Source organism: Tabrizicola oligotrophica, from assembly GCF_011008935.1.
GTDB classification, from domain to species: domain Bacteria; phylum Pseudomonadota; class Alphaproteobacteria; order Rhodobacterales; family Rhodobacteraceae; genus Tabrizicola_A; species Tabrizicola_A oligotrophica.
On the sequence record NZ_JAAIVJ010000003.1, the window covers coordinates 109,924 to 166,285 of the forward strand.

General features: G+C 66.2%; 49 protein-coding genes and 1 tRNA gene (2 of these 50 running past the window's edge). 15 read left to right on the forward strand and 35 right to left on the reverse strand.

Features of this window, described 5'->3' with window-relative positions; genetic code table 11:
- Window positions 1–806: the 5' portion of an asparaginase gene (locus tag G4Z14_RS07035; protein WP_164624108.1), read on the reverse strand. The gene continues 187 nt to the left of window position 1, outside the view; only the first 806 of its 993 coding nucleotides appear in the window; its start codon is at window positions 804–806; its stop codon lies off the left edge, out of view.
- Window positions 807–976: 170 nt separating this feature from the next.
- On the opposite strand from G4Z14_RS07035, the gene G4Z14_RS07040 reads away from it, so the two are divergent.
- Both G4Z14_RS07040 and rlmN read left to right on the forward strand, forming a co-directional pair.
- Complete coding sequence (locus G4Z14_RS07040) at window positions 977–1,495, forward strand: invasion associated locus B family protein (protein WP_227751580.1); 519 nt, start codon at window positions 977–979, stop codon at window positions 1,493–1,495.
- A 102-nt stretch (window positions 1,496–1,597) separates the two neighbouring features.
- On the forward strand, window positions 1,598–2,782 hold the full coding sequence (gene rlmN, locus G4Z14_RS07045; protein WP_164624692.1) for a 23S rRNA (adenine(2503)-C(2))-methyltransferase RlmN: 1,185 nt from the start codon (window positions 1,598–1,600) through the stop codon (window positions 2,780–2,782).
- A gap of 6 nt (window positions 2,783–2,788) precedes the next feature.
- Here rlmN and G4Z14_RS07050 read toward each other — a convergent pair whose 3' ends face one another.
- Together G4Z14_RS07050 and G4Z14_RS07055 are read right to left on the reverse strand one after the other, a co-directional pair.
- Entirely contained in the window at window positions 2,789–3,553 is a 765-nt protein-coding gene (locus G4Z14_RS07050) for an NYN domain-containing protein (protein WP_164624111.1), read from the reverse strand.
- A gap of 325 nt (window positions 3,554–3,878) precedes the next feature.
- A complete protein-coding gene (locus G4Z14_RS07055) occupies window positions 3,879–5,015 on the reverse strand; it encodes an S-(hydroxymethyl)glutathione dehydrogenase/class III alcohol dehydrogenase (RefSeq protein ID WP_164624113.1) in 1,137 nt (378 codons plus the stop codon).
- On the opposite strand from G4Z14_RS07055, the gene G4Z14_RS07060 reads away from it, so the two are divergent.
- Window positions 5,008–5,490, forward strand: coding sequence for an I78 family peptidase inhibitor (locus G4Z14_RS07060; protein WP_321573013.1), 483 nt, complete (start codon window positions 5,008–5,010; stop codon window positions 5,488–5,490). The two genes, G4Z14_RS07055 and G4Z14_RS07060, sit on opposite strands and share 8 nt — an antisense overlap.
- A gap of 15 nt (window positions 5,491–5,505) precedes the next feature.
- On the forward strand, window positions 5,506–5,796 hold the full coding sequence (locus G4Z14_RS07065; protein ID WP_164624115.1) for an I78 family peptidase inhibitor: 291 nt from the start codon (window positions 5,506–5,508) through the stop codon (window positions 5,794–5,796).
- Between the two features lie 56 nt (window positions 5,797–5,852).
- Here the strand turns inward: G4Z14_RS07065 and G4Z14_RS07070 are convergent, their stop codons facing one another.
- The 5 genes from G4Z14_RS07070 to dapE form a co-directional block, all read right to left on the reverse strand.
- The gene (locus G4Z14_RS07070) at window positions 5,853–6,293 is read right to left on the reverse strand and encodes a c-type cytochrome (protein WP_164624116.1); all 441 of its coding nucleotides are present in this window, start codon (window positions 6,291–6,293) and stop codon (window positions 5,853–5,855) included.
- Window positions 6,294–6,399: 106 nt separating this feature from the next.
- Window positions 6,400–7,626 (reverse strand): lytic murein transglycosylase, encoded by a 1,227-nt coding sequence (locus G4Z14_RS07075; RefSeq protein WP_227751581.1) that lies wholly within the window; start codon window positions 7,624–7,626, stop codon window positions 6,400–6,402.
- Between the two features lie 35 nt (window positions 7,627–7,661).
- On the reverse strand, window positions 7,662–9,914 hold the full coding sequence (rnr, locus tag G4Z14_RS07080) for a ribonuclease R (protein WP_164624118.1): 2,253 nt from the start codon (window positions 9,912–9,914) through the stop codon (window positions 7,662–7,664).
- A 154-nt stretch (window positions 9,915–10,068) separates the two neighbouring features.
- A complete protein-coding gene (locus G4Z14_RS07085) occupies window positions 10,069–10,488 on the reverse strand; it encodes a GNAT family N-acetyltransferase (protein ID WP_227751582.1) in 420 nt (139 codons plus the stop codon).
- On the reverse strand, window positions 10,485–11,639 hold the full coding sequence (gene dapE, locus G4Z14_RS07090; RefSeq protein WP_164624120.1) for a succinyl-diaminopimelate desuccinylase: 1,155 nt from the start codon (window positions 11,637–11,639) through the stop codon (window positions 10,485–10,487). The genes G4Z14_RS07085 and dapE overlap by 4 nt, the downstream gene beginning before the upstream one ends.
- Window positions 11,640–11,939: 300 nt before the next feature.
- On the opposite strand from dapE, the gene G4Z14_RS07095 reads away from it, so the two are divergent.
- Complete coding sequence (locus tag G4Z14_RS07095; RefSeq protein WP_164624122.1) at window positions 11,940–12,941, forward strand: Hint domain-containing protein; 1,002 nt, start codon at window positions 11,940–11,942, stop codon at window positions 12,939–12,941.
- A 3-nt stretch (window positions 12,942–12,944) separates the two neighbouring features.
- Here the strand turns inward: G4Z14_RS07095 and G4Z14_RS07100 are convergent, their stop codons facing one another.
- Window positions 12,945–13,301 carry a hypothetical protein gene (locus tag G4Z14_RS07100; protein WP_164624125.1) on the reverse strand — a complete coding sequence of 119 codons (357 nt, stop codon included), beginning with the start codon at window positions 13,299–13,301 and terminating at the stop codon, window positions 12,945–12,947.
- Between the two features lie 46 nt (window positions 13,302–13,347).
- Complete coding sequence (dapD, locus tag G4Z14_RS07105) at window positions 13,348–14,172, reverse strand: 2,3,4,5-tetrahydropyridine-2,6-dicarboxylate N-succinyltransferase (RefSeq protein ID WP_164624127.1); 825 nt, start codon at window positions 14,170–14,172, stop codon at window positions 13,348–13,350.
- A 96-nt stretch (window positions 14,173–14,268) separates the two neighbouring features.
- Here dapD and G4Z14_RS07110 point away from each other — a divergent pair, with 96 nt between their 5' ends.
- On the forward strand, window positions 14,269–15,093 hold the full coding sequence (locus G4Z14_RS07110) for an LOG family protein (protein ID WP_164624129.1): 825 nt from the start codon (window positions 14,269–14,271) through the stop codon (window positions 15,091–15,093).
- 10 nt (window positions 15,094–15,103) lie between these two features.
- Here G4Z14_RS07110 and G4Z14_RS07115 read toward each other — a convergent pair whose 3' ends face one another.
- Both G4Z14_RS07115 and G4Z14_RS07120 read right to left on the reverse strand, forming a co-directional pair.
- Window positions 15,104–15,574, reverse strand: coding sequence for an SRPBCC family protein (locus G4Z14_RS07115; RefSeq protein ID WP_164624131.1), 471 nt, complete (start codon window positions 15,572–15,574; stop codon window positions 15,104–15,106).
- 47 nt (window positions 15,575–15,621) lie between these two features.
- The gene (locus tag G4Z14_RS07120; protein WP_164624133.1) at window positions 15,622–16,827 is read right to left on the reverse strand and encodes a winged helix-turn-helix domain-containing protein; all 1,206 of its coding nucleotides are present in this window, start codon (window positions 16,825–16,827) and stop codon (window positions 15,622–15,624) included.
- 174 nt (window positions 16,828–17,001) lie between these two features.
- Between G4Z14_RS07120 and G4Z14_RS07125 the strand changes: the two genes are divergently transcribed.
- Entirely contained in the window at window positions 17,002–18,228 is a 1,227-nt protein-coding gene (locus G4Z14_RS07125; protein WP_164624135.1) for a cation:proton antiporter domain-containing protein, read from the forward strand.
- Between the two features lie 53 nt (window positions 18,229–18,281).
- Here the strand turns inward: G4Z14_RS07125 and G4Z14_RS07130 are convergent.
- Window positions 18,282–18,357: transfer RNA gene (locus tag G4Z14_RS07130), tRNA-Lys, on the reverse strand.
- Window positions 18,358–18,445: 88 nt separating this feature from the next.
- Between G4Z14_RS07130 and dapF the strand changes: the two genes are divergently transcribed.
- From dapF to G4Z14_RS07155, 5 genes are all read left to right on the forward strand, one after another.
- On the forward strand, window positions 18,446–19,297 hold the full coding sequence (gene dapF, locus G4Z14_RS07135; protein WP_164624137.1) for a diaminopimelate epimerase: 852 nt from the start codon (window positions 18,446–18,448) through the stop codon (window positions 19,295–19,297).
- Window positions 19,294–20,565, forward strand: a complete 1,272-nt coding sequence (mtaB, locus tag G4Z14_RS07140; RefSeq protein ID WP_164624139.1) for a tRNA (N(6)-L-threonylcarbamoyladenosine(37)-C(2))-methylthiotransferase MtaB — start codon at window positions 19,294–19,296, stop codon at window positions 20,563–20,565. Before dapF ends, mtaB begins: the two co-directional genes overlap by 4 nt.
- A 264-nt stretch (window positions 20,566–20,829) precedes the next feature.
- Complete coding sequence (gene accD, locus G4Z14_RS07145; protein WP_164624141.1) at window positions 20,830–21,741, forward strand: acetyl-CoA carboxylase, carboxyltransferase subunit beta; 912 nt, start codon at window positions 20,830–20,832, stop codon at window positions 21,739–21,741.
- Window positions 21,742–21,779: 38 nt separating this feature from the next.
- On the forward strand, window positions 21,780–23,018 hold the full coding sequence (locus tag G4Z14_RS07150; protein WP_407703815.1) for a bifunctional folylpolyglutamate synthase/dihydrofolate synthase: 1,239 nt from the start codon (window positions 21,780–21,782) through the stop codon (window positions 23,016–23,018).
- A 374-nt stretch (window positions 23,019–23,392) separates the two neighbouring features.
- Window positions 23,393–23,560 (forward strand): hypothetical protein, encoded by a 168-nt coding sequence (locus tag G4Z14_RS07155; RefSeq protein ID WP_164624143.1) that lies wholly within the window; start codon window positions 23,393–23,395, stop codon window positions 23,558–23,560.
- A 35-nt stretch (window positions 23,561–23,595) separates the two neighbouring features.
- On the opposite strand, the gene G4Z14_RS07160 is transcribed toward G4Z14_RS07155, so the two are convergent.
- From G4Z14_RS07160 to G4Z14_RS07210, 11 genes are all read right to left on the reverse strand, one after another.
- Window positions 23,596–25,095 (reverse strand): S8 family serine peptidase, encoded by a 1,500-nt coding sequence (locus tag G4Z14_RS07160; protein WP_164624145.1) that lies wholly within the window; start codon window positions 25,093–25,095, stop codon window positions 23,596–23,598.
- Window positions 25,092–25,685, reverse strand: coding sequence for a zf-HC2 domain-containing protein (locus G4Z14_RS07165; protein ID WP_164624147.1), 594 nt, complete (start codon window positions 25,683–25,685; stop codon window positions 25,092–25,094). Before G4Z14_RS07165 ends, G4Z14_RS07160 begins: the two co-directional genes overlap by 4 nt.
- Entirely contained in the window at window positions 25,682–26,254 is a 573-nt protein-coding gene (locus G4Z14_RS07170) for an RNA polymerase sigma factor (RefSeq protein WP_164624149.1), read from the reverse strand. Before G4Z14_RS07170 ends, G4Z14_RS07165 begins: the two co-directional genes overlap by 4 nt.
- Complete coding sequence (locus tag G4Z14_RS07175) at window positions 26,251–28,089, reverse strand: hypothetical protein (protein WP_164624156.1); 1,839 nt, start codon at window positions 28,087–28,089, stop codon at window positions 26,251–26,253. The genes G4Z14_RS07170 and G4Z14_RS07175 overlap by 4 nt, the downstream gene beginning before the upstream one ends.
- A gap of 471 nt (window positions 28,090–28,560) precedes the next feature.
- Complete coding sequence (lpdA, locus tag G4Z14_RS07180) at window positions 28,561–29,934, reverse strand: dihydrolipoyl dehydrogenase (protein ID WP_164624158.1); 1,374 nt, start codon at window positions 29,932–29,934, stop codon at window positions 28,561–28,563.
- Window positions 29,931–31,178, reverse strand: coding sequence for a dihydrolipoamide acetyltransferase family protein (locus G4Z14_RS07185; protein WP_164624160.1), 1,248 nt, complete (start codon window positions 31,176–31,178; stop codon window positions 29,931–29,933). Before G4Z14_RS07185 ends, lpdA begins: the two co-directional genes overlap by 4 nt.
- A gap of 1 nt (window position 31,179) precedes the next feature.
- Complete coding sequence (locus tag G4Z14_RS07190) at window positions 31,180–32,193, reverse strand: alpha-ketoacid dehydrogenase subunit beta (RefSeq protein ID WP_164624162.1); 1,014 nt, start codon at window positions 32,191–32,193, stop codon at window positions 31,180–31,182.
- A gap of 1 nt (window position 32,194) precedes the next feature.
- A complete protein-coding gene (locus G4Z14_RS07195) occupies window positions 32,195–33,424 on the reverse strand; it encodes a thiamine pyrophosphate-dependent dehydrogenase E1 component subunit alpha (RefSeq protein WP_164624164.1) in 1,230 nt (409 codons plus the stop codon).
- The gene (locus tag G4Z14_RS07200) at window positions 33,421–34,188 is read right to left on the reverse strand and encodes an SDR family NAD(P)-dependent oxidoreductase (protein WP_164624166.1); all 768 of its coding nucleotides are present in this window, start codon (window positions 34,186–34,188) and stop codon (window positions 33,421–33,423) included. The genes G4Z14_RS07195 and G4Z14_RS07200 overlap by 4 nt, the downstream gene beginning before the upstream one ends.
- Entirely contained in the window at window positions 34,185–35,336 is a 1,152-nt protein-coding gene (locus G4Z14_RS07205) for an acyl-CoA dehydrogenase family protein (protein WP_164624168.1), read from the reverse strand. Before G4Z14_RS07205 ends, G4Z14_RS07200 begins: the two co-directional genes overlap by 4 nt.
- Before the next feature lies 1 nt (window position 35,337).
- On the reverse strand, window positions 35,338–36,516 hold the full coding sequence (locus tag G4Z14_RS07210; protein WP_164624170.1) for a thiolase family protein: 1,179 nt from the start codon (window positions 36,514–36,516) through the stop codon (window positions 35,338–35,340).
- Between the two features lie 152 nt (window positions 36,517–36,668).
- On the opposite strand from G4Z14_RS07210, the gene G4Z14_RS07215 reads away from it, so the two are divergent.
- Window positions 36,669–37,130 carry an Lrp/AsnC family transcriptional regulator gene (locus tag G4Z14_RS07215; RefSeq protein ID WP_164624172.1) on the forward strand — a complete coding sequence of 154 codons (462 nt, stop codon included), beginning with the start codon at window positions 36,669–36,671 and terminating at the stop codon, window positions 37,128–37,130.
- Window positions 37,131–37,179: 49 nt separating this feature from the next.
- Here the strand turns inward: G4Z14_RS07215 and G4Z14_RS07220 are convergent, their stop codons facing one another.
- From G4Z14_RS07220 to G4Z14_RS07245, 6 genes are read right to left on the reverse strand one after another with little or no spacing between them, the layout of a single operon-like run.
- Window positions 37,180–37,962, reverse strand: coding sequence for a crotonase/enoyl-CoA hydratase family protein (locus tag G4Z14_RS07220; protein WP_164624174.1), 783 nt, complete (start codon window positions 37,960–37,962; stop codon window positions 37,180–37,182).
- On the reverse strand, window positions 37,959–38,816 hold the full coding sequence (locus G4Z14_RS07225; protein ID WP_164624176.1) for a hydroxymethylglutaryl-CoA lyase: 858 nt from the start codon (window positions 38,814–38,816) through the stop codon (window positions 37,959–37,961). The genes G4Z14_RS07220 and G4Z14_RS07225 overlap by 4 nt, the downstream gene beginning before the upstream one ends.
- Window positions 38,809–40,812, reverse strand: coding sequence for an acetyl/propionyl/methylcrotonyl-CoA carboxylase subunit alpha (locus G4Z14_RS07230; RefSeq protein ID WP_164624177.1), 2,004 nt, complete (start codon window positions 40,810–40,812; stop codon window positions 38,809–38,811). Before G4Z14_RS07230 ends, G4Z14_RS07225 begins: the two co-directional genes overlap by 8 nt.
- 10 nt (window positions 40,813–40,822) lie before the next feature.
- Window positions 40,823–42,430 (reverse strand): carboxyl transferase domain-containing protein, encoded by a 1,608-nt coding sequence (locus G4Z14_RS07235; protein WP_164624179.1) that lies wholly within the window; start codon window positions 42,428–42,430, stop codon window positions 40,823–40,825.
- The gene (locus G4Z14_RS07240) at window positions 42,427–43,593 is read right to left on the reverse strand and encodes an acyl-CoA dehydrogenase family protein (protein WP_164624181.1); all 1,167 of its coding nucleotides are present in this window, start codon (window positions 43,591–43,593) and stop codon (window positions 42,427–42,429) included. The genes G4Z14_RS07235 and G4Z14_RS07240 overlap by 4 nt, the downstream gene beginning before the upstream one ends.
- 12 nt (window positions 43,594–43,605) lie before the next feature.
- The gene (locus tag G4Z14_RS07245; protein WP_164624183.1) at window positions 43,606–47,049 is read right to left on the reverse strand and encodes an indolepyruvate ferredoxin oxidoreductase family protein; all 3,444 of its coding nucleotides are present in this window, start codon (window positions 47,047–47,049) and stop codon (window positions 43,606–43,608) included.
- Between the two features lie 190 nt (window positions 47,050–47,239).
- Here G4Z14_RS07245 and G4Z14_RS07250 point away from each other — a divergent pair, with 190 nt between their 5' ends.
- Window positions 47,240–47,698 carry an Lrp/AsnC family transcriptional regulator gene (locus G4Z14_RS07250; RefSeq protein ID WP_164624185.1) on the forward strand — a complete coding sequence of 153 codons (459 nt, stop codon included), beginning with the start codon at window positions 47,240–47,242 and terminating at the stop codon, window positions 47,696–47,698.
- A 55-nt stretch (window positions 47,699–47,753) separates the two neighbouring features.
- Here the strand turns inward: G4Z14_RS07250 and G4Z14_RS07255 are convergent, their stop codons facing one another.
- The 4 genes from G4Z14_RS07255 to G4Z14_RS07270 all read right to left on the reverse strand — a co-directional run bounded on the left by G4Z14_RS07255 (window position 47,754) and on the right by G4Z14_RS07270 (window position 53,729).
- On the reverse strand, window positions 47,754–48,692 hold the full coding sequence (locus G4Z14_RS07255) for a GlxA family transcriptional regulator (RefSeq protein ID WP_164624187.1): 939 nt from the start codon (window positions 48,690–48,692) through the stop codon (window positions 47,754–47,756).
- Window positions 48,693–48,711: 19 nt separating this feature from the next.
- Entirely contained in the window at window positions 48,712–50,250 is a 1,539-nt protein-coding gene (locus tag G4Z14_RS07260) for a trimethylamine methyltransferase family protein (RefSeq protein ID WP_164624189.1), read from the reverse strand.
- 203 nt (window positions 50,251–50,453) lie between these two features.
- The gene (locus tag G4Z14_RS07265) at window positions 50,454–52,865 is read right to left on the reverse strand and encodes a GcvT family protein (protein ID WP_164624191.1); all 2,412 of its coding nucleotides are present in this window, start codon (window positions 52,863–52,865) and stop codon (window positions 50,454–50,456) included.
- Window positions 52,866–53,042: 177 nt separating this feature from the next.
- The gene (locus tag G4Z14_RS07270; protein WP_164624193.1) at window positions 53,043–53,729 is read right to left on the reverse strand and encodes a TetR/AcrR family transcriptional regulator; all 687 of its coding nucleotides are present in this window, start codon (window positions 53,727–53,729) and stop codon (window positions 53,043–53,045) included.
- 389 nt (window positions 53,730–54,118) lie between these two features.
- On the opposite strand from G4Z14_RS07270, the gene G4Z14_RS07275 reads away from it, so the two are divergent.
- Complete coding sequence (locus G4Z14_RS07275) at window positions 54,119–55,768, forward strand: ABC transporter substrate-binding protein (RefSeq protein WP_164624195.1); 1,650 nt, start codon at window positions 54,119–54,121, stop codon at window positions 55,766–55,768.
- A gap of 313 nt (window positions 55,769–56,081) precedes the next feature.
- Here G4Z14_RS07275 and G4Z14_RS07280 read toward each other — a convergent pair whose 3' ends face one another.
- On the reverse strand, window positions 56,082–56,362 hold the 3' portion of the coding sequence (locus G4Z14_RS07280) for an FAD:protein FMN transferase (RefSeq protein WP_227751584.1). It continues 616 nt past the right edge of the window; only the last 281 of its 897 coding nucleotides appear in the window; its start codon lies off the right edge, out of view — the gene reads right to left on this strand; its stop codon occupies window positions 56,082–56,084.

Here is a 56,362-nt window from a genome sequence, read left to right on the forward strand (position 1 = left end):
AGCTTCTTCTCGGGCATGATCGCCACAAACACCGCCTCGGCCCCGGTCTTGATCGACACCCGTCCGCCCATGGCGCGCATCAGTTCGGTGCAGGCCCGGCCCTCACCCGCCACCAGTTCGGGATGGGCGGCCATGGCGCGGGTCAGGCGCTGCATGGCGCGGCCCCGCGCTCCGGTCCCGTCGGAGGAGGCGAATTTCGCCATCCCGCGCGCCAGACCCGCGATCGACATGGCGAAATTCGGGGCCGAGCAGCCGTCGATGCCATAACCCGCGGCGGTCTCGCCGGTGACGTCTTCGGTCGCGGCGCGGATCGCCTTTTGCAGCGGGTGGTCCAGCTCCACGTATTCCGGCCCGGCCTTCTGGTGCTTGACGAAGGTCAGAAAGCCCGAATGCTTGCCCGAGCAGTTGTTGTGCAGCTGGCACGGCCCTTCGTGGTCGCAGATCAGCCGGTCGCGCTCGACCCGGTCATAGGGCTCGTGGCTACCGCAGCGCAGATCGGGCTCGCCCAGACCAAGATCCTTCAGCCAGTCGCGCGCCATGTTCACATGCAGCGCCGCGCCCTGATGGCTGGCGCAAGCCAGCGCCAGATGCGCCTCGCTCAGGCCAAAGGCATCGGCCGCCCCGCTCTCGACCAGCGGCAGCGCCTGGATCATCTTGCACGACGAACGTGGAAAGATGATGCGGTCCGGGTCGCCCCAGGCCTGCACGATCTGCCCGGCCTCGTCACACAGGACAGCATGGCCGCGATGCGTGCTTTCCAGAAGCCCGCCACGCCACAGTTCCACCATCTCGACAGCTTTGCCCATCATCCCCTCCCGTCACGGATGCGCGATTTTATGCCCAAGGGGCTTTCGCGGATTGGTCATTTTCGGCTATGCATGGGATATCGAGTGTAACGGCCCCACGCCACAGGAAAAACCGCGCGATCAAGCCGGCTTGGCAGGGCAGAGGCAACCGCAGCTTGGAGGCTGTAGACATGGCAAGCTGGATGACCCGCACCCTTCTGGTGGCGAGCCTTGCTTTTGGGTCCACCATGGCCCAGGCGCAGGAATCGAGCAATCGGGTGGCGACGATGACCGATTGGAGCGTCTTTGCCGAAGAGGACCCCAAGGAATGCTGGGGCGTCTCCAGCCCCAAGGAAACCGTGAACACCCGTGACGGCCAGCCGGTTCAGGTGCGCCGCGGCGACATCCTCTTGTTTGTCACCTTCCGCCCCGGCGTTGCCGGCGAGATTTCCTTCTCGGGCGGCTATCCCTTTGCGGGCGGCTCCACCGTCGGGCTGGACGTCGATGGCACCGCCTATGAGCTGATCACCGATGGCGAATGGGCCTGGCCGGGCACCAAGGATGATGACGCGGCCATTCTGGCGGCGCTGAAAAAGGGCACGACGGCGGTTCTGACCGCAAAGTCGGGCAAGGGCACCCAGACCAAGGACACGTTCAGCCTGCGCGGTTTCACCGCCGCCATGGAAGAAGCCGCCAAGCGCTGCGGCTGATTTTCCTGCGCAAAGTGCCGGGCGCCCCGCCGCAAGGTCGGGGCGCTTTTGTTTTTGCGGCAGATGCCCTATATGCCCAATCTGCCCATTCTGGAATCTGCCATGACCGACGCCACCGCGCCTATCACCCAAGACGTGCTGACCCTGCCGCGCAAATCGCCCGAAGGCGGGAAGCAAAACCTTGTCGGCATGACTCGCGACCAGATGCGCGCCGCGCTGATCGCGGCCGGCACGCCGGAAAAGCAGGCCAAGATGCGGGTCGGGCAGGTCTGGCAATGGGTCTATCACTGGGGCGTGCGCGAGTTCGACCGCATGACCAACCTCGCCAAGGATTACCGCGCGCTTCTGGCCGACAACTTCGTGCTGGAAGTGCCGGAGGTGGTGACGCGGCTGATTTCCGAAGATGGCACGCGCAAGTATCTGGTGCGCATCGCCGGCGGGCATGAGGTGGAGGTGGTCTATATCCCCGAAACCGACCGCGGGACGCTGTGCATTTCCAGCCAGGTCGGCTGCACGCTGACCTGTTCCTTCTGTCATACCGGCACGCAGAAACTGGTGCGCAACCTGACTGCGGCCGAGATCGTCGGGCAGGTGATGCTGGCGCGCGATGATCTGGACGAATGGCCGGTGCCGGGCGCGCCGAAGGAAGAGGTGCGGCTGGTGTCGAACATCGTCCTGATGGGCATGGGCGAGCCACTTTACAATTTCGAGAATGTCCGCGACGCGATGAAGGTAGTGATGGACAACGAGGGCATCGCCCTTGGCCGCCGCCGCATCACGCTGTCCACCAGCGGTGTGGTGCCGGAAATTGCCCGCACCGCGACCGAGATCGGCTGCCAGCTGGCCGTCAGCTTCCACGCCACCACCGACGAGGTGCGCGATGTGCTGGTGCCAATCAACAAGCGCTGGAACATTCAGACGCTGCTGGCGGCGTTGAAAGAGTATCCGAACCTGTCCAATTCGGAACGGATCACCTTCGAATATGTGATGCTGGATGGCGTGAATGATACCAAAGAAGATGCGCACCGGCTGGTGAAGCTTCTGGAAGGCATTCCGGCCAAGGTGAACCTGATCCCGTTCAACGAATGGCCCGGCGCCCCCTACAAACGCTCGTCCGGCAACCGTATCCACGCCTTTGCCGACATCATCTACAAGGCCGGCTATGCCACCCCGATCCGCACCCCGCGCGGCGAGGACATCATGGCCGCCTGCGGACAGTTGAAATCCGCCACCGAACGCGCCCGCAAAAGCCGGGCGCAGATCGAGGCGGAGACGAAGGCCGGTTAAGCCCGGTCAGGCAATGTCGCGGACCATCCAGATATTGCCTTCCTTCTTCACTTCAAACCGCTTGGGCAGGCCCTTGATAAGGTCAGACAATTTCGTCGCGCCATAGGTGCGTGAGTCGAAATCCGGGTCGGCCCGCACCATGTACTGCCCAAGCTGGCCAAGATGATACCACTCGGCATCCGGATCGATGTTCTTCATCGCCTTGAAGATCAGCGGAATCGCTTCGGTCATCGGCTTCTTGACCGGCGGGGGCGGGCTGGGGTCTTCGATCTTGGCCGCCGCAACTGCCGGTCGCGGGGCCGGCGTGCTGGCGGGCTCGGTTTCCGCTTCGCTCAGGATGTTTTCGATCAGGATGAACCGGTTGCAGACCTTGCGCAGGCTCTCCGGCGTCTTGGCCTCGCCGATGCCCACCACCTCCAGCCCTTCCTCGCGGATACGGCTGGCCAGCCTCGTGAAATCGCTGTCGGAACTGACCAGCACGAAACCGTCGAACTTGCCGGCATGCAGGATGTCCATCGCGTCGATTACCAGCCCGATGTCGCTGGCATTCTTGCCCGTGGTGTTGGCCGATTGCTGATGCATCACCAACCCCAGATCGCGAGCCGTCGACTTCCAGCCGCTCAGCCGCGAGCTGGACCAGTCACCATAGACCCGGCGCAGGGCCGGTTCGCCGATGGTGCTGATTTCCTTCAGGATCGCCTCGGCATGGCGGGCCAGCACGTTGTCGGCGTCGATCAGAACTGCCAGAAGTTTGGCGCCATCGCGGGCCATTCAGGAAACCTCGATTATTGGGGCGGAAATGAACCAGCCGGCATCACCATACCAGAAAATCGACATAGGCAAGCCCCGTGCCCGGAGTGACATAACGGTGGCGCGGAAGGTGTTGATCGCCTGTCCGTAGGAAAGCATGACCGCCTCGGCCCCCCAGTTTCTTGCCGGCAAAGGCAACACTTGCCGGGGTGGATTGTCAATCGCGGCCAGCGCGCTTTCCCGGGGCCTTTGGCGGCAGGTTCATCGGCCGTGACCACATCTTGAACGAAGAAAAATGGCAAGGGCCGGGGGTTTCCCCCCGGCCCTGCTGCGCCCTGAGGCCGGATCAGTAGACCACGACCGCGCGAATCGACTTGCCGGCGTGCATCAGATCGAAGCCTTCGTTGATGCGTTCCAGAGGCAGGATGTGGGTGATCATCGAGTCGATCTCGATCTTGCCGTCCATATACCAGTCGACGATCGTCGGCACATCCGTCCGGCCGCGTGCGCCGCCGAATGCGGTGCCTTTCCAGACCCGGCCGGTAACCAGCTGGAAGGGCCGGGTTTCGATGGTGGCCCCGGCGGGTGCCACGCCGATGATGATCGACTGACCCCAGCCGCGGTGGGTGCATTCCAGCGCGTCGCGCATCACCCTGACGTTGCCGGTGCAGTCGAACGAATAGTCCGCGCCGCCGATCTTGTCGAAAGGCGTCTTGGTCAGATCGACAATAGCTTGCACGACCGAGGTGCCCTCGGCCAGTTTCTTGGGGTTGATGAAATGGGTCATGCCGAACTTGCGGCCCCATTCCTCTTTGTCATCATTGAGGTCAACGCCGATGATCATCCGCGCACCGGCCATCTTCAGGCCCTGAATGACGTTCAAGCCAATGCCGCCCAGACCGAAGACCACGGCGGTTGCGTCATGCTCCACCTTGGCGGTGTTCAGGACCGCGCCGATGCCGGTGGTGACGCCGCAGCCGATGTAGCAGATCTTGTCGAAGGGCGCGTCCTCGCGCACCTTGGCCAGCGCAATCTCCGGCATGACGGTGTGCTGGGCGAAGGTCGAGCAACCCATGTAGTGATAGATCGGCGTGCCATCCAGCATGGAAAACCGCGTGGTGCCGTCGGGCATCAGGCCCTGACCCTGAGTGGCGCGAATGGCGGTGCAGAGGTTGGTCTTGCGCGACAGGCAGGACGGGCATTCGCGGCATTCCGGGGTGTAAAGCGGGATCACATGATCGCCCGGCTTCAGCGATTTCACGCCGGGGCCGCATTTCACCACCACGCCCGCACCCTCATGGCCAAGGATCGAGGGGAAGATGCCTTCGGGGTCGGCACCCGACAGGGTGAACTCGTCGGTATGGCAGATGCCGGTGGCCTTGATCTCGATCAGAACCTCGCCCTCTTTCGGATCGTCGAGGTTCACCTCCATGATTTCAAGCGGTTTGCCTGCGGCAACGGCAACGGCGGCACGGGTGCGCATTTTGGAATTCCTCCCCTTATCAGCGCCCGCAGGCTGTGCCAGAACGGGTGAAATTGCAACGCTGGAAACGACATTCGATGAAGGCAATCCTCCCGAAATTTATCCCGATTTCCGGCCGTTCGGCCCGCACCCGATGCGGCACCCCGGCCGCATGGTTCGGCAGTTTGCGGCTGTCATGTCATTGAGGCGCGGGCCCGCTCTGCTGCTGTGCCTGCTGGCGGGCTGTGCAGGCTTTGGCGGCGATCTGCGCATGGGGCCGGTCGACGAGATGCTGCCACCCCAGCCGGATCGCTGCGGCCTTGCCGCCTTGCCCGAGCTGACAGGCCAGCCCATGGCGCGGCTGGCCGACTTCCGCCTGACCGGCGCATTGCGCGTGCTTTGGCCGGGGCAGGAGATTACCAATGAAGTCGACCCATCCCGCCTGAATGCCGAGGTGGACGTGGCCGGCCGCATCCTGCGGCTGATGTGCGGTTGAAAAAGGAGATTTCCGATGCGCGCCTTTGCCCTGCTCTTGCCGCTTGTCTTTGCCGCCTGTGCCGCTGGCGAAGCCCCGCCCGATCCCGGCATGATCGATCCGCAGGTGCCGCCCGCCGACGCTTGCGGGGCCTCCGACCTGCAATATCTGCTGGGCCAACCCGAATCCGAGTTGCAGACCCTGCAATTCGCCGGCCCCGTACGCATCATCCATCCCGGCACGGCGGTAACGATGGATTACAGCGAGAGCCGGCTGAACATCGAGATTGACGACGCGGGCAAGATTTCGCGCCTCAGCTGCGGCTGAGACAAAGGCCCCCGGAGCGATCCGGGGGCCAATCTTGTCTGATGGGTTTCAGCCGCTCAGTCAGCAAGCCGGAAGTCGGTGTGGCAGGCCTTGCAGGCGCCGCCGACGCCGCCCATGCCCCCGCCGATGCTTTCGGCCGACGCCACATCCAGCGCCCCGGCCGCATCGCCCAGCGCCTTGGCCTTGCCAAGGAAGGCCTCCCAGCCGGTCCAGATCTCGGGCTTGGCCTTGCTGCCGGCATCTTCGACCTTGGCGGTGAACTTGGCCTCGATCGTGGCCGCGCCTGCGACCAGCACTTGCTTGGCCGCTTCGGCGGCGGCGGCGTCATAGGCCACCTCGCCCGACGCCATGCCGCCCAGGGTCTTGGCCGCGCCGCCAAAGGATTTCATCAACGCCTGGCGTGCGATGGCTTCCGGGGTGGTCGCCTCGGTCTCGGCGAAAGCGGCGCCCGTCATCAAAAGTGCGCTGACAAGCAGCGTCGTGGTAGAGATCTTCATCTGGCCCTCCGTTGGCTGGATCGGGAAAATGTCCTGTGCAAGCTAGACACAATCGGAAACCGGCAGATACGGACTTTGGTCCGAAATCCTTAGGCTCACGGAATCTTTATTGCAGCGCCTGCAAGACGGTAAGGCTGGGAAACCCGTCGGGCACCAGCCCGCGCGCCTTCTGGAAACCCTTGATCGCCGCCACGGTTTTCGGCCCCATTCTGGCGTCGATCCCGCCGGTGTCGAACCCCTGCGCCGTCAGGTTTCTCTGCAAGGACACCCGTTCGTCAAAGCTCAAGGCGCGCTCCTCGCGCGGCCATTGCGCCCGGATCGGACCGCCGCCTTGCAGCCGGTCGGCCAGATGGCCGACGGCAATCACATAGGCATCGGCGGTGTTGTAGCTCTCAATCACATGGAAATTCTGAAAGATCAGAAAGGCCGCGCCCCGGTGCCCGCCCGGCAGGAGGACCGAGGCCAGCCCATGGTCGGGCAGATCGCCACCGTCGGCCAGGCGCAGCCCCATAGCCTGCCAGCCCGCGACCGGCTTTTTCACCCGCTCGGTCGTCAGGTCATAGTCGAACCCCGGCGGCAGGGTGATTTCCACGCCCCATGGCGCCCCCCTGATCCAGCCCTTGCCGGCCAGATACGCCGCGGTCGAGGCCAGCGCATCCGTCGGATCATCGCTCCAGATGTCGCGCTTGCCGTCGCCGGTGAAATCGACGGCAAAGGCGTGCCAGCTTGACGGCATGAACTGCGTGTGCCCCATCGCCCCCGCCCAGGACCCGCGCAGGGTTTCCGCCGTGGCATCGCCCAGTTGCACGATCTTCAGCGCCGCAATGAGTTCGCCTTCAAAGAACGCCCCGCGCCGCCCGTCATAGGCCAGCGTCGCCAGCGCGTGCAGGGTGGGCACATCGCCCCTGACCGCACCATAGGCGCTTTCCAGCCCCCAGACCGCGGCGACGACTTCGGCATCGACGCCATAGGTCGCCTCGATGCGGGCAAGGGTGTCCGCGCGGGCTTTCAGCGCCTTGACGCCAGACGCCATGCGGTCATCGGAAACCGCCTTGTCGAGGTAATCCCAGATTGTCTTGGTGAACTCGTTCTGGTGGCGGTCGTTGTAAACGACCTGCGGCAGGTATTCCGCCCCCTGCAGCGCATCAAGCGTGGCCGAGGAAATCCCCGCCGCCAGCGCGCGCTCCCGAAAGACGGCCAACCACTGGTTCAGCCCGTCTTGCGTGCCGCTGCCTTCAGTCAACTTCGCCTCCCCGATGGTTTCGCTCATCGCCGCTTCGGTGTCCTGCGGGCCTGCGCCTGCCGGGCCGCCCAGTGCCAGACACAGGACCAACAGACCAGCCCGCCCTGCCGCCTGCGCACCCACCGTCAGCCCCGGCGCTTGCGGACGATCTTGCGCGCCAGTTTCGACGCCTTGGCGCTGGCCGCCCCCGGTTTGCGCGGGCTGAACCGCCCACCCTTGCGCGACCGGCCGGCCGGAACCGCCGAGCCTTCGATCTCCAGCAATTCCAGCACCAGCCCACCCGTCACCGGGATCGCCTCGGACAGCTTCACCACCACCCGCTGCCCGATGCCGATGGTCAGCCCGGTATCGGCGCCCATCAGGGTCTGGCTGGCCTCGTCATAGTGGAAGAATTCGCGCCCCACGGCCCGGATCGGAATCAGCCCGTCCGCCCCGGTCTCGTCCAGCCGCACGAAAAGCCCGAAGCGCTGCACCCCCGAAATGCGTCCGGCAAAGCTGCTGCCCACCCGGTCGGCGAGATAGGCCGCCAGATAGCGGTCGGTGGTGTCGCGCTCGGCCGCCATGCTGCGGCGCTCGGCTTCGGAAATCAGCTTGGCCGTTTCGTCAAGATTCTCGACATCCCAAGGAGACAAGCCATCCTGGCCCCAGCGATGCCCGGCAATCAGCGCCCGATGCACGATCAGATCGGAATAGCGCCGGATTGGCGAGGTGAAATGCGCATAGTTGCGCAAGGCCAGCCCGAAATGGCCGAAGTTTTCCGGGTTGTAATAGGCCTGCGTCATGCTGCGCAGCGTGGTCAGGTTGATAAGCTCGTCAAACTCGGTGCCCTGGGCCTGCGACAGCAGCCGGTTCAGGTGGGCGGTCTTCAACATCTGCCCCTTGGCCAGCGTCATGCCCGACGCCTCGGCCACCTCGCGCAGCGCGTCGAGTTTCAGGGGCGAGGGTTCCTCATGCACCCGGAACAGGAGCGGCTGCTTCAGCCGCACCAGCTCTTCGGCGGCGGCGACATTGGCGAGGATCATCATCTCCTCGATCAGCTTGTGCGCGTCATAGCGTTCGTAGAAGGCGACCGATGTCACCTTGCCCGCGTCATCCAGCACGATCTTGCGCTCGGGCAGATCAAGGTCCAGCGGCTGGCGCGCAGCGCGGGCCTGCACCAGCGCGGCATAGGCGGCATAGAGCGGCTTCAGGACCGGTTCCAGCAAGGGCGCGGTCTTGTCATCGGCCTGCCCGTCGATGGCGGACTGCACCTGACCGTAATGCAGCGAGGCCTTCGACCGCATCAAGCCGCGCACGAAGCGATGCGACAGCTTGTTGCCATGGGCATCAATCCGCATTCGCACCGCCAGACAGGCGCGGTCGACATGTTCATGCAGGCTGCACAGATCGCCCGACAGGATGTCGGGCAGCATCGGCACCACACGGTCGGGGAAATAGGTGGAATTGCCGCGCCGCCGCGCCTCGCGGTCAAGCGCCGCGCCGGGGGTGACGTAATGCGCCACGTCGGCGATGGCCACCCAGATCACATGGCCGCCCGGATTGCCGGGCTGGTCATCGGCCATGGCGTAGACCGCATCGTCGCGGTCGCGGGCGTCGATCGGGTCGATGGTGACCAGCGGCAGGTCGCGCAGGTCCTCGCGGCCCTTCAGGCCGACGGGTGCGGCGCGGTCGGCCTCGGCGATGACCGCGTCGGGGAACTGGTCGGGAATGCCGTGCTGGTGAATGGCAATCAGGCTGACCGCCCGCGCGCCGGACGGATCGCCCAGCCGCGCCACGATGCGCGCCTGTGGCAGACCAAGGCGCCGGTTTCCAACCGCCTCGCCCTCCACCAGTTCACCGTCCCGCGCGCCGGCAGCTGCGTCGCGCGCCACCCGCCATTCCTTGTCCTGCCCCTTGTCGATCGGCACGATCCGCCCGCCCTCATGCCCCTCGCGGTAAATCCCCAGCACTTTGAGCGGGTTCGAGCCAAGCCTGCGGATCAGCCGGGCCTCATAAGCGTGGCCTTCGGCGCTGACGGCCGTCAACCGGCCCAGAATCCGGTCGCCCGCCCCCAGAGCCGGGTCGCCCTTCTGCGCCACGACCAGAATGCGGATGGTGCTGTCCACGCCCTCTTCCAGCGGCACAGCAAACAGATCGCCCGAGCGGTCCGGGGCCAGTACCTGCAGGACGGCAACCGGTGGCAAGGACCCCGGTTCGCGGAAGCGGCGGGCCTTCTTCTCCAGCGCGCCCTCATCTTCCATCTCGCGCAACAGGCGCTTGAGGTCGATCTTGGCATCGCCCTTGATGCCAAAGGCCTTGGCAATGTCACGCTTGGCCGAGAGGCCGGGGTTCTCGGCGATCCACTGGCGGATCTGGTCTTTGTTCGGAACTGGCTTCATCCCTCCTGCCTAGCACGACCGGCGACCCAAGGCCACCTCAAGCCCTTTCATGCTGGCTCAAATATCCCCGCCGGAGGCTCCGTCGGCGAATTTGGGGAGCCTCCGGCGGGGATATTTGGACCAGTATGAAAGTCGGGGGTCTTCCGCGCGCGGGTCAGAGCATCAGAACCATGTCGCGGTGCGGGATGCCGGCGTCGTCGAACTCCTCGCCGATGGCGGCAAAGCCAAGGCGTTCGTAAAAGCCAAGTGCATGGGTCTGCGCGCCGAGTTTCACCTTTTCCACGCCGGGCACCATGCGGAGGCGGTCCACCGCCGCGCGGATCAAGGCGGCGCCAAGCCCGGTGCCGCGCGCTGCCGACAGCACGCAAACCCGGCCCACCTTGCCCGTTCCGCACTGCACCAGCAGCCGGGCCGTGCCGACAGGCTGGCCATTCTGCATTGCCAGAAGGTGGATGGCCTCGTCATCCTTGTCATCCACCTCGTCGGCCTCGCTCACCCCCTGTTCTTCGATGAAGACAATGCGGCGCAGAGTGCGGCAGGTGGCGATGTCGCGGGTCTCGATGATCTCGATCATGCGAAATAGTCGTTCAGGATGCGGGAATAGATCGCCTTCAACTGATGGATCTGCGCCACCTCCACCCGCTCATCGACCTGATGCATGGTGCGGCCGACAAGGCCGAATTCCACCACCGGGCAGTGGTTCTTGACGAAGCGCGCGTCCGAGGTGCCGCCCGAGGTCGAAGGCTCGGGCAGACGGCCGGTTTCGGCCTGCACCGCGCCCGCCACCAGTGCCGAGAAATCGCCCGGCGGGGTCAGGAAGCTTTCGCCCGAAATGGAAATCCGGCAGGTGATCTCCACCCCGGTTTCGGCCTGCACCGCCGCGGCATGGCCGCGCAGCCAGTCCGACAGGCTTGCCCCCGTGTGCAGATCGTTGAAGCGGATGTTCACCGTGGCCGAACCCTTGGCCGGGATCACGTTGGTGGCCGGATTGCCGCAGTCGATCGTGGTGATGGCAAGGGTCGAGGGGTCGAAATGCGCCGTGCCTTGGTCCAGCGGCTTTTCTTCCAGCCGGGCCATCAGCCTGACCAGCGCCGACATCGGGTTCTTCGCCCGGTGCGGATAGGCGGAATGACCCTGCACGCCGGCGGCGGTGAACCAGCAGGTCATCGAGCCGCGGCGGCCGATCTTCATCATCTCGCCCATCTCGTTCGGGCAGGTCGGCTCTCCCACAAGGCAATGCGTCATCCGCTCGCCCTGCATCGCCATCCAGTCGAGCAGCGCGACCGTGCCATCGGTTGCCACGTCTTCCTCATCGCCGGTGATCGCAAGGATGACTGCGCCATCCGGCGGTGTTTGCCGGACGAAATCCACTGCGGCGGCGGCAAAGGCAGCGACACCGGATTTCATGTCGGTGGCGCCACGCCCATACATCCAGCCCTCCACCACTTCGGCGCCGAAGGGATCACGCGTCCAGGCCGCGAGATCGCCCACCGGCACCACATCGGTATGCCCGTTGAAGCCGAAGCTCTTGTTCGCGCCCTTGGCGCCCCAGCGGGCAAAGAGGTTGGCAATGCCGCCGCGGTCAACGCGGGTGCAGGCAAAGCCGGCGCCTTCGAGCAGCGCTTGCAGCAGCACCAGCGCGCCACCTTCGGCAGGCGTGACCGAGTTGCAGCGGATCAGGGCGGCGGTCAGCGCGGCGGGATCAACGGGCGAATGGTGGGTCATGGTGCGGCCTTGTCGGATCTGAGCCTCCGGCTTACCCCGGCATCGGCCGTGGTGCAACAGCGGGGCGGCGCGCAACTCTGTGGCCTGTGCGCAACCTCTGGTCGGGCCTTTGACGGCGGCCCCGATAGGCGGTGACAGCCCCCGGATCAGGCATTAGGGTGCGGTCAGAACAACAAGACCCGCGCCACGCAGTGCGGTGCGGCAGACGGGCAAAGATGGCAGGCAAATCGACAATGTTCCGACCCAACCGGGCGTCGCTTTGGCGGCTGGTGGTGGTTTGCCTGGGGCTTGGGGCGGGCCATGACTGAGGCATGGCTGGTCCTGTCTGACCGTGCGCCGGTTGCCGAAGACGAGGCGCAGACGATTCAGGCAGGCGTCTTTGTGGTGGAACTGGCCCTGCCCATTGCCGAGGCCGCCGTGCTTTTGGACTTCCACACAGCGGGCGCCACGCCGCACACCTTCACGCTGTTTCACGATCCGCTTGCCGGCATTGTGCTGATCCACCGCCAGGGCCAGGTCGTCGCCCGCCACGCGCTGCCCGGCCCCCTGCCCTATCAGAGTGCCACCGGCAGGTTGAGCCTGCATTTCGACGTTGCCGCGAACCATTGGCAGATGAAGCTGGAGTTGCTGGGCGTTGCCGACGCGCCGGTCCTGGTGTCGCAGGGAACAAGGCCGCTGGCCCTGCGCAGTGCCGATCTGCACGGGCTGTCGCGGGGGCCGGCGCGGGCAGCGCGTCATGGCGCAGTGCTGTGGTTCGGGCTGACGCGCGGCGCCGATCTGCCCGCCCGCGCGCCCTGGATCGGCCAGCGCACGCCGGTTGAGACCGCGCGTGGCCCGGTCATGGCCGGGCATCTGCGCCCGGGCGAGCTGATTGCGACGGCGGATGGCGGCCTGCTGCCGCTCAGGCGTGTGCGGCGGCTGGATTTGCCTGCGTGCGGGTCCTTTGCGCCGGTGATCCTGCGCGCGCCGTTTTTCGGGGCCAGCCATGACCTTCTGGTATCGTCGGACCAAAAGTTGGCGCTGTCAGGCGCCGAGGTGGAATACCTGTTCAGCGAGGATGAAGTGCTGGTCGAAGCGGGGGCGTTGGTGGATGGGCGCACCGCGCTGGCCGAGCGGCGCCGGGCCGTCGCCTCGGTTCTGGCGCTGGAATTCGATCACCCCGCGCTTCTGCTGGCCGATGGCTGCGCCCTGCTGGCCGCGCGTCCGGGCGATGCCGCGCCGCGCCGGGTGCTGCAATCCTATGAAGCCCTGACGCTGATGGCGATGCTGGGCCGGGCCGGCGGGGTCAGGCGCAGTGCCTGAGCCTCAGTCGTAAAACGGCGTCATCTGCGCCACGATCACCGAGTTTTCGGCCAGCGCCCGCCCCATCAGCTTGCGCTCCTCGCCGTCGATCTCGTCGCCCGCCGCTTCGCGTTCCTCGATGGTGCCAAGGCCCTCGACCTCCAGCACCGCAAGGTCGGCCTCCTTCAGGATGGCGACAGTTTCGCGCACCGCCTCGGCCTCGTCGACGCCCGAGGCATAGATCATCAGCCCGGCGCCGGTGGCCTTGTCGGGCAGACCGTCGCCCTCCTTGCGGCCGACCTGCACCAGCAGGGTGAACACGCTTTGGGTGCGTTTCACCTTGGCGGGTTTCTCAGCGATGGGCTTTTCAGCGTCGGTCATTGGGGTGATCCTTGTCGGGAGGGTGGGCAGATTGCCCACCTTGGCTTCAGTCGCGCAAGAGCTCGTTGATCGAGGTCTTGGAGCGGGTCTGCGCATCGACCTTCTTCACGATCACCGCGCAGTACAGGTTGATCCCGCCCTTCGACGGCATCGAACCTGCCACAACGACCGAGCCGGCCGGCACTTCGCCATACATCACCGCGCCGGTTTCGCGGTCGACGATCTTGGTCGACTGGCCGATGAACACGCCCATCCCCAGCACCGAACCTTCGCGGACGATGCAGCCCTCGACGACTTCGGAGCGGGCGCCAATGAAGCAGTTGTCCTCGATGATGGTCGGACCGGCCTGCATCGGTTCCAAGACGCCGCCGATGCCGACGCCGCCCGACAGGTGGACGTTCTTGCCGATCTGGGCGCAGGAGCCGACGGTGGCCCAGCCGTCGACCATCGAGCCTTCATCGACGAAGGCGCCGATGTTGACGAAGGACGGCATCAGCACCACGCCTTTGGCGATATAGGCCGAGCGGCGGACGATGGAGCCGGGAACGGCGCGGAACGCGGCGCGGCGCCAGTCATCGGCGGTCCAGCCCTGCCATTTCGATGGCACCTTGTCCCACCAGTTCGACCCGCCGTTCGAGCCGGAAATCTCGTACATGTCGGTCATGCGGAACGACAGCAGGACGGCCTTCTTGGCCCATTGGTTCACATGCCAGTCAGTGCCGCGCTTTTCGGCGACGCGAAGGCTGCCGTTGTCCAGCGCGCTCAGCGTGGCCTCGATCGCGTCGCGCGTCTCGCCCTTGGTGGCCGGGGTGATGCTGTCGCGCGCCTCCCATGCGGATTCGATGGCAGCTTCGAGTGCGGCATTAGACATGGGATCACCCTTTTTCGGTTGGTCTCGGTTCGGCGTTGTCTATATGGCTATAAGACCCCCCGTGCAATCAATCGGGCAAAAAACGACGGCAGGCCGATGAAAGACGAACCCAGAACTCACCCGTTCCGCGATTCAAACCAGGACATTGCGGCCGCGCACCGCATTCCCGATACGCCGCAAACCCGCGCCCCGGCCTATCGTCTGGCCTTCGCCGACCTTGATTTCATGACCCGCGAGGAGTTGCGCCCGGTCAGGCTGCAACTGGAACTTCTGAAACCGCAGATGGTGATGGACGAGCGCGGCATCGAAAGTACCATCGTGCTGTTCGGGGGCGCGCGGATTCCGGCGCCGGAGAACAAGGCCAGTGCCAGAACCCCGATGCTGGCCGAGTTGACGCGCTATTACGACGAGGCCCGGCGCTTTTCCCGGCTGATGACCGAGCGCAGCATGGAGACCTATGGCAAGCAGAACGTCATCGTCACCGGCGGCGGCCCCGGCGTGATGGAGGCCGGCAACCGCGGCGCCGCCGAGGCCGGGGGCCAGTCGATCGGGCTCAACATCGTGTTGCCGCATGAGCAGGCCCCGAACGAATATGTCACGCCCGACCTGTCGTTCAACTTCCACTACTTCGCCATCCGCAAGATGCATTTCCTGATGCGCGCGGCGGCGGTCTGCATCTTTCCGGGCGGGTTCGGCACGCTGGACGAGACGTTCGAAGCCCTGACACTGATCCAGACCGGACGGATGAAGAAGGTGCCCTTCCTGCTGTTCGGCAAGGGCTGGTGGGAAACCGTCATCAACTGGTCGCATCTGGCCGAGGCCGGCGTCATCAGCCCCGAGGATCTGGCGCTGTTCCAGTTCGTCGAAACCGCCGAAGAGGCGCTGGCGGCGATTGACGGTTTCGACCGGAACTGCGCCTGACGCGCCGCGCTCAGACCAGCGTCGGGACGTAGGCGGCCAGCTGGTCGAGAACGGCGTCCCAGCCTGCCTCAAAGCCGAGATCGGCATGTTTGCGGCTGTCTTCCGGCGAGCGGTGCAGCACGCGCGCCGAATAGCGGGTGCCGGCGCCCGAGGCCTCAAGGCTGATGATCGCGGTCAGCGCGAGCCATGGCTCGACCGGCTGCCAGCCTTCGGTGAGGACGGTGGTAAAGACCAGCCGCCGCTCGGGCACGATCTCCAGAAAACAGGCGTCGAGATGCGGCTGGAATTCCCCGTCGCCCTCGCGCATCCGGGTTTCGAAGCCGCCGCCGGGCCGCAGGTCCAGCTTGACCACGCGGCATTCGATCGGCTTCGGAATCCACCATTGCGCCAGATGTTCGGGCTGGCTCCAGGCGCGCCAGACCACGGCGGGCGGCGCGGGGATCAGGCGCGCGATCGCCAGGGTGCTGTCATCTTCGGGCATCGGGTTGCCTTTGCGGGTTGGGTGGCAAGATGGGCAAATTGCCCACCCTACGGCGCGAGGAAATCGCGCTGCCATCCGGGAAGGAACTCCACCCGATCACAGCCGGCGAATTTTGCCAGTCGGTGCAACTCGGCCTCCAGCCTGCCGAGCCGGACCTTGGTCAGCCGCACCCCGACCTCGGGCCAGAAGGCCCTGACCCGCAGAACCGACTCGGCCTTGAACGCCTTGGCGTCCAGCCGTCCGACCAGACGGTCGCCTTCCAGCACCGGAAAGACATAATAGCCCCAGCGACGCTTCGGTTCGGGGACGAAAACCTCGATCCGGTAGTAAAAGCCGAACAGATGGTCGGCCCGCGCCCGGTCGCGCAGCGCCGGATCGAAGGGCGACAGGATGCGCAGGCGCGGGCTGATGTCCGGGGCCTCTGCCAGCACCTCCGGCCGAACAAGCGCCTTGCGCGGGCTGCCGTCGGCACCTTCCAGCAGCACCTCCACGATCTCACCCCGCGCCAAGGCCGCCTTGACCCAAGGGCCGACCGCCTCTTTCGGGATGGCGTTCCAGTAGGCCTGCACTTCGGACGGCGTGGCAAAGCCGAGATGGTCCAGCGCCGACCGGCAGGCCCAGTCGACCTTGGCGGGGAAATCGGGGTCCGCCTGCCGCAAGTGTTCAGGAATGACCCGTTCGGTCAGGTCATAGACCTTCTGGAACCCCTCGCGCCGGGTGATCGACAATTGCCCGGTGCGCCACAGCCATTCCAGCGCGGTCTTTGACGGATGCCAATCCCACCAGCCGCCCTTGCCGCGCGCCTCGCCCTCGCTGACCTCGGCCGATGTCACCGGGCCGTGGGCGGCGATGTGGTTCAGGATGCGGTCGAACTGCGCCTCGTAGCCATCGCGGAACCACTTGCGCCAGTTGCCGTGCAGCCGGTCGGCGTCGCGGGCAAAGCGGTGCCGCCAATAGGGAAAGGTCTCGACCGGCAGGATCGAGGCGTCATGCGTCCAATGCTCCCACAGCGCGCGGTCCCGCTCCAGCAGGCGCTTCAGCGACGCGGGTCGGTAGCTTTGCCGCCGCGACCACAGGATCATGTGATGCGCCCGCTCGACCGTGTTGATGCTGTCGACCTGCACAAAGCCGATCCGGCGGATCAGTGCCGCCAGATCGGCCCCCGTCGCCGGGCCGCTGGGCGGTTCGGCCAGCGCGTGGCGGTGCAGAAACAGGCGGCGAGCCTGAGCGTTGGGCAAGAGCGGCAAGGTCATGAGACAGGGGTAGCAGGCCTGATGCCCCGGTCAATCCGGCATTCTCGGAACGGCTGACGGCGATGTGAAACATCAGGACACAAATCTTGACCCATTTGCACAGGATTTGCGGTTGTTTGCGCCTTGGACAAGGTTAATTTTGTCACATTCACCACACCCATTTCATGAGGACCGATGCCCCACGACACCCCCCTTCTCACCACCATGGTGGTCGGCCTTTGCCTCGCCTTCGCTTTCGGCCTCTTGGCCCACCGCCTGCGCCTGCCGATGATCGCGGGCTACCTGATGGCGGGGGTCATCATCGGGCCGTTCACGCCGGGCTTTGTCGCCGATCAGCATCTGGCGCAGGAACTGGCCGAGATGGGGGTGATCCTGCTGATGTTCGGGGTCGGGCTGCATTTCCGGCTGGGAGAGTTGCTGGCGGTCAAGGCCATCGCCATTCCCGGCGCCATTGGCCAGATTGCCGTGGCGACCCTGGCCGGATTGGCGATGGGCTGGCTTCTGGGATGGAGCATCGGGGCCGGGCTGGTTTTCGGCCTGTCGCTCTCGGTCGCCTCGACCGTCGTCCTCCTGCGCGCCCTGCAGGAACGCGGACTGGTCAAGGAAGACCGCGGGCGAATCGCGGTGGGCTGGCTGATCGTCGAAGATCTGGTGATGGTGGTGACGCTGGTTCTGGTGCCGCCCCTCGCGGGTCTTCTGGGTGGCGAGGCGGCCCCTCTGGACGGTGAGGCTGCCGAGGTTGCCCGTATGGGGTTCGGCCCGGTTCTGGCCACGCTGCTTGTCACCGGCGTCAAGGTTTCGGCCTTTGTTGCCTTGATGCTGGTCGTCGGGCAAAGGCTGATTCCCTGGACCCTGCATTACGTCGCCCACACCGGCCAGCGCGAGTTGTTCCGCCTTTCAGTGCTGTCCATCGCGCTTGGCGTGGCCTGGGGTTCAGCCAATTTCTTTGGCGTGTCCTTTGCACTCGGGGCGTTTTTCGCCGGCATGGTCATGGCCGGCTCCAGCCTGTCGGCGCAGGCCATGAAGGACATGCTGCCGCTGCGCGACGCCTTTGCGGTGCTGTTCTTCGTCTCGGTCGGAATGCTGTTCGACCCTTCGGTGATCTTTGCCGCGCCACTGAGCCTGCTTGCGACGGTTGCCATCATCATCGGCGTGAAATCGGCTGCGGCCTATGGCATCGTCCGGGCCTTCGGCCATGGCCGCGAGGTGGCATTGACCATCGCCGCAAGCCTGGCCCAGATCGGCGAATTTTCCTTTATCCTCATCGTCATGGGCGTCGGCCTAGAGATCGTCCCGGTCGAGGGACAGGGGCTCATCGTCGCAGGCGCGCTGGTGTCGATCCTGCTGAACCCGCTGGTCTTCCGGCTGGTCGACCGGCTGGCCCCTGCCGACAACGCATAAAGCGGCGGCCCCCGGAGGGGTCGCGCTTCACACATCATTTCGATGAGGTGTCATGGTGAGCCGGACAGGATTCGAACCTGTGACCCGCTGATTAAAAGTCAGCTGCTCTACCAACTGAGCTACCGGCCCACGACAGGGCCGCTGATTAGGGGGATGCGGCGGTGGGGTCAAGGGTAAAATGCGCGGGTTACTGGCAAAAACCTGCGGCGCGGCGTATATGCGGGCCATGGACCAGACAAGACCCCCTTCCGGCCTTGGCTTCATGAAGATGCATGGGGCGGGCAACGACTTTGTGGTGATCGACTCGCGGGGGCGCAGCGCCCCGGTGGTCACGCCGGCGCTGGCGCGCGCACTTGGCGACCGCAACCGCGGCGCCGGATTCGACCAGCTTGCCGAGATTCGCGATTCGCAAGCCGCCGATTTTGCGCTGGATTTCTGGAACAACGACGGCAGCCGCGCCGGGGCTTGCGGCAATGCCACGCGCTGCGTGGCCGATTACATGATGCGGCAGTTGAGCAAGGACGCCGTCACACTGGTGACCGCGCGCGGCGAGCTTTCTGCGCTGCGCCGCGCCGACGGGCTGGTCTCGGTCAACATGGGCGCGCCGCAACTCGACTGGCAGTCGGTGCCGCTTTCGCACACGGTGGACACGCTGCACCTGCCGCTGCCGGGCGATCCGGTCGCCGTCGGCATGGGCAACCCGCATTGCGTGATCTTCGTCGCCGATGCCGAGGCGGTGGACCTGCGACAGGTCGGGCCGAAGTATGAACATGACCCGCTTTATCCCCAGCGCACCAACGTCGAGTTTGCCAGCCTCATCGGCCCCGACCACCTGCGCATGCGGGTCTGGGAGCGCGGGGCGGGCATCACGCTCGCCTGCGGCTCGGGCGCCTGCGCCACGGCCGTAGCGGCGCATCTGCGCGGGTTGACCGGGCGGAGCGTGACGCTGGATCTCGACGGCGGCATCCTCGAGATCGACTGGCGCGAGGACGGGGTCTGGATGACCGGCCCGGTGGCGCATGTGTTCGACGGCTGGCTGACGCCGGAATTTCTGGCGGCCCACGCATGAGCCTGCCGAACTTCCGCCCGCCGGTGTTTTCCACCCTCGGCTGCCGCCTCAACGCCTATGAGACCGAGGCGATGAAGGAACTGGCCGAGGCCGCCGGCGTCGAGGGCGCGGTGGTGGTCAACACCTGCGCCGTGACGGCCGAGGCCGTGCGCAAGGCCAAGCAGGAGATTCGCCGCCTTGCCCGCGAAAATCCCGGCAGCCCGGTGATCGTCACCGGCTGCGCCGCCCAGACCGAACCCGAAACCTTCGCCGCCATGCCCGAGGTGACGCGGGTGATCGGCAACCATGAAAAGATGCAGGCCGAGACTTGGGCCAACCTGCGCCCCGCCGATTTCATCGGCGCGACCGAGAAGATACAGGTCAACGACATCATGGCGGTCAGGGAAACCGCCGGCCACCTGATCGACGGCTTCGGCCGCCACCGCGCCTATGTGCAGGTGCAGAACGGCTGCGACCACCGCTGCACCTTCTGCATCATCCCCTTCGGCCGCGGCAATTCCCGCTCGGTCCCGGCGGGGGTGGTGGTGGAGCAGATCCGGCGCCTTGTCGACAATGGCTTTCTCGAGGTGGTGCTGACCGGGGTCGACCTCACTTCCTGGGGCGCCGACCTGCCGGGCGGGCCGCGGCTTGGCGATCTCGTCATGCGCATCCTGAAGCTGGTGCCCGACCTCGTCCGCCTGCGGATCTCCTCGATCGACAGCATCGAGGCCGACGAGAACCTGATGCAGGCCATCGCCACCGAACCCCGGCTGATGCCGCATCTGCACCTGTCCTTGCAGGCCGGCGACGACATGATCCTGAAACGGATGAAGCGCCGCCACCTGCGGGATGACGCAATCCGGTTCTGCGAGGAGGCCCGGCGGCTGCGCCCCGACATGATCTTCGGCGCCGACATCATCGCAGGCTTTCCGACCGAAACAGAAGACATGTTCGAGAACTCGATGAAGCTCGTCGCCGACTGCGACCTGACCTTCCTGCACGTCTTTCCGTTCTCGGCCCGCAAGGGCACGCCGGCTGCGCGCATGCCGCGGGTGCCGGGCGATCAGATCAAGTTCCGCGCCGCGCGCCTGCGAACAGCGGGGGAGGCGGCGCTGGCCCGCCATCTGGCGGCGCAGCAAGGCAGCATGCACCGCATCCTGACCGAATCTCCGCGCCTTGGCCGGACCGAACAATTCACCGAAGTGACCTTCGCCAGCGACCAGCCCGAAGGGGCGATTGTGACGGCAGGCATCACCGGCCAATCGCAAGGCAGGCTGCTCGTCGGGTGATTTCCCGGCTTTCCGCCGCAAGTGTTGCTTCGGCCGGAGCCTCCGGCGGGGATATTTATGCCAGTATGAAAGGCCAGAGCGATCTCGCCTTTCATACTGGTGAAAATATCCTCAGGGGGTGAATTGGCGCAGCCATGAGGGGGGCGGACAGCCCCCCTTCGCCGCCGGCCGCGGGCATGACATGGCCCATGCGGCGCCCCCGGCGTTGCAATTCACCCCCCCTGCGGCTATCTGGAAGCCAGAAATGACCGCAGGGCACAGGCGATGAACTGGATTTCGAACTACGTCCGACCGAAGATCAACTCGCTGTTTTCCCGCCGCGAGGTGCCGGAGAATCTGTGGACCAAATGCCCCGAATGCGGGACCATGCTGTTTCACCGCGAGTTGGCGGGAAATCTGAACGTCTGTTCCTCCTGCGATCACCACATGGCGATCAACCCGCGCGACCGCTTCACCAGCCTGTTTGACGGCGGCATCTTCACCGAGGTCAAGGTGCCGGAACCGCCGGCGGACCCGCTGCATTTCCGTGACCAGAAGAAATACCCCGACCGGCTGAAGGCGGCGCAGAAGGCCAGCGGCGAGCGCGAGGCGATGCTGGTGGCCGAGGGCGAGATCGGCCGCACGCCGATCGTGGCGGCGGCGCAGGACTTCAGCTTCATGGCCGGGTCGATGGGGCTTTACGTCGGCAATGCCATTCTGGCCGGAGCCGAGCGGGCGGTGAAGCTGAAGCGGCCCTTCGTGCTGTTCTCCGCCGCCGGCGGGGCGCGGATGCAGGAAGGCATTCTCAGCCTGATGCAGATGCCGCGCACCACGGTGGCGGTGCAGCTGCTGAAAGAGGCAGGCCTTCCTTACGTCGTGGTGCTGACCCATCCGACCACGGGCGGCGTGACGGCGAGCTATGCCATGCTGGGCGATGTGCAGATCGCCGAACCGAATGCGCTGATCGGCTTTGCCGGCGCCCGGGTGATCGAGCAGACCATCCGCGAAAAGCTGCCCGAGGGCTTCCAGCGCGCCGAATACCTTCTGGACCACGGCATGCTGGACCGCGTGACCCATCGCAAATCCATGCGCGAGGAGCTGATCACCATCCTGCGGATGCTCATGGGTCTGTCCCCTGCCGTGAAGGGCGATCTGCCGCCCCCCGGCGATCTGGCTGTTGCGGCGGACGCCAAGTGAGCCTGCAGGTGAGCGGTTCCGATCTGATCCTCGAGCGGATGATGACGCTGCATCCCAAGGTCATCGATCTGACGATGGACCGGGTGCATCGGCTTCTGGCCAAGCTGGGCCATCCCGAGCGGTCGCTGCCGCCGGTGATTCATATTGCCGGCACCAATGGCAAGGGCTCGACGCAGGCGATGATCCGGGCCGGGCTGGAGGCGGGCGGCGCCAAGGTGCATGCCTATACCTCGCCGCATCTGGCGCGGTTCCACGAGCGCATCCGGCTGGCAGGGGAGCTGATTTCCGAACCGGCGCTGACCGCGCTTCTCGACGAATGCGTCGCGGCCAATGGTCCCGACGAGATCACCTTCTTCGAGATCACCACCTGCGCCGCCTTTCTGGCCTTTGCCCGCACGCCGGCCGACTTCACCCTGCTGGAGGTCGGCCTTGGCGGGCGGCTCGATGCTACCAATGTGGTGGACAAGCCGGCACTGACCATCATCACCCCGGTTTCCATCGACCATCAGCAATATCTGGGCGAGACCCTGCCCGAGATTGCCGGCGAAAAGGCCGGGATCCTCAAGCGCGGCGTGCCAGTCATCGTCGGTCCGCAGGACCCCGCCGGGCTGGAGGTGATCGAAGCCAAGGCGGCGCGGCTGGGCGCGCCGGTCATCGCCCATGGCCAGCACTGGCACGCCTTCGAAGAACGCGGGCGGCTGGTGTTTCAGGATGAAAACGGCCTGCTGGACCTGCCCTTGCCCAACCTGCCCGGCCCCTTCCAGATTCAGAACGCCGGGGCGGCGATTGCCGCACTGCGCGCGCTCAGGCGCGACGATGCGGCCTGCGAGGCGGCGGTGAGCCGCGCCTACTGGCCCGCCCGGATGCAGCGCTTGCGGCAGGGTCCGCTGGTCGACAGCGCGCCGAAGGTGGAGCTTTGGCTGGACGGCGGCCACAACCCGGCCGGCGGCGAGGCCGTGGCGGCAACGCTGGCCCGGATGCCCGCGCGCGAGACCCATCTGATCTGCGGCATGCTGAACACCAAGGATGTCACCGGCTACATGCGCCCCTTGGCCGGTCAGGTGACGCGGCTGCACGCGGTGTCGATCCCCGGCGAAAAGAACACGCTTCCCGCCGAGGAAACCCGCGATGCTGCGCTGTCGGCCGGGATCGCAGCCGTCACCGCGCCGTCGGTGGCCGAAGCCTTGGCCGGAATCGCGGCGCACAGCCCCGAGGCGCGGGTGCTGATCTGCGGCTCGCTCTATCTCGCGGGCAGCATCCTGCGCGAAAATGGTTGAGGCCTTGGCGCGTGGTCTTTCCGATTGAGCCCTTTGGGGATTCCCAGGAAGGGTGATGTCTGTTTCTCCATGGCGCCTGGCGCGAGGTCCAGCTGGATGGTGAAGCTTCGTCCTGACGATCTTCGGGAGCGCGTGGTTCTTCTCGGCCAAGCCGAGGGGCGAGAGGTGACGTGACATCATGGCCGCGGATCGGGCTTGCGCCTTGGAGCGCCTGACCGAGCATCCCTCGCCATGTCTGCGCGCCCTGCAGGCCGGGCTGGCCGGCGAAGGCATGTCGTCATCGACGTCAAAGCGGGAGCAGAAATCATCCCTGTGAAACGCTTTTCCCGCTGAGAGTCGGTCAAAACCGCCCTGGTTACGCTCGGGGCCGGGGAATGATCCATCTGCTGGGCCGCCATCACCGGCTGACCGACCTGCCGCAGTCGCAGGGCTTGAAGACCGACAGGTCCAACGGGGCGCTGGAAATGGTCATTGCCGGCATGGGCAGCGCCATGACCTGCACGCCGGAGAGGCAGGACCGACACGTGCGAGCCAGCGGTTGATGCGCGTCCTGCCGCGCCGCGACGGTCAGGGGCCGTCAGTTGCAGGACGGCGCGGCAATCAGGCCCCAGCCGAAATGTTCGTCATAACCTTCCGGGCCAAGGTCGGTCACATTCCTCCTCAGGGCGGCCTCCACCGCGGCACGGCCTTGCACGCCCTGCGCCATGACCTGCGCCACCACCGCCGTCGCAATGGCCGAAGCATAGGAAGTTCCGCTGCGATGGGCGACACCCCCCGCGCCTGTGGGCACTGCCACATCGACACCGGGGGCGGCAAAGCCGATGCCCTTGCCGTAATTGGCCTTGCGATAGGGGCGCAGGTCGGCATCAACCGCCGTCACCGCGATGACCCGCGGATCGCTGGCCGGAAAGGCAAGCTCGGGGCGGCCGTTGTTGCCGGTTGCCGCGACCATGAGCATGCCGTTTTCATCGGCGATGCGCAGCACCTCGGCCAGCGTGGCGTTTTCCGGTCCCGCCAGCGAAAGGTTCGCCAGCCCGACACGGGCCGCGATCAGCCAATCGAGCGCTTCGGCAATGTTTTCCAGCCGCGCCACGTCGCGACCGCCGTTGCGGGCAAAGGCAACCACAGAATAGAGCTGCGCCCCGGGCGCCACGCCAGAGGGAACACCTCCGGTCGCCTTGCCAGCAATCAGGGCCGCGATTCCGGTGGCGTGATCGGTCGAGCCCTGCTTTTCCCGCGCGTCCAGAACCGAGGTGGACCGGATCGCCACATCGGCCAGCGCCGGGTTTCCGGTGTCGATCGGGCCATCGATAAGACCCACCCGCACCGAGGGCGATAGCCGGCAGACCGCCTCGATGGCCTGCGGAGCGGGTTCGGCCGCAGCGGCGGCCGTTCCCTGCGCCGCGCGATAGACGTTGTGGCGGTCGACCACCACCTTGACGCCCTCACGCGCCAGCGCGCTGCGCAACTGCGCCGGGCGCACCACGCCGTTCAGATCGAGCGCCAGCAGCGAAAGCCGCAGTCCGTCCAATTGGTTGCGCCGCAGAACTGTCACCCCAAGTCGCAGCAGAACGGCCTCGGCCCTGGTCGTTTCGCGCGCTGAGCCGGCCAGCAGATACTCTGCCCCACCGCTTGGCGCAGCCACGTCGTTTGCGGTCGCGCGTTCGAACGGCAGCCGCGCGCCGCGGGCATCCAGCACCCCGGACCCCGCAGTGCCCGCGCCGGGATCGTTCGGATCAACCGGACCACTTGGGCAAAGCTGGCCATTGGCAACCACCTTGGCCGGGCCGTGATCGGGATGGTGGCGCACCTTGAAATGCGCCTCGTCCGGCAAGCCCGTGGCCGGAAGCCGGATGCGCAGGCGGCTGGCGGTCATCGACAATGGCGCGATCGGGAAGGACTCGCCGCTCTGGAAATCCAGCGTCAGGTTCGGAACCTCGTCGCGAAGAAAGCCGCGCACCGGCACGTCCAGAATGCCCCCCACCTCGACGCAGCGTGCCGCCAGAGCCGGGCCAGAGACCGACCCGACCACGACGGCCAAAGCCACTATCGCCCGGATGCGCCGCACCAGCCTCATTCCACCGGGTCCACCGTGGCGATCACCCCTGCCGCAGCCGCAAGATAGCTGGCGGCCTCCGGGGCCGTAAGATCATAGGGCAGGCCGATCCGGTAAAGCCCGATTGCGGATGGACCGTCAACGATGACCAGCCCCTTTGCCCGCAACAGCGCCGAAATTGCGGCCTCTGTCGCCTCGGGCCGGAACGTCACCGTCACTGTGGCCGCCAGATCCTCGCCAGAGGCCTGTTCGTAGACCGCCCCCTCGCCGGACCTGTCCCGCGTCAGCGTCAAGGTCAGCACGCTGGACAGCACGGCAGCCACGGCCACCGATGCCGCAAGCCGACCGCCCCCCTGCCTGCGCGGCGGCGCAGATTGCCTTGGCTCGGCGTCGACCACCCGCATCAAGCGGGCCAGGCCCAGCTCGCCAGGACCCTGGGGCAGCGGGACGGCCTGCATCTGGCGGTGTAACGCCTCGATCCCGGCCAGATCCGCGCGCAGCTCGGCCGAACCCGCAAGCGCCGCTGCCACCTTGGCCCGCTCCTCCTCGGTCAGGGTTCCATTTGCCCAGAACGGCAGCAATTCCCGAATGTCTTCCGGCGGCGAACTCATGGCACCGATCCCTTTATTCCACTGCGCTCGAGGCAATGCTGCAAAAGCTTCTTGGCATGAAAGACCCGGGTCTTCACCGTACCCTCGGGAACGCCCATCACCTCGGATATCTCGCGATAGCCAAGGTCGTGATAGAAGGCGAGTTCGATGGCCGTGCGGTGATCGTCCTTCAGATCGGCCATGCAGCCCCGCAGCCGGCGCGATTCCTGCTCCTGACCGATCAGGCTCAGCGCCGCCGGGCTTTCGTCCTCCTGGTCAGGAAGACTGTCAGAGAAACTCAGCCGCTTGCTTGCCCGATGCACGTCAATCACCTTTCGCCATGCCATGCCGAAGATCCAGCTGCGGACGCTTGAGCGCGCCTCGAACCGATCCGCTCCGCGCCACACATCCAGAAACACGTCTTGCAGGATGTCGTTCGACAGGAAGGGATCGTTCAATCTTGATTGCACAAAGGCGAAGAGGGGGCGCTCCAGCGCGTGATATAGCGCCGCCATCGCGGCTTTGTCGCCGCTTGCGACACGATCAATCAGGACAGCGTGCCGGTCTGCGGTTGCCGTCGTACCGGTCATGGAGTGCCCACCCCGAACTCGTGGCGCAAGGCCAGGCCGAAAACCCAACCGCGCCCTGGCGCCAGATCGTCGGCCTCGGCACCCGATCCGTAATCGGCGCGCAGCAGCATGGCGGTATTGGCCGAAAGGGACCGTTTCACCTCCAGCCCGAGATAGGTGCCGTCCTGCGCCGAACGCCCTTCGATCCGGGTAGCGCCCGCCTCGACTGAGGCCGACCAGCGATCAGGCACGATGGGAAAGGCGAAGCTCATCTCCAACGTCGCATCGCGGCGCCACGGGCCGGTCTTTTGTGACCGCCCCGCCTCGGCGCGCAGGGTGAAGGTAGTCAGCTCGCCTGGGGTCCAGGCGAAGGCGGACTCCAGGCGCTGACGGCGCTCTGACGTGCCACCTCTGGCCAGATCCTGCAACCAGTCCAGCTTGAGACCTGCCGCCCATGCATAATCGGGCTGGAACTTGTCCACCCCGAAGCTGACGCTGTTCAGCCGGAAATCCTCCGGATCCGGCCCGCCCGCAGGCGTCGCAAGCCGCCGTTGGTCTTCGGAGTAAAGCGATCCGTAGAAGGTCAGCCCCTGCAGGAAGCCGCCGGTAAAGATGTAGGGGCTGTAGGTCAGATCCAGCCCGATCTCGCGGAAACGGTCGGTGGGGAGCGCGGGATCATCGGCGATGTTCGACCGTCCCTGTTCGCCGTAAAGATTTGCCTGCCACTCATCGGATTGAAACAGCAGCTCTGCCCGGCGGGTGTTTTCATCCGCGATCACATCGGGATTGAGCGGGCTGTAGAAACCCGGCTCATGGCGCGTGGCGGAAACCCGGAGTTCCAGGCTGTCGTCGTGGCCCGCAGGCAAGAGCGCGACGCCCAGTTCCGCCTCGACCGCGGCGCCGGAAGCGGCGGGGTTGCCCCGCACCGGACCGGTCGCCGTTCTGGCAAATTCCAGCGCAAAATCCCCGAAATCGGCGCCCACTGGCCCCGAAAGCCGCATCCCGCGGCCTTCCACCGCGCCCGATCCTGCCCCGGCCACCTTGGCCTTTCCTTCATAGACGAGAGCATCGGCGCGCAGGCTGGAGGTTCCGATCGGGAAGAGCTGGGCAGCAAACCCGGTCAGCCGCGCCTGCGGATTGCCGAGGCCTGAAAGGTTCGACAGGCCCGAAATCTGGCCGGGGTGGAGGGCAAAGGCCATGACCTCGCTGCGCCCGTCAGGGGCCGCAAGGCGCAGCGAAGCCCCGCGCCAGCTGTCATCGTCGGCCAGAAGGCTTTCTGCCGGCAGGTCCTGCGTGCCCAGACGCGCATAGAAGTCCTGACCGAACAGCGCCTGACGGGTTTCAAGGAAGTAATCGGAAACCTCGGTCCTGCGCTGGTCGCGGCGCGTGCTGCCAGTCTGCACGAACCCAAGCCCGCCGCGCAGCAGATCACCGCCCAGCGCAAAAGCCAGACGTCCATTGCCGTTGATCACAGTGCCGGACCCGGCAGGACCGTTTCGTTGCTCGACCTCGACCGTGCCGACAAAGCTCGCCTCGGCGGCAGCCGTTTGCGTGGCAAAGGTCCAGATCCCGAGTTCGTCATCGACGTCCGGCTGGCGCCGGTACACGACGATGTCATGCTCGCGGCCCTGCAGGCCATCGGGCAGGGTGACGATCAGCGTCCGGCCGGCAAGGGCCAGCGGAACCGCAACCGGCTGGCCGTCAATCTCCACCCGCAGGCGGGACAGCGGCACGATCTCGTCAAGGCTGATGCGCAGCTTGCCGTCCGGGTCGGCCTCGCCCAACCGGGTCTGCGCCCCTGCCGCCGCGGCAAACAGAGCCAGCACAAGACCAAGCCTGACCGAAGCCCCTGCCACGTTACGCTACCACCTTTCACATCCGCTTCCGGCTAGAAACCAGAAGCGCAGATCCCATGCCAGTGTTTTGTGCGGCAATTATCCTTGCAGGCAAGAGAAAAACGCGAGGCCGCATGGTCACCGGGTCTGGGACGGCGGACGGCCTGCCCGCCTCCCACACCCGGCCCGTCCCACACAACAAGGCCACTTTCTACTCAGCGGAACGGTTGACAAGACGGGCGCCCTTCCCCGGTTCTGGGGACACAAGACGAAGGGCAGCCCGCGTGCCCCGGCATTACACAACCGCCGGAACCCCTCACGAAACCGATCACTCGCACCTGTAACAGAGCTTGGTCGTGCGACAGGCGCATCCGGTTCAAATTTTCTGCAATGTCCTGATGCGAAACCCGGCGGCGACCAGCCACGACCCGGGCCGCCGGCTTTGCCGGGGCCGATTGCGCGCGGGGCGGCGGCAGTGACCCGCCGCGCGGCTCACATGTGGAGCGCTTGGCCCAAACCCTTGAGCGCGGCTTCCTGCACCGTTTCGCCAAGCGTGGGGTGGGCGTGGATCGTGGCCGCGATGTCGGTCAGGGTCGCCGCCATCTCAAGCGCCAGCGCGAACTGGCCCGCCAGTTCCGACACCCCCGCCCCGACCGCCTGAATCCCCAGAACCAGCCCGGTGGCGCGGTCATGCACGACGCGCACGAACCCGTCGTCGCGCTCCAGCGTCAATGCGCGACCATTGCCCGCAAAGGGGAAGCTGGTCACGGCGGCCTCGGGCGCATCGCCGGGCAGGCGCCCCACGGTGACGATCTCGGGATCGGTGAAGCAGACGGCGGGCATCGCGCGCTTGTCCCAGACCGCATTGCGCCCGGCGATGACCTCGGCCACCAGATTGCCCTGCGCCATGGCCCGATGTGCCAGCATCGGATCGCCGGTCACGTCACCGATGGCATGGACCCGGTGCATCGAGGTGCGGCAGCGGTCATCCACCGCAATGAACGGGCCTGCCATGTCCAGCTGCAGCAGCTCCAGCCCGAAGCCGCCGGTCGCCGCCGCGCGCCCGACCGTCACCAGCACCTTGTCGGCCGGAATCCTCCGGTCGCCCTCGGCCGTGGCCACGACCAGCGCCCCGTCGGCAAAGCCCTGCGCGCGGGCACCTGTCAGCACGGCCACGCCAAGCGTCTTCAACCGCGCCGCCACCGGTCTGGTCAGCTCGGCGTCATACTGCGGCAGGAGGCGCGGCGCGGCCTCGACCACCGTGACCTCGGCACCCAGCTTGGCCATGGCGGTGCCGATCTCCAGCCCGATATAGCCGCCGCCGACGATGGCCAGCCGCCGGGGCACCGCAGCCAGCGAAAGTGCCTCGGTGGAGGAAAGGATGTCGCCGCCAAAGGGCAGCACCGGCAGATCTTGCGGGCGCGATCCGGTGGCGATGACCAGATGTTCGGTCTGGATGTGCAGCGGGCCGTCGGATGTTGCGACCTCGACCGACTTGCCGTCAAGGATCCGGGCCTGCCCCGCGACCATGCGCACCTTCGCCTTGCGCATCAGCCCGGCCACCCCGCCGGTCAGCCGCGCCACGATCCCGTCCTTCCAGGCCATCGTCCGCGACAGCTCGATGGTCGGCGCCGCGCCCGTGATGCCAAGCGCATTCGGCCCGGCCAGATGCCGCGCAGCCTGAAATTCGTTCGCCGCATGGATCAGCGCCTTGGACGGGATGCAGCCGACATTCAGGCAGGTGCCCCCCGGCGCTGCCGCCTCGACCACCACGGTATCAAGGCCCAGCTGGCCGGCCCGGATCGCGCAGACATAGCCGCCGGGACCGGCTCCAAGGATCAGTACCTGGCAGGTTTCGCGTCTCATACCTCTGGCTCCATGAAGATCAACGCCGGGGTTTCCAGAAGCTGCTTGAGACGCTGGACAAAGCGGGCGGCATCCCAACCGTCGATCACGCGGTGATCGAAACTGGCCGAGAGGTTCATCATCTGGCGCGGCACGAACTGGCGACCATCCCACATCGGCCGCACCGCCATCTTGTTGACGCCAAGGATCGCCACCTCGGGCGCGTTGATGATCGGGGTCGTGGCAATTGCCCCCAGCGGCCCCAGCGACGAAATCGTCAAGGTCGATCCCGTCAACTCGTCGCGCGTGGCCTTGCCCGACCGGGCCGCCTCGGCCAGACGGGCGATTTCGGCGGCGGCGGCAAAGGGGCCAAGGCTTTCGGCGTGACGCAGCACCGGCACCATCAGGCCGGCACCGGTCATGGTGGCGATGCCCAGATGCACGGGGCGATGGCGGGTGACGATGCCGGCGTCATCGTCGAAATGGGCGTTCATTTCGGGGTGGTCGACCACGGCGCGGCACAGGGCGGCGGCGATGAATGGCAAGACCGTCAGCTTGGGTCTTTCACCGCGCGTCGCGTTCATCGTGGCGCGCAGATCCTCGAGCGCGGTCATGTCGATCTCTTCGATCACGGTGATATGCGGGATGCGGGCATTGGCCAGCGCCATCCGGTCAGCGATCTTGCGGCGCAGACCGAGGATGCGGATCTGCTCGCTGCCCTCGCGCCGGCGACCGGTCGGCGCGGCGGGCGCCTGCGGTGGTGCGGCCAAAGCGGCGGCCAGATCGGTCTCGGTGATCCGCCCCGCAGGCCCGGTTCCGCGCAATTGGCGCAGGTCGAGGCCCGCCTCCCGCGCCCGCGCCCGCACCGCGGGAGAGGCGAGCGGCGCCTGCACTGCGGGGCGCGGCGCGACAGACCCGAGTGGTGCAGCGGAGGGCGCTTTCGGCATGGGCGCCTCTGCCGGAGCGGCGGGGGCGGCCTCGGCCTGCGGCGCGGGAGCAGGCGCGGAAGCGACCCGGCCCTCGCCCGCATGCTCGATGGTGACAAGCACCGCCCCCACGGCCAGCGTCTCGCCGATCTCGCCGCCCAGCGACAGGACCTTTCCGGCAAAAAGGCTGGGGATTTCCACCGTGGCCTTGTCGGTCATCACCGCGGCAATCGTGTCATCTTCGCGGACGATATCGCCCGGCTTCACATGCCATTCGACCAGTTCGACCTCGGCCACGCCTTCGCCGACATCGGGAACCCGGATGCTGCTGATGCTCATCTCACTCCTCCATGACCTTGCGCAAGGCGCGGGCGATGCGGGCGGGACTGGGGAAGTAGTCCCATTCCTGCGCGTGCGGATAGGGGGCGTCCCAGCCGGCGATGCGGATCAGGGGCGCGCGCAGGTGCCAGAAACAGGCCTCCTGCACTTCGGCGATCAATTCGCCGCCAAAGCCGCTGGTCCGCGTCGCCTCATGCACCACCACACAGCGCCCGGTCTTTTCGACCGAAGCCCGGATCGTGTCGAGATCCAGCGGCAAGAGGCTGCGCAGGTCGATGATCTCGGCATCGACACCGGCCTCCGCCACGGCGGCCTCGGCGACATGAACCATAGTGCCATAGGCCAGAACGGTCACGTCCCGGCCCGCACGCCGCAGCTCGGCCTTGCCGAGAGGGATGGCATAATGCCCCTCAGGCACCTCGCCGGCCGGATGGGCGGACCATGGGGTCGACTTGCCGGAATGGTCGCCATTGAACGGACCATTGTAGAGCCGCTTCGGTTCCAGAAAGATCACCGGGTCGGGATCTTCAATCGCCGCGATCAGCAGGCCCTTGGCGTCGTAGGGGTTGGAGGGGATCACCACCTTCAGCCCGGCGACATGGGTGAACAGCGCCTCGGGGCTTTGGCTGTGGGTCTGGCCGCCGAAGATTCCGCCGCCCGTCGGCATGCGCACCACCAGCGGACAGGTGAACTGCCCGTTCGAGCGGTGGCGCAGCCGGGCCGCCTCCTGGCTGATCTGGTCATAGGCGGGAAAGACGTAATCGGCGAACTGGATCTCGACGCAAGGCCGCATGCCCTGCGCGGCCATGCCCACCGCCATGCCGACGATGGCGCTTTCGTTGATCGGCGTGTCGAACACCCGCTCTTCGCCGTAGGCGGCCTGCAGGCCGGCGGTGCAGCGGAACACGCCGCCGAAATAGCCGACATCCTCGCCAAAGACGATGACCGAAGGGTCATCGGCCAGCTTGACGTCCATCGCGCTGCGCAGCGCCTCGATCATGGTCATGCGGGCCATGTCAGAACCCCATTTCCTGCCGCTGCCGCCGCAGATGGTCGGGCAGATCGGCGTAGACCCCCCGGAAAATCTCGGCCGGCGAGATCGGCTTCGGATCGACAAAGGTGCCATGCGTCTCGACCGCCTTCTGCACTGTCCTCACCTCGTCAAGGATCTCGGCCTCGGCCTGCGCATGCCGTTCCTCCGACCAGGCGCCACGCCGGATCAGATGCGCCTTCAGCCGCTCGACCGGATCGCCCAAGGGCCAGGCCCGGGCCTCGTCCTTCGGGCGATAGGCGCTCGGGTCGTCCGATGTCGAATGCGCGGCCGCGCGATAGGTGAACCATTCGATCAGCACCGGGCCATGGCCCTGCCGCGCCCGGCGGATCGCCCAGCGCGACACCGCCGCCACGGCGAGGTAATCGTTGCCGTCCACCCTGAGCGCCGGAATGCCATAGCCAAGCGCGCGGGCGGCATAGGTTTCGCTCTTGCCCACCGCAACCCCGGTGTAGGTCGAGATGGCCCATTGGTTGTTCACGACATTCAGCACCACCGGCGGCAGGTAGACCGATGCCGAAAGCAGCGCGCTGTGGAAATCGTTCGACGCCGTGGCGCCATCGCCGATCCAGCCTGCCGCGATCTTGCCATTGCCACGCAGGGCGCAGGCCATCGCCCAGCCCACCGCCTGCACATATTGCGTGCCGAGATTGCCCGAGATCGAAAAGAACCCATAGTCGCGCGCCGAATGCATGATCGGCAGTTGCCGGCCCTGCAACGGGTCGAGATCGTTCGAGTAAAGCTGGCCCATCAGCGCCTCCAGCGGATAATCCGCCGCGATCAGAAGGGTTTGCTGGCGATAGGTCGGGAAGTTCATGTCGCCCTTTTCCAACTGGCGCTGGAAGCCGCAGCCAATCGCCTCCTCGCCGGTGCATTGCAGATAGAACGAGGTCTTGCCCTGCCGCTGCGCATTCAGCATTCGCCGGTCCACGGCCCGCATCTGCAGCATGTCACGCAGGCCAAGCCGCAGATCGTCGTCGGACAGGTCCCCGATACAGTCGGCCCAGGGTCCGACGGCCCGGCCCTCGTCATCCAGAACGCGGATCAGGCCGATGGCGAAGGGACGCGCGTCCCTTGCCTCCAGATCCAGCGGCGGGACCGGCAGGCTGCCCGCCAGGGGAACGACGATGTTGGAAAAGTCCGGCGACTGGTCGGGCCGGGCTGGCGGGTGGGGAAAGGCGAGTTTCGCGGTCATTTCGGGGGCATCCGGGTTGCAGCGTCAAGGCGGATCACCTCGCCGTTGAGCATTGGATTTTCGGCGATGTGGCAGACCAGCGCGGCAAACTCCTCGGGCCGGCCAAGGCGGGGCGGGAATTGCGCGTGTTGCGCCAGTGCCGCCTGAACTTCGGGGGCGAAGCCCGTCACCATCGCCGTGCTGAAGATGCCCGGCGCGATGGCCATGACGCGGATGCCGCTGCGCGCCAGATCGCGGGCCATGGGCAGGGTCAGGCCGGCCACGCCCGCCTTGGAGGCGGCATAGGCCGCCTGCCCGATCTGTCCGTCCCAGGCGGCAATCGAGGCGGTGTTGACGATCACGCCGCGCTCACCATCGCCGTCCAGCGGGTCCAGCGCCGCCATGGCCGCCGCTGACTGGCTGGCCACGTTGAAGGTGCCGATCAGGTTTATGCCGATCACCTTCGCGAACCCTGCCGGATCATGCGCGCCATCGCGCGAGACAGTGCGGATTGCGGGCGCGATGCCGGCGCAGTTGACACAGATCCGCTCTGGCCCGTTGGCCGCGCGCAGTTCGGCCAAGCCAGCGGCGACCGACGCCGGGTCGGACACATCGCAGCGCGCAAAGCTGCCGCCAAGATCGGCCGCGACCGCCCATCCGGCCGTCTCGTCCCTGTCGAGAATGCCGGTCCGCACCCCCCGGGCGGCCAGGGCCTGCGCAACGGCCAGCCCCAGCCCCGAGGCCCCGCCGGTAATCACGGCGGACATGTCCTTGCCCAGTTTCATGGCCTTTTCCCCCCAAGCAGCTCGCGGGATATGTTGATGCGCTGGACGTCCGAGGTGCCCTCGTAGATCTGGCAGACCCGCACATCGCGGTAGAGGCGCTCCAGCGGGAAATCCTCCAGATAGCCGTAGCCGCCCAGCGTCTGGATCGCGTCCGAAACCACGCGCTCGGCCATCTGGCTGGCGAACAGCTTGGCGATGGAGGCCTCGCGCAGGCACGGTGCGCCGGCATCCTTGCGCCGGGCCGCGTTCAGCACCAGTTGCCGCGCGGCTTCGACCTGCGTGTCCATGTCGGCCAGTCGAAAAGCCACGGCCTGATGATCGGCTATCGGTTTGCCAAAGGCCCTGCGCCCCTTGGCATAGGCCACCGCCACCTCCAGCGCCGCCTGCGCCATGCCGACCGATTGCGCGGCAATGCCGATGCGCCCGACCTCCAGTGACGACAGCGCGATGGCAAGGCCCTGCCCTTCAGCGCCGATGCGGTGGTTGTCAGACAGGCGCAGCCTGTCGAAGGTCAGCGCGCAGGTATCCGAGGCGCGCTGGCCCATTTTCCGTTCGGGCGCGGCGACCGACAATCCGGGACTGCCGGCGGGAACGTAAAAGGCGGTGATGCCCTTCTTCCCAGCCTCCGGATCGGTGACGGCAAAGGTGATGAGGCCACCGCAGATCCGGGCCGAGGTGATGAACTGCTTGGCGCCGTCCAGGACATAGCCCTCGCCCGCGCGCCGGGCGCGACTGCGGATCGCGGCGGCATCGGTGCCGGCCTGCGCCTCGGTCAGGGCAAAAGCGCCGATGAACGCGCCCCGCGCCGCAGGGTGCAGCCAGAGCCGCTGCTGGTCCGGCGAGGCGTAGCGCGACAGGATGGCGCAGAACGGGGCGTTGTGAACCGACATCATCGTCGACACCGCGCCATCGCCGCCCGCCACCTCCATCAGCGCCAGCGCGTAAGAGACGTAATCGGCGCCGATGCCGCCCTGACCTTCCGGCACGGTCATGCCCAGAAACCCGAGCGCCGCCATTTCGGCAATCAGCTCCGGTTCGATCTCGCCCGCCCTTGCCCGCGCCGCGGCCCCCGGCGCCAGCCGGCCTTGGGCAAAGCTGCGGGCAGTGTCGCGGATCATCACCTGTTCGTCGGTCAGGATCAGGTTCATCTCAGTCCCTCGCGATGGCGATGGACAGCGCCTCGCCGCCGCCGATGCAGATCGAGGCGATGCCGCGCTTCAGCCCGCGGTCTTCCAGGGCATGCAAGAGCGTCACCACGATCCGCGCCCCCGAAGCGCCGATCGGATGGCCCAGCGCGCAGGCTCCGCCATTGACGTTCACCCGGTCCTCGGGCAGCGCAAGCTCGCGCACGAAGGCAAGCGCGACGACGGCAAAGGCTTCGTTCACCTCCCACAGGTCCACATCGCCTGCCTGCCAGCCCAGCCGGTCCAGAAGCTTGCGTGTGGCGGCGACCGGCGCGGTCGAGAACCAGGCCGGTTCCTGTGCATGGCCCGCCGCGCCGATGATCCAGGCGCGCGGCGCAAGCCCCTGCGCGCGCAGGGCCTCGCCCGAGGCCAGCACCAGCGCCGCCGCGCCGTCCGAAATCGACGAGGAACTGGCGGCGGTCACGGTGCCGTCAGCGCGGAAGGCGGGCTTCAGCAGCGGGATTTTGGCGGGCTGCGCAAGACCGGGCTGTTCATCCGCCGCCACCACCACCGCCCCCTTGCGCCCGGTCACGGTGACGGGCGCAATCTCGCGCGCGAAGGCGCCGCGGCCCTGCGCATCGAGCGCGCGTTCCAGCGAGCGGATGGCCCAGGCATCCTGCTCGGCGCGGGTGAAGCCGAAAGTTCCGGCGCAAAGCTCGGCGAACTGGCCCATCAGCGCGCCCTTGTCATAGGCGTCCTCCAACCCGTCAAAGAACATGTGGTCGATCAGCCGCCCATGCCCCAGCCGCTGCCCCCGGCGCGAGTTGGGGATCAGGTGCGGCGCATTGGTCATGCTTTCCATGCCGCCGGCCAGCATCACCCGCGCCTCGCCGGCACGGATGCGCAGCGCCGCGTCAAGGATAGCCCGCATCCCCGAGCCGCAGACCTTGCTGATCGTGGTGCAGGGAATGGAGTGCGGCAGGCCCGCCCGCAGCACGGCCTGTCGCGCCGGAGCCTGACCAACGCCCGCCCCCAGCACCAGCCCGAACAGCGCCTCGTCAATCCGCTCGGGCGCAAGCCCCGCCTGCGCAACCGCGGCCCGCACTGCGACCGCGCCAAGATCCGGGGCAGCCAGATCGCTGAACGCACCCTGAAACGCCCCGATGGGCGTGCGCTGTGCCGATACGATTGCGACCGGTTCCATGACCGACCCTCCCCTGCAGTCTGCGTCGGGCGGATTGCCCTGCGCTGCCTCCAGTCTACAGCCGTTTGCCGGCATGGGTCTCCTTCAGCTCTTGCCATCGGAGGCAATCTGAGCATGATTCAGCCAATAATTTCGCCATTATCGGGTGTGGCATGCTTGATCTGGACGAGACCGATCTTCGGATTCTCCGCGCAATGCAAGGTGACGGCAATCTGTCGGTCACCGAGATTGCCTCCCGTGCGGGGCTGTCGCAGTCACCCTGCTCGCGCCGAATCGCCCGCTTGCAGGAACAGGGGGTGATCCGGGGCAAACAGACGGTTCTTGATGCCAGAAAGCTTGGGTTCGACACGCTGATCATCCTGCGCATCAAACTGCAGGGGCACGAGCGCGGTCAGCTCGAAGCCTTCAAGAAAGCGGTGCGGGAGATCCCCGAAATCCAGATCGCGCTGCTGGTGTTGGGCGATTTCGACTTCTATCTTCGGGTCATCGTGCGCGATGTCGACCACTACCAGCAACTGCTGCAAAACAAGCTGGTCTCGTTGCCCGGCGTGCGCGAGATGCAAAGCTCCGTCATCCTTGAGGTGGTCAAGGATTCAAAGACCCTGCCGATCTGAAGCCCATGTCCGACCTGCGGCGCCGGTCGCAGTGTTTCGGGGCCTGAACTCAACCCCAGGGCGGAGGTCGCTTGTCAAGGAAGGCCTGAATTCCCAGCCTCGCCTCCTCAGCTTCCCAGATGTCGGCCAGGCGCGTGATGCTGTCGTCGATCACGCTGGCGTCGATCCGGGGGCCAAGAGAGCGGGCAAGAGACTTGGCGGCCGCAACTGCGCCGGGGGCGGTGGCGAGATAGGGTGCGACCTCGGCCTCGATGGCGGCATCCAGATCGGCCGCATCGACGACGCGGGACACAAGACCAAGTGTCTCTGCCTCATCCGCCTCGAAGACCCGTGCCGACATGAAGACACGCCGCGCCCGGCCCTCGCCCATGCGGGCCAGCACATAGGGGCCGATGGTCGCGGGAATGATGCCCAGCCGGGTTTCCGAGAAACAGAACTTGGTGCCGCGCGCCGCGACCGCAACATCACAGACGCAGGCCATGCCAACGCCACCACCAAAAGCCCCGCCGTGCAGCCGGCCGATCAAGGGCACGGGCAGGGTGTTCAGCGCCTGCAGCATTTCGGCCAGTTTGCGTGCTTCGACCAGACGCTGCGGGCGGTCGGCCTCGATCTGCGCCTTCATCCAGGCAAGATCGCCGCCGGCGCAAAAGGTGGACCCTGCGCCCGACAGCACGACGGCGCGAGTGCCGCGTTCCTCTGCCATTCTGCGGGCGAATTCGGTCAGCTCCGCAATCATGGCAGCGGACAGCACGTTGCGGCGGTCGGGCGTGTTCAGTGTGACATGCACCACGCCGCGAGGGTCGCGACGAACATCAAGCGTTTGCCAGGTCATGTCGGGTTCCTCAATCTATGGGCAAATTCGCCGGCCCGGGCCAGCCGGTCAAGGTCAAGCCCGGTCTCGAAGCCCGCGGCATGAAGCATCGCCGCCACGGCTTCGGTGGCGACATTGCCCTTGGCGCCGGGCGCAAAGGGACACCCACCGAGACCGCCGACCGAACTGTCGAATACCCGCAGGCCCCGATCCAGACTGACCGCGATATTGTCCAGCGCCCGGCCGCGCGTGTCGTGGTAGTGCCCCGCCAGCCGACCCGCCGGAATCCGCGCCAGAACCGCGTCCAGCATCCGGCCGATCGTCTCGGGTGTGCCGGCGCCGATCGTGTCACCCAGACTGACCTGATAGCAGCCCATCCTGACCAGCGCTTCGGCCACTTCGGCCACCGCCTCGGGGCCGACTGGGCCGTCATAGGGGCAATCGGTAACGCAGGACACATAGCCGCGCACCGGGATCATCGCGGTGCGGGCGCTTTGCAGGACAGGCCGGAACCGGTCCAGACTTTCGGCGATCGAGCAGTTGATGTTCCGCTGCGAAAACCCTTCCGAGGCCGAAGCAAAGACCGCCACCTCATCCGCCCCGGCCTCCAGCGCCCGTTCGAAGCCCTGAAGGTTGGGGGTCAGCGCAGCATAGATCACGCCGGGCTTGCGGCGGATACCCGCAAGCACCGCGGCGGCATCGGCCATCTGCGGCACCCATTTCGGGCTGACGAAGCTTGTCACCTCGATATAGGAAAAGCCGCAGTCGGAAAGCTGATCGACAAGGCGGATCTTGTCGGCGGTGTCGATCTGGCGCGCTTCGTTCTGCAACCCGTCGCGCGGGCCCATTTCGTAAAGCGTGACCGCCTCAGGCATCATCCGTCTCCAGTTGCACCAGCATCGTGCCGTCGCTCACCTGATCGCCCTCGGCCACCAGCACCTCGCGCACGGTGGCATCGCGCGGGGCGGTCAGGATATGCTCCATCTTCATCGCCTCCAGCACCAGAAGCGGCGTGCCCTTCGTCACTTTCGTCCCGGCACGGGTGCGCAGCGATGAGACCAGCCCGGGCATCGGTGCGATGACCGCAAGGCCGCCGTCGTGGTCATGCGCGGCCACCTGCAACGGATCGACCGGGGTGAAGTCATGCTTGTGCCCATGCAAAAACAGGCTGATCCGCTCCGGGGCGATCACCACATGCGCCGAGGCCTGGTGGCCATCGCTGGCAAAGCGCAGTGCGCCGCCGCGGTGGTCCAGCAGGTCAAGCGTGACCGCAAGATCAGGGCCGGTTACCCGGAAATGCCGCGGGCCAAGGTGCTGCACCCGCAGGCCAAGAGCGTGGCCCTTGTAGTCCAGCGTCACATGCGCCTCGGCCTGTCCCCAGCCGCGCCAGCCGGTCAGCCGGTCCCAGGGGTCGAGGGTCGCAGCCGGGTCAAGCAGGTGCAACGCTGCAAGCGCCGCCAGCGCCGGTGCCTCGGCGGGCATGGCGGGCCGTTCGGTCAGCCGCGGCAGGTCGCGGGCGATCAGGCCGGTATCGACATGGCCGGCGGCAAAGCCGTCGTGCCGGGCAAGCGCGGCGAGAAACTCGACATTGGTGGTGCAGCCGGCAATCCGGCAGGCGTCCAGCGTCGTGGCCAACTGGCGCAGTGCCGCCGCGCGATCCGGTCCGTGGACGATGACCTTGGCGATCATCGGGTCATACCACGGCGAGATATCATCCCCTTGCCGCACACCCGCATCAATGCGCACCGGCCCGCGGGCAAAGCTGGTCGCCGCCGGAAAGCCGAGATGGGTCAGCCGGCCGATGGCGGGCAGGAACCCCTTGTCGACATCTTCGGCATAAAGCCGGGCCTCGAAGGCATGGCCGGTGATCGCCAGATCCTCTTGCCGGAAGGGCAGCACCTCGCCCGCCGCCACGCGCAGTTGCAGCTCGACGAAATCAAGACCGGTGATCGCCTCGGACACCGGGTGTTCAACCTGAAGCCGGGTATTCATCTCCATGAACCAGAACCCGTCGGCGCGCGGCGGTCCGGCCCCGTCGACGATGAATTCCACCGTTCCGGCCCCTTGATAGCCGATGGCGCGCGCCGCCTCGACTGCCGCCCGACCCATCGCAGCGCGCACCTCGGCGGGCATGCCGGGGGCGGGAGCCTCTTCGATCACCTTCTGGTGGCGGCGTTGCAGGCTGCAATCGCGTTCAAACAGATGGACGACATTGCCATGCGTATCGCCAAAGACCTGAATCTCGATGTGCCGGGGCTGGGTGATGTATTTCTCGACCAGACAGGCCGGGTCGCCGAAGCTGGCCTGTGCCTCGCGCGCCGCACTTTCAAGCGCCTGTGCAAAATCGGCCGGGTCCGTGACCAGCCGCATGCCCTTGCCGCCGCCCCCTGCCCGGGCCTTGATCAGCACCGGATAGCCGATGGCCGCGGCCTCGACGGCCAGCAGCGCGGGCTCTTGCCGTTCGCCGTGATAACCGGGAACCACTGGCACACCCGCGCTTTGCATCAGCGCCTTGGCGGCATCCTTCAGACCCATGGCGCGGATGGCGCTGGCGGGCGGGCCGATGAAAACCAGACCGGCAGCCTGAACCGCCTCGACGAAACCGGGATTTTCCGACAGGAAGCCATAGCCGGGATGGATCGCCTGCGCCCCCGTCCGCAGCGCGGCGGCGATGATCCGGTCGCCGCGCAGATAGCTGTCGGCCACCGCCGCCGGGCCGATATGCACCGCCTCGTCCGCCATGGCGACATGCAGCGCGCCCGCATCGGCGTCGGAATGGACGGCCACCGTGGCAATGCCCAGACGCCGGGCGGTGGTGATGACACGGGCGGCAATCTCGCCCCGGTTCGCAATCAGGATCTTGGTGAACATGGCGCGGGCCTCACATGCGGAACACGCCGAAGCGCGTCTCTGGGATCGGGGCGTTCAGTGTGGCCGACAGCGACAGGGCCAGCACCTGGCGGGTCTGGCGCGGGTCGATGATGCCGTCATCCCAAAGCCGGGCCGAGGCATAAAGCGGGTGCGACTGGCGGTCGAACATCTCGATCGTCGGGCGCTTGAACTCGGCCTCCTCCTCGGCCGACCATGTGCCGCCCTTGCGCTCGATCCCGTCGCGGCGGACGGTGGCCAGAACTCCGGCCGCCTGTTCGCCCCCCATCACCGAAATCCGGCTCATCGGCCAGGTCCACAGAAAGCGCGGGCCATAGGCACGGCCGCACATGCCGTAATTGCCCGCCCCGAACGATCCGCCGACAATCAGGGTGATCTTCGGCACCTGCGTCGTGGCGACCGCGGTGACAAGCTTCGCCCCGTCCTTGGCAATGCCGCGGTTTTCCGCCGTGCGCCCCACCATGAAGCCCGAGATGTTCTGCAAAAACACCAAGGGGATACCGCGCTGCGAACACAGCTCGACGAAATGCGTGGCCTTCAACGCGCTTTCCGAAAAGATCACCCCGTTGTTGCCGATGATGCCCACTGGCATGCCCATGACATGCGCAAAGCCGCAGACGATGGTGGTGCCATAGCGCGGCTTGAATTCGTCAAAACGCGAGCCGTCAACGGTGCGGGCGATCACCTCGCGGATGTCGTAGGGGGTTTTCAGTTCCGCCGGCACAATGCCCATGATCTCGTCCGGGTCATAGGCCGGGTCTTCCGGCGCCTGCAGAGCAAGGCCGGGCCGCTTTTGCCGGTTGAGGCCCGCCACCGCCCGCCGGGCCAGCGCGAGCGCGTGGATGTCGTCATTGGCCAGCAGGTCGGCCACGCCCGACAGCCGGGTATGCACCTCGCCGCCGCCCAGATCTTCGGCCGAGACCACCTCGCCCGTGGCCGCCCGCACCAGCGGCGGTCCGGCCAGAAAGATCGTGCCCTGCCCCTTCACGATGATCGTCACATCCGACATCGCCGGAACATAGGCGCCGCCCGCCGTGCAGGAGCCCATCACCACGGCAATCTGCGCAATGCCCTGCGCCGACATGTTGGCCTGATTGAAGAAGATGCGGCCGAAATGCTCGCGGTCAGGGAAAACCTCGTCCTGATTGGGCAGGTTGGCGCCGCCGCTGTCCACCAGATAGACGCAGGGCAGCCGGTTCTCGGCAGCAATCTCCTGCGCGCGCAGGTGTTTTTTCACCGTCATCGGGAAATAGGTGCCGCCCTTCACGGTGGCATCGTTGCACAGGATCATCACTTCCTGGCCCTCAACCCGCCCGATCCCGGCAATCAGGCCCGCCGAGGGGCTGGCGCTGTCATACATCGCGTGGGCGGCAAACAGGCCAACCTCCAGAAACGGCGAGCCCGGGTCCAGAAGCCGGTCGATCCGCTCGCGCGGCAAAAGCTTGCCCCGGCTTTGGTGCAGCGCGCGGGCCTTGTCGCCGCCCCCCGCCAACGCCAGCCCGGCAGCGGCTGTCACGGTGTCGAAGGCGGCCATGTTGGCGGCCAGATTGGCGCGGAAAGTCTCGCTGCGCGGCGAGATGTGCGAAGTCAGGAGAGTCATGCCGTCATTGCCCCCATAAGCTCGCGCCCGATCAGCATGCGGCGGATTTCGCTGGTGCCGGCGCCGATCTCCATCAGCTTTGCATCGCGGAACAGGCGGGCAACCGGGCTGTCATTCAGGAACCCCGCGCCCCCCATGGCCTGCACCGCCTGATGCGCGACCACCATCGCCTCTTCCGAGGCGTAAAGCACGCAGGCCGCCGCATCGGCGCGCGTCACCTGTCCGCGGTCGCAGGCACGGGCCACCTCATAGACATAGGCGCGGGCTGAATTCAGCTTGGTGTAGATGTCGGCGATCTTGCCCTGCATCAGCTGGAACTGCCCGATGCTTTGTCCGAATTGCTTGCGGCTGACCATGTAGGGCATGATCTCGTCCAGACAGGCCGCCATGATGCCGGTGCCGATGCCCGACAGCACCACCCTTTCGTAATCCAGCCCCGACATCAGCACGCGCACGCCCTTGCCTTCGGACCCCAGCACGTTTTCCGCCGGCACCTCGACATTGTCGAAGATCAACTCCGCCGTGTTCGAGCCGCGCATCCCCAGCTTGTCGAAATGCATCGACGTGCTGAACCCCTGCATGGTCTTTTCGACGATGAAGGCGGTGATGCCCTTGGACCCGGCCTGCGGATCGGTCTTGGCATAGACCACCAGCACATCGGCATCCGGTCCGTTGGTGATCCAGTATTTCGTGCCGTTCAGCACATAGGCGTCGCCATTGCGATCAGCCCTGAGCGTCATCGACACCACATCCGACCCGGCCCCCGCCTCGGACATGGCCAGCGCGCCGACCTGGGTGCCGGCAATCAGGCCCGGCAGGTATTTCCTGCGCTGCGCCGGGGTGCCGTTCAGCTTGATCTGGTTGACGCACAGGTTCGAATGCGCGCCATAGCTCAGCGCCACCGAGGCCGAGGCACGGGCGATTTCCTCGACTGCGATGACATGGGCAAGATAGCCCATCCCCGCCCCGCCATATTCCTCGGGCACGGTGATGCCCAAAAGGCCAAGGCCGCCCATCTCGGCCCAAAGTTCGGCCGGAAAGGCATTTTGCCGGTCGACCGCGGCGGCCATCGGCTTGACCCGGTCTTGCGCCCAGCGATGCACCATGTCGCGCAGCGCGTTCACCTCTTCGCCGAGATCGAAGCTCATCGAGTGCAGAAACATGCCCTTCCCTCCCTATTCCGCCGCCACCGCCGCAGAGGTCTTGTCTTGCAAGGCGGCGCGGAGCCGGTCGCGCCGCGCCATCTGTCGTTTGAAAGCCGCGTCCTTGACCGGACCATAGCCGCGGATGTCCCGCGGCAGGGACAGAAGTTCGCGCAGCGTCGGCAGCGTCTCGGCGGTCAGGGTTTGTGCCGCCAGCGCCAGATCGGCCTCGTAAAGGGCAATCAGGGCGCGCTCCAGCTTGCGGTCGTGGCTCTGGCCGAACGGGTCGGCCCAGGTGCCGCGCAGCGGCTTCAGCCGGGCCAGCAGGCGCAGCACCGGCAGGATCCACGGCCCGAATTCGCGCTTGCGGGGCCGGCCATCAGCGGCCTTGCCCGGCAGGATCGGCGGGGCAAGGTTCAGCGCGATGCGGTAGTCGCCGGAAAATTCAGCCTCCAGACCGGCACGGAAGGCCGGAAGGGAATAAAGCCGGGCGACCTCGTATTCGTCCTTGTAGGCCAGAACCTTGGCATAGGCCTCGGCGGCGATGCGGGGCAGGTCCGCGGCACCGATCCGCGCCGCCGCCGCGACGACCCCGGCAAGCCCGGCGCGGTAACGCTCGGCCAGCGCCGCATTCTGATAGTCCGTCAGATGCGCTGCGCGCCGCGCGATCAGGGCGTCCAGCGACAGGGGTTCGGGTGGCTTCGGCACATGCGCCAGCAGCTCGACCCGCGCCGGGTCATGCGCCAGAAGCCGCCCCCAGTTGAAGGCGTCGGTGTTGGCCCTTACCGCCGTGCCGTTCAGGGCAATCGCCTCAAGGATCGAGGCGCTTGCCAGCGGCACCAGCCCGTTTTGCCAGGCATAGCCCAGCATCATCAGGTTCGCGCCGATCTCGTCGCCGGTCAGCCTTTGCGCCAGGGCCGAGAAGTTGCGGAAATGCCGGGCAGAGCGCACGGCCGCCGTGACCGAAGCCTCGACCTGCGGTTCGCGGAAATCGAAATCGCGGAGGCGGACGAAATCGGACACCGGGGTAATGCGGGTGTTCAGCACGGCCTCGGTCCGGTCGGGACTGCACAGCAGGATGGCATCCTTCGACGCGGCCACCACCGAATCCGCCGCGAGCAAGAGATCAGCAGACCCCGCGGCAATCCGCGGCGCGGCGATGGGCCGGTCGGGGCGCGAAATGCGGACATGGCTCATCACCGCACCGCCCTTTTGCGCCAGCCCGGCCATGTCCAGCACCATCGGGATCTTGCCCTCGACATGGGCGGCCATGCCCAGAATGGCGCTGATCGTCAGAACCCCCGTGCCGCCCACCCCGGCCAGCGCAAGGTTCCAGGCCCGGTCGATCTCCGGCAGGTCCGGTTCAGGCAGGGCCGTGACATCCGCCCCGCCTTGCGGCTGGTTCTTGCGCAAACCGCCCCCGCGCACCGTCACGAAGGACGGGCAGAAGCCCTTGAGGCAGGAGTAGTCCTTGTTGCAGGCCGACTGGTTGATCCGCCGCTTGCGGCCCAGTTCGGTTTCCAGCGGCTCCACCGCGATGCAGTTCGATTTCTCGGAACAGTCGCCACAGCCCTCGCAGACCTGCGGGTTGATCCACAGCCGCAGCGGCGGGTCTTCCAGCGCGCCGCGTTTGCGGCGGCGGCGCTTTTCGGCGGCGCAGGTCTGTTCAAAGACGATGATGGTGACGCCCGGCACCTCGCGCAGCTCCAGCATCACCGCGTCAATCTCGTCGCGGTGGCGGATCGCGGTTCCGGGGGCGAGATCGGCGGGGCGGTAGACCTCGGGGTGATCCGACATCAGCACGATGCGGGCGACGCGCTCGTGATACATCTGGTGGGTGATCTGCTGCGGCGTCAGCACCCCGTCGATCGGTTGGCCGCCAGTCATCGCAACCGCATCATTGACCAAAATCTTGTAGGTGATGTTCGCCCCCGCCGCGACCGACTGGCGGATGGCCAGATGGCCCGAGTGGAAATAGGTGCCGTCGCCGAGATTGACGAAGCGGTGCTTTTCGTCGGTGAACCGGCTGATCGCCGTCCACGGCACGCCCTCGGCCCCCATATGGGTAAAGGTCTCGGTCCGCCGGTCCATCCACTGCGCCATGAAGTGACAGCCAATCCCGGCCATCGCCTTGGACCCTTCCGGCACGCGGGTCGAGGTGTTGTGCGGGCAGCCGGCGCAGTAATGCGGCAGGCGCAGCACGGGGGGCGCATGTTCGGCGCCGCGCGCCTCGGCGCGGTGCAGCACTTCGGTCCGGGCGCGCAGATGGGCGGCCATGCCCTCGGGCAGATCCAGCCGCAACAGACGTTCGGCAATCGCGCCCGCGACGGAACCGACGGTCAGCCCGGCCGACAGGTGCAGGAAGGGATGGCCCGCCTCATCGAACTTGCCGACGATGCGGGGGCGCACGTCGGGGCGCCAGTTGAACAGCTGTTCCTTGATCTGGTTCTCGATGATCTCGCGGCGTTCCTCGACGATCAGCACCTCCTCCAGCCCGCGGGAGAAGGCGCGGATGCCTTCGGGCTCCAGCGGCCACGGCATGCGGACCTTGTAAAGCCGCATCCCGATCGCCGCCTGTTCCTGCGGCCCCAGCCCCAGCTCGGCCAGCGCCTGCCGCACATCCTCATAGGCCTTGCCCGAGGCGACGATACCGAAGCGGGCGTTCGGGTGGTCGATCACCAGCCGGTCCACCCCGTTGGCGCGGGCAAAGGCGATAGCGGCATAGCCCTTGTGTTCCTGCAACCGCTCGTCCTGCACCAAGGGCGGATCGGGCCAGCGCAGGTTCAGCCCATCGGGCGGCAGCTCGAAATCGGTCGGCAGCACGAACTGCCGCGCCTCTTGCGCCAGATCGACGACCGAGGTGATTTCCACGGTTTCCGAGATCACCTTGAAGCCGACCCAGCAGCCCGAATAGCGCGACATGGCGATGCCCAGCAGGCCCATTTCCAGGAACTCATGCACCGACGAGGGGTAAAGCATCGGCATCAGGGCCGAGATGAAGGCATGGTCCGACTGGTGCGGAATGGACGAGGATTTGCAGGTGTGATCGTCGCCGGCAATTGCCAGAACGCCGCCGTGCCGCGACGATCCGGCGGCGTTGGCGTGCTTGAACACATCGCCCGACCGGTCCACGCCCGGCCCCTTGCCATACCAGATGCCGACGATGCCGTCCTTGCGCGCGCCCGGCGACAGGTGCAGCTGCTGGCTGCCCCAGACGGCGGTGGCGGCGAGGTCTTCGTTCAGCCCGGGCTGGAACACCACCTCATGCCGGTCGAGATGTTTGCGCGCCTTGACCAGTTGCTGGTCATAGGCCCCCAAGGGCGAGCCGCGATAACCCGAGATGAAGCCCGCCGTGTTCAGCCCCGCCGCCCGGTCGCGGCGGATCTGGGTCATCGGCAACCGCACAAGCGCCTGCGTGCCGGTCAGATAGACCGCCCCGCGTTCCGCCGTGTATTTGTCGTCCAGCGAAATGGCCATCCGCGGTCCTTCCCTCATTCGCGCGGTGCAAACTGAGACAACCTTACTGCGGGCGCCCTGAAACAAGGTCGCTATTGCTGACCTTGTTCTTCGGCGATATGGTACATTGTATTTGATGAGGCGCCGATTTGCACGCCCTGTTGTCCAAATATGTTATCAATGCAAGACTTGTCGCCAAGCGGGGAAAGCCATGGATCTGGATGATTCGGACAAGCGCATCCTTCGGGCGCTGCAGACGCAGCCCGAACTGACCATGCGCGAACTGGCCGATGTGACCGGCCTCAGCCATTCGCCCTGCTGGCGGCGGTTGCAGCGGTTGCAGGCCGATGGCGCCATTACCCCGCGCCGCTTTGTCATCGACCCCGAGGCGGTGGGCTATGAAATCCTGGCGTTCTGTTTCGTGAAGATCAGCCACCACCAGCGCGACCGGCTGCGCGCCTTTGAAGATGCGGTGGCGCAGGTGCCTGCGGTGATGCAATGCTACTCGCTCAGCGGCGAATACGACTATGTGCTGCAGGTCATCGCCGCCAGCGTCCGCGACTACGAGGCGACGGTGAAGAACGCGCTGGTCGAATTGCCGAACGTGCAGTCGATCAACACCAGCTTTACCCTGAAACGGGTCAAGCACAGTCTGAACGTGCCGATCTGACTGCAACCACCGGGGCCGTGGGCAGTTGCACCACGCGGAACCGCGCCGGCGACGTTCACAGATGCTTGCGGTAGGTCTTGGAAAACTGGCTCGGTCCGGAAAAGCCGCAGGCAAAGGCCACTTCGGTCACGGACATCTCGGTTTCGCGCAGCAGCGCCGTGGCCCGGGCAAGCCGGATCCTGATGTAATACTGGCTTGGCGACAGGTTCAGATGCCGGGCGAACAGCCGTTCCAGCTGGCGGACAGATGTCCGCAGCATTTCGCCGATTTCAGCGACCTGCAGCACGCTGTCGATGTGACCTTCCATGATCCGGATCGCACCGGAGAGGACTTCGCTGCGCACGCCGAGAAGCGCGTTCAGCGACACCCTCTGTTTCGCGCCGGGCTGGCGGACGTGGCCGTAGATCATCATGTCGGCCACCTGATTGGCCAGATCGCCGCCATGCGACTGGCCGATCAGATGCAGCATCAGGTCGGCGGCGGCGGTTCCCGAGGCGGCGGTCGAGATGCGCGACAACACGAAGGCCTGATCGCTGGCCACGGCGGCGGGGTGCCGTTCGGCAAAACCTTGGGCAAACTGCCAGTCGACGGCACATTCCTGACCGTTCAGCAGCCCCGCGCGGGCCAGCGCCTCCAGCCCGCCGCAAAGGCCGATGATGGCAACGCCATGGGCATGCTGGCGCCGCAGATACGCCGGCAGCGCGGGCGTGTCTGCCGTCAGACTGCGGTGTCCCCCGACGACGACCAGCGTGTCGGCTCGGGACAGGTTGCGCAACGCGCCATCCACCAGAATCGTCGTGCCGCAGGACGACTTCACCGGCCCGCCATCGACCGACAGGGTTTGCCAGGCGAAAGTCGGCATGCCGCTGGCACAGTTGGCCAGCCGCAACGGCTCCATCGCGCAGGCAAAGGACACCTGCGTAAAGCCATCGAGCAGCAGGAAGACAAGGTGCTGCGTCGCGCCACGTCCGGTCAGAGGGCGAAGGAAGGTCATGTCCGTGCCGCGCTGCCTGTCAATCCATCGGCGAAGCGCCGCCCGCGGCCGCAAAGGCCGCGATCAGCGGCTGCATCCGGGCGACGCGCTCTTCGGCCCCTTCGGGTTTGCGAGCATCGCGCAGCACCTGCTTCCAGACATCGGTGGCCCGCTCGGTCGAGGTCCTGGCGCCATGTTCGCTCCAGGTGCCGAAATTGTTCAGATCGGCCACGATCGGGGCGTAGAACGCGGTCTGATACCGGTCCATGGTGTGCTGGGTCTGGAAGAAATGCCCGCCCGGTTGCACATCGGCAATCGCGTCAAAGCCGATCTCGGCGGCAGAGCCGGACGGCCGGCTGGCCAGTTCGGAAAAAACCTGCAGACTTTCGATGTCATTGATGAATTTCTCGTAGCCGAAGGTCAGGCCACCCTCCAGCCAGCCGGCGGTATGGACGATCAGCGTGCCGTGCGCCAGCGATGCCCCCCACAGCCCCATGGTGGTTTCCAGCGCCGCCTGCATGTCTGCGGTGTTCGATGCCGCCCCCGAGGCGGTGCGCCAGGGCAGGCCGATATGCCGCGCCAGCTGGCCGCCGCCGATCTGCATCTTGAGATGCTCGGGGGTGCCATAGGCGGGTGCGCCGCTTTTCATGTAGACGTTCGAGGAAAACCCGCCATAGCTGACCGGGCAACCCGCGCGGGCAAGCTGTGTCAGGGTGATCGCTGCCAGGGCTTCGGCGTGTTGCAGCGTCAGGGCGCCCGCCGGTGTGATCGGGGCCATGGCGCCCGCCAGACAGAAGGGTGTCACGATGCACATCTGGCCGGCGCGGGCAAAGTCGATCAGGCCCTGTGCCATCGGATTGTCAAGCAGCCGGGGCGAGTTGGTGTTGATCACCGTGCTGACCCAGACATCGCGGGCGAATTCGGCATCCGACAGGCCAAGCGCAGTCTGGATCAGTTCGAACCCCTGCTGCACCTGCCCCGGCCCGCGCGAGAACAGGAACAGCGGCTTGTCGGAATGTTCCAGCTGCGCCTGCAGCGTGGCGTAGTGGCGCAGATGCACCGGCACGTCCTGTGGCTCGGTCATCGGGCCAAGCATGTGGATGACGTCGTAATGCTGGCACAGCTGCACCGTCTCGACAAAATCGGCGATGGAGCCGGGGCGGCGGCCCCGGTCGCGGTCAGTCGCATTGGGACAGCCGACACCGGCCATGAAGATCATCGCGCCCTGTGCATAGTCCTGATCGCGCAAGGGGTTCGGGGCGCGCAAGGCCCAGCGTTTCGGTGCCGAGGCCAGGGCGGCCCGCACGATGTCCTTGCCGATGAAGACCATGTCATCGACCACCTTCGCGCCCGCCGCAGCATAGATCTGCCGCGCTTCGGGCAGGAGCACGCGCATGCCGAGTTCCTCCAGCACGCGCAGGGCGGTGTCGTGGATCGCGGCGATCTCGTCGTCGGAGAACATGGCCTGCGCCGGGAACGGGTGGCGCAACTGGCGATAGTTCGGCTGCCGGGTGACTTTGGGCGCCTGCTCGCGGCTGCGGCGGCGCGTGCGGGTGTCGGGCTCGGGGGTCGGTTCCATGGTGGCACGTCTCCTTGGTCAGGCGATTGGGTCAACCAGATCGGTCGCGCCGATCCAGCTCATAGAACAGGGCAGCAGCCCGCGGCTTGGATGCAGGCGAAGGGCGCCCTCGTGGCGACAGGCGGCTGGCCTTTCCGGTTGTTCAGGCCCTCTTTCAAAAGACCGGGCGCAGGGTCATGGCGGGTCATGACGTTTCCCGCAGATCAACTGCGCATCGCCCGACCCGCGGGGTCATAGGGTGAGCCCACGATGACGGTGGCCGCCACCTCCTGCCCGACGATATGGGTGGAAAGCCGCGAGCCGGGGTTGGCAACTGCCCGGTCGACCATGGCCATGGCAAGGCTTTTGCCGACCGTGTGGCCATAACCGCCCGAGGTGACGAAACCCACAACCTTGCCCGCCTGCCAGATCGGCTCATAGCCCGAGGCGTCCGCATCGGTCGCCGCAATTTCCAGCGTGACCAGCACGCGGTTCGAGGCGGTCGCGCGCTCGGCCAGCGCGGCATCGCGACCGATGAAGGCGGGCTTGTCCCAGCCGATGAAGCGGTCCATCCCGGTTTCGCCTGGGGTATAGCCCTGGGTGAATTCTCGCGACCAGATGCCAAAGCTTTTCTCCAGCCGCAACGACAGGACAGCGTTGAAGCCGATCTCGCGCAGGCCATGACCAGCGCCCACGGCCAACAGCAATTTGCGCAGCGTGGCATGTTCCAAAGCCCCGCAGTTGATCTCATATCCCGTCTCACCCGTCACCGACATGCGCGCCACCCGGGCGCGGATCAGGCCGATGTCGAGCATCTGGCAAGCCATGAAGGGCATGGCCTTGGCCGACAGATCCTGATGCGTCAGGCCTTGCAGGATCTCGCGCGCCTTCGGACCGACAAGGGCAAAGCCGCCCACCGCATCGGAAATGTCGCGCACCGTCACGCCGGGGGCGGCATGGGTTTCGAACCAACGCATGTGCCATTGCCGCAGGTAATACGACCCCATGATCCAATAGCGGCCATCGCCCCAGTTCAACAGTGTCAGATCGCCCTTGAGCTTGCCGTTTTCGCCCAGCATCGGGGCCAGCGTGGCACGGCCCGGTTTCGGCAGGTTGCAGGCAAAGATGCCGTCCAGCCAGCCCGCCGCCCCGGGGCCGCCCACCTCGTAGCGCGAAAAGGCGGTGATATCCAAAAGCCCGGCGGCGGTGCGGGCGGCGCGGGCCTCCTCGCCGATCAGGTCGAAAGCGTTGGACCGCTTCAGCGACGGGGTTTCCTCGAACCCGTCCGGCGCGAAATACAGCGGCTGTTCCAGACCCCAGCCCGCGCCCCAGCGGCAGCCTGCCGCGGTCATGCCCTCATAGGCGCCGGGGGTCTTCAGGGTGCGGCCGGCGGGCAGTTGTTCGTTCGGATAAGACATCACGAAGCGGCGCGAATAGAACTGGCCGGTGGTCTGCCGGATATATTCGCGGTTCGAAGCAAACTCGCCATAGCGCGCAATGTCCATGCCGTAGATATCGGCCTGCGGCTCGCCGCCGATCATCCATTCCGCCAGCGATTTGCCCACCCCGCCGCCCTGCAGGAAGCCTGCCATCACGCCGCAAGCCACCCAGTAATTGCGCAAGCCCCGCACCGGGCCGACCAGCGGGTTGCCATCGGGTGAAAAGGTGAAGGCGCCATTGACCCAACGCTTGACGCCCGCGGTGTTCAGGCAGGGGAAGCGCTGGAAGCCCAGCGAAAGCTCGTCCTCGATGCGGCCGAGGTCTTCCTGGATCAGCTCGACCCCGAAATCCCAGGGCGCGCCATCCATGTTCCAATGCTGGTACTTGCGCTCATAGATCCCCATCAGCAGGCCCTTTTGTTCCTGCCTGGTGTAGGTAAAGCCTTCCAGATCGACGATCAGCGGGATTTCGCCCGCCATCCCGACCAGTTCGGGAATGGCTTCCGTGACCAGGTAGTGATGTTCCATCGGCGAGACCGGCAGGTCGACACCGGCCATGCGCCCCACCTGCTTGGCCCAAAGCCCGCCCGCGTTGACCACATGTTCGGCCAGGATCACGCCCTTGTCGGTGCGCACCTCCCATTGGCCATCGGCACGCTGGTGCAGGCTTTCCACCTTGGTATGCTCGACAATATCCGCCCCCCGGTTCTTTGCGGCGCGGGCATAGGCATGCACCACCGCCGAGGGGTCGATATGGCCCTCGCGGTCGCTCCACATGCCGCCGATGATACCTTCGGTCGAGATGATCGGGCAGCGGCGCCTGATCTCGTCGGGGCCGATCAGCTCCACGTCGTCGATTCCGAGCGACTGGAAGGTGCGATAGGCCGATTGCAGCCATTCCCAGCGCGCCGGCGCCGAGGCGACAGAGATGCCGCCGGTCATGTGCATGCCGATGTTGATACCCGATTCCGCCCCGACCTCGGTCAGCAGGTCGATGGTATAGGCCTGCAGGGCGGCAATGTTCGGATCGGCATTCAGCGCATGAAACCCGCCCGCCGCGTGCCAGCTGGAGCCGGCGGTCAGCACGTCGCGCTCGACAATGGCGACATCGCTCCAGCCAAACTTCGTCAGGTGGTAGGCAACCGAAGCACCCACGACTCCACCGCCGACAATGACCACGCGGTAGTGATTCTTCATGAGGCACCTCCTGTTGCTGAAAGGCTGCCATGAAGGTACACTAATGTCTAGTTTTATCCACACACAAATGGACGGACGGATGCAGAATCGCCGAAGTGCCACGGCAGAACCCTGCCGCGCCGTGCCGGAAAGCATATCTGACCTTAGAAAGAAATCTGCGCAACTTACAGAAAAGCGTCAGACTTTTGAACGCTTTGGCAACTTGAACACCTTTTCGTCGACCCGATCCGCCAGCTCCTGGCACTGGCGCGCATCCGGCGCGACACCGGTAAAGATGTGGATGTAGGTCGGCCCATGCGAAAAGCGGACCTCGGGCTCCTCGAGCACGTCAAGGGTGTACTGACCGATCTGGGTGAAATAGATCACCCGAGCCCGGATCAGGGCCTCCTGTTCGCGATAGCCATAGCGCAGGAACATCCGGCGCAGGGCATCGACGCGCAACGTGTCGGCCTCGACCACGACGGCGCGCACCGCGGGCGAGCGGCGCCCCCAAAGCCTGACCGCAATGTCCAGCGCCGGGTCGAACAGCGCCTCGTCAATCCAGCACTCAAAGACGCTGATCAGCGCCCGGTTCACATCTGGCTCCGGCCGCATTGCCCGTTCAATGATCGGGCTGGTGTTCTTGCGCAGCCAATCGTCAAGCATCGCCTTGTGCAGATCCTCGCGGCTTTCGAAATGCCAGTAAAAGCTGGACCTTGCGACGCCCAACTGCTTGGCCATGATCTGCACCTTGACCCGGTCGATGCCATCGTCGACCAGAGTGCGCAGGGCAAGATCCAGCCAGTCCTGCCGGCTGAGCCGTTCAGAGCGCTCCGCCTCCAACTCCGGGCTGTCTTCCGCGCCGATATGGCTCTGCTCGGTCATCCTGGTCTTCCTGTCCTGCCTGTGGCCAAGCATAGGCCCTGACCATCCGTTCTTGCAATGCACGATGCCAGAGCGTTTGCGGAAGCCGCAAGACGGCCCGGCGCAAGGACTGCCACGCCCCGCAGGCAGGTTGCCATCACCACAGAGAGCCAACGTGCAAGACTGTCCCCTTGCGAATGCCACCCATCCCCGGGTTTCAAGGGCACATCCCGAGGCACCCCGGCAAGTCCAAGCGCCAATCCACCCGATATATTCAATATTTTCCGAATATTGCCCAAGCTCCACTCCCGATCACCCGCGGCACTTGACTCGAATCAGTCCAGATGTTTGGCTTCATTAGGTACATAAATGTCCCTAAATTTGACAAATACGGCAACAGGGAGATCAAGATGACAGAAGAGCTGCACCCACCGGCCCATCCCGGCGCGGTCCTGTTTTCCGATGAATGCCAGCGCGGCCAGCTCGACCGCCGGGAATTCATGACCCGGGCGACCGCGCTCGGCGTTTCGGCGGCCGCGGCCTATGGCCTGCTGGGCCTTGAGACCCCGGTCGCCGCGCAAGAGGCCCCCGCCACGGGCGGCACGCTGCGCATGGCGATGGAAACCCGCCCCGGCAAGGACCCGCGCACCTGGGATTGGGCAGAACTGGCGAACTTTGCCCGGGGCTGGCTCGACTATCTGGTCGAATATGAAGCCGACGGCTCGCTGCGGCCGATGCTTCTGGAAAGCTGGGAGGTCAATGACAATGCCACCGAATTCACGCTGCATGTCCGCAAGGGCGTGAGCTGGAACAACGGTGACGCCTTTACCGCGGACGATGTGGTGCGGATCATCACCGACTGGTGCGACGCCAATGTCGAAGGCAACTCGATGGCGGCGCGCATGGGCGGGCTGGTGGACGAGACGACCAAAAAGGTCCGCGACGGTTCCGTCACCAAGGTGGACGACCACACCGTCAGGCTGACCCTGCCCGCACCCGACATCTCGATCATCGTCGGCATGGCGGACTATCCGGCAGCGGTCTACCACGCCAGCTATGCGGGCGGCGACAACGCGGCAAGCCCGGTCGGAACTGGCCCCTACCTGCCGGACGTCAACGAAATCGGCGTCAAGCAAACGCTTGTGCTCAACCGCGACCATACCTGGTGGGGCACTGCCGTCTATGGCGGGCCCTACCTTGAAAAGATCGAATACATCGACCTCGGGACCGATCCGTCCAGCGTCGTCGCCGCAGCCGGGTCGGGCGAGATTGACGCCTCCTACCGCAGCCAGGGGGATTTCATCGACCAGCTTGACGCCATCGGCTGGACCAAATCCGAAGCCGTGACCGCGGCCACGCTGGCGGTGCGGTTCAACCAGGCCTCGGATCTCTACAAGGACAAGGCCGTCCGCCGGGCGCTGCAATCCTGCGTCGACAACAAGGTGGTGCTGGAACTGGGCTACAGCGGCCTTGGCCAACCTGCCGAAAACCATCACGTCTGCCCAATTCACCCGGAATACGCCCCGCTTCCGCCGCTGGTCGTCGATCCGGCCGCCGGCAAAGCCGCGATCGAGGCGGCAGGGCTGATCGACACCGAGTTCGAGCTGATCTCGCTGGAAGACGACTGGCAGGCGGCGACCTGCGACGCCGTTGCGGCGCAGATCCGCGACGCCGGGATCACCATCAAGCGCACCACGCTGCCCGGCTCGACCTTCTGGAACGACTGGACCAAGTATCCGTTCTCGGCCACCGAATGGAACATGCGCCCGCTTGGCGTGCAGATCTTCTCGCTCGCCTACAAGTCCGGTGTCGCCTGGAACGAAACCGCGCTGAACAATGCCGATCTCGACGCCGCTCTGGCCGAAGCGCTGTCGATCTCTGATGCTGCGGCGCGCAAGGTGGTGATGGAGAAGATCGAAAGGATCATGCAGGATGAGGGCGTGCTGATCCAGCCCTACTGGCGTTCGCTTTACCGCCACACCGCGCCGGAAATTCATGGTTGCGAACAGCACCCGATGATCGAGCATCATCACTACAAATGGTGGAAAGCGCAGGCCTGAGCGGTCTTCAGGGCCGCGCGGTCAGATCCCGGGCGGCTCCGTCCGCCCGGATTTCCTGTCCCCGCATCTGCCACATCAGGCCAAATTGCCTCTCAGTCACAGGATGTTGCCCCCGCCGTCTTGCACCCTCCGCCACGTCTGCGTCCTTTTTCTGGTGCGGCAGGAACCCGTCACGATCCCAGCCTGCAAGCCTGAAACAGCGGCGCCGATCCGCGAATGAGAGGCATGGCGCAGCCGCTCCAGCAGGTTGAAATCGCACAGGGCCAAGGCCAGCGCCTGATACCAGTGCCGGGCCACGACGGCTGCAGCGATATTACGCCGGAACGGCGGCTTCCAGCCTTGCGTCGTCGAACCGGGCGCACAGGGCCAGAACGTCGTCGCGATCCCTGCTCAGGCAAGCGGCGGTGGACAGCGCGTCCGCAAGAGCGGCCGACCCCGCAGAAACCGAGATCGCCCGCCAGCGCGACTGGACTGGCCGGCCGGTTTCGGGGTTGAGAATATGGCTGCTCTCACCATCGCCCGCGAAGGTCATGCCGAGCGGGGCAGAAGTGGCCAGCGCCCGGTTCCTCAGGGCAACGCTGCCCCCCGAGGCCA

Bases quoted from the DNA above. Each gene is read 5' to 3' on its own strand.
- G4Z14_RS07040 (WP_227751580.1), top strand. From the start codon at position 977: ATGGCAAGCTGGATGACCCGCACCCTTCTGGTGGCGAGCCTTGCTTTT.
- rlmN (WP_164624692.1), top strand. From the start codon at position 1,598: ATGACCGACGCCACCGCGCCTATCACCCAAGACGTGCTGACCCTGCCG.
- G4Z14_RS07050 (WP_164624111.1), bottom strand. From the start codon at position 3,553: ATGGCCCGCGATGGCGCCAAACTTCTGGCAGTTCTGATCGACGCCGAC.
- G4Z14_RS07055 (WP_164624113.1), bottom strand. From the start codon at position 5,015: ATGCGCACCCGTGCCGCCGTTGCCGTTGCCGCAGGCAAACCGCTTGAA.
- G4Z14_RS07065 (WP_164624115.1), top strand. From the start codon at position 5,506: ATGCGCGCCTTTGCCCTGCTCTTGCCGCTTGTCTTTGCCGCCTGTGCC.
- G4Z14_RS07070 (WP_164624116.1), bottom strand. From the start codon at position 6,293: ATGAAGATCTCTACCACGACGCTGCTTGTCAGCGCACTTTTGATGACG.
- rnr (WP_164624118.1), bottom strand. From the start codon at position 9,914: ATGAAGCCAGTTCCGAACAAAGACCAGATCCGCCAGTGGATCGCCGAG.
- G4Z14_RS07085 (WP_227751582.1), bottom strand. From the start codon at position 10,488: ATGATCGAGATCATCGAGACCCGCGACATCGCCACCTGCCGCACTCTG.
- dapE (WP_164624120.1), bottom strand. From the start codon at position 11,639: ATGACCCACCATTCGCCCGTTGATCCCGCCGCGCTGACCGCCGCCCTG.
- G4Z14_RS07095 (WP_164624122.1), top strand. From the start codon at position 11,940: ATGACTGAGGCATGGCTGGTCCTGTCTGACCGTGCGCCGGTTGCCGAA.
- G4Z14_RS07100 (WP_164624125.1), bottom strand. From the start codon at position 13,301: ATGACCGACGCTGAAAAGCCCATCGCTGAGAAACCCGCCAAGGTGAAA.
- dapD (WP_164624127.1), bottom strand. From the start codon at position 14,172: ATGTCTAATGCCGCACTCGAAGCTGCCATCGAATCCGCATGGGAGGCG.
- G4Z14_RS07110 (WP_164624129.1), top strand. From the start codon at position 14,269: ATGAAAGACGAACCCAGAACTCACCCGTTCCGCGATTCAAACCAGGAC.
- G4Z14_RS07115 (WP_164624131.1), bottom strand. From the start codon at position 15,574: ATGCCCGAAGATGACAGCACCCTGGCGATCGCGCGCCTGATCCCCGCG.
- G4Z14_RS07120 (WP_164624133.1), bottom strand. From the start codon at position 16,827: ATGACCTTGCCGCTCTTGCCCAACGCTCAGGCTCGCCGCCTGTTTCTG.
- G4Z14_RS07125 (WP_164624135.1), top strand. From the start codon at position 17,002: ATGCCCCACGACACCCCCCTTCTCACCACCATGGTGGTCGGCCTTTGC.
- dapF (WP_164624137.1), top strand. From the start codon at position 18,446: ATGCGGGCCATGGACCAGACAAGACCCCCTTCCGGCCTTGGCTTCATG.
- mtaB (WP_164624139.1), top strand. From the start codon at position 19,294: ATGAGCCTGCCGAACTTCCGCCCGCCGGTGTTTTCCACCCTCGGCTGC.
- accD (WP_164624141.1), top strand. From the start codon at position 20,830: ATGAACTGGATTTCGAACTACGTCCGACCGAAGATCAACTCGCTGTTT.
- G4Z14_RS07150 (WP_407703815.1), top strand. From the start codon at position 21,780: ATGATGACGCTGCATCCCAAGGTCATCGATCTGACGATGGACCGGGTG.
- G4Z14_RS07155 (WP_164624143.1), top strand. From the start codon at position 23,393: ATGATCCATCTGCTGGGCCGCCATCACCGGCTGACCGACCTGCCGCAG.
- G4Z14_RS07160 (WP_164624145.1), bottom strand. From the start codon at position 25,095: ATGAGGCTGGTGCGGCGCATCCGGGCGATAGTGGCTTTGGCCGTCGTG.
- G4Z14_RS07165 (WP_164624147.1), bottom strand. From the start codon at position 25,685: ATGAGTTCGCCGCCGGAAGACATTCGGGAATTGCTGCCGTTCTGGGCA.
- G4Z14_RS07170 (WP_164624149.1), bottom strand. From the start codon at position 26,254: ATGACCGGTACGACGGCAACCGCAGACCGGCACGCTGTCCTGATTGAT.
- lpdA (WP_164624158.1), bottom strand. From the start codon at position 29,934: ATGAGACGCGAAACCTGCCAGGTACTGATCCTTGGAGCCGGTCCCGGC.
- G4Z14_RS07185 (WP_164624160.1), bottom strand. From the start codon at position 31,178: ATGAGCATCAGCAGCATCCGGGTTCCCGATGTCGGCGAAGGCGTGGCC.
- G4Z14_RS07190 (WP_164624162.1), bottom strand. From the start codon at position 32,193: ATGGCCCGCATGACCATGATCGAGGCGCTGCGCAGCGCGATGGACGTC.
- G4Z14_RS07195 (WP_164624164.1), bottom strand. From the start codon at position 33,424: ATGACCGCGAAACTCGCCTTTCCCCACCCGCCAGCCCGGCCCGACCAG.
- G4Z14_RS07200 (WP_164624166.1), bottom strand. From the start codon at position 34,188: ATGAAACTGGGCAAGGACATGTCCGCCGTGATTACCGGCGGGGCCTCG.
- G4Z14_RS07205 (WP_164624168.1), bottom strand. From the start codon at position 35,336: ATGAACCTGATCCTGACCGACGAACAGGTGATGATCCGCGACACTGCC.
- G4Z14_RS07210 (WP_164624170.1), bottom strand. From the start codon at position 36,516: ATGGAACCGGTCGCAATCGTATCGGCACAGCGCACGCCCATCGGGGCG.
- G4Z14_RS07215 (WP_164624172.1), top strand. From the start codon at position 36,669: ATGCTTGATCTGGACGAGACCGATCTTCGGATTCTCCGCGCAATGCAA.
- G4Z14_RS07220 (WP_164624174.1), bottom strand. From the start codon at position 37,962: ATGACCTGGCAAACGCTTGATGTTCGTCGCGACCCTCGCGGCGTGGTG.
- G4Z14_RS07225 (WP_164624176.1), bottom strand. From the start codon at position 38,816: ATGCCTGAGGCGGTCACGCTTTACGAAATGGGCCCGCGCGACGGGTTG.
- G4Z14_RS07230 (WP_164624177.1), bottom strand. From the start codon at position 40,812: ATGTTCACCAAGATCCTGATTGCGAACCGGGGCGAGATTGCCGCCCGT.
- G4Z14_RS07235 (WP_164624179.1), bottom strand. From the start codon at position 42,430: ATGACTCTCCTGACTTCGCACATCTCGCCGCGCAGCGAGACTTTCCGC.
- G4Z14_RS07240 (WP_164624181.1), bottom strand. From the start codon at position 43,593: ATGTTTCTGCACTCGATGAGCTTCGATCTCGGCGAAGAGGTGAACGCG.
- G4Z14_RS07245 (WP_164624183.1), bottom strand. From the start codon at position 47,049: ATGGCCATTTCGCTGGACGACAAATACACGGCGGAACGCGGGGCGGTC.
- G4Z14_RS07250 (WP_164624185.1), top strand. From the start codon at position 47,240: ATGGATCTGGATGATTCGGACAAGCGCATCCTTCGGGCGCTGCAGACG.
- G4Z14_RS07255 (WP_164624187.1), bottom strand. From the start codon at position 48,692: ATGACCTTCCTTCGCCCTCTGACCGGACGTGGCGCGACGCAGCACCTT.
- G4Z14_RS07260 (WP_164624189.1), bottom strand. From the start codon at position 50,250: ATGGAACCGACCCCCGAGCCCGACACCCGCACGCGCCGCCGCAGCCGC.
- G4Z14_RS07265 (WP_164624191.1), bottom strand. From the start codon at position 52,865: ATGAAGAATCACTACCGCGTGGTCATTGTCGGCGGTGGAGTCGTGGGT.
- G4Z14_RS07270 (WP_164624193.1), bottom strand. From the start codon at position 53,729: ATGACCGAGCAGAGCCATATCGGCGCGGAAGACAGCCCGGAGTTGGAG.
- G4Z14_RS07275 (WP_164624195.1), top strand. From the start codon at position 54,119: ATGACAGAAGAGCTGCACCCACCGGCCCATCCCGGCGCGGTCCTGTTT.